This window comes from Albimonas marina, from assembly GCF_029223255.1.
Lineage (GTDB): Bacteria > Pseudomonadota > Alphaproteobacteria > Rhodobacterales > Rhodobacteraceae > Albimonas.
This window is the reverse complement of sequence record NZ_JARHUC010000014.1, coordinates 1-56345: the sequence shown is the minus strand read 5'-3', so window position 1 is coordinate 56345 and position 56345 is coordinate 1. Positions and strand designations below refer to the sequence as shown.

Genomic DNA, 56345 nt, shown 5'->3' with positions numbered 1-56345 from the left:
CGGCTCCGGAGAACAGGCGCTGCCGGCAGGGCCCGGGGCGGGCGTCGCCGGCGCCCGGATCGGAGACGGCGGCCACGGGCGCGCAGGCCGGGGCGCGCCGCGGGCGGGCGGTCCGCCGGGGGCGCGCGAGGAGGCGCGGCGCCTGCGCGAAAGGGGACGGCGGGGCGAAAGTTTCGGCGGCGGGGTTGACCTCGACCATGGTCGAGGACCTATCTGACGCGGGTCCTTCCGCTCGACCGGAGCTTTTCTTGACCTATCCTGCCTGCCCATGCTGACCGCACTGACCCGCCGCGCCGCCGGCCTGTTCGATCCCGACGCGCCCGCGATCGGCCTGCCTCCGCAGGAGTTCCTGGCCTTCTGCCGCTGGGCGCTTCGCGGTTCCTTCCCGGTCTTCTTCCTCGCCATCGCCGCCAACGTGGCGCTGGCCTGGGCGGAGGTCGGCGTCTCCTGGGCCGTGTCCTGGCTGGTGGACGTGGTGGCCGAGGCGGGCCCGGCCCTGACCGAGCCCGACGCCCGCGCCGCCTTCCTGGCCGAGCGGGGGTGGGAGATGGCGCTGCTCGCGATCTTCATCTTCGCCGCGCGGCCGCTGTGCATGGCGGTCAGCTCGGCGTTGATGCAGTTCTCGATCCAGCCGGGGATGTTCCACCAGACCGTGTTCCGGCTGCACCGGCACACGCTGGGCCAGGCGATGTCCTATTTCGAGGACGACTACGCCGGCCGCATCTCGGCCAAGCAGCTGCAGACCGGCACCGCGCTGACCGAGCTCGCCTCCGAGGTCGTGCAGGCGGTGGCCTTCGCGCTCGCCACCATGATCGCCGCGCTGGCGGCGCTGGGGGCGGCGGACTGGCGGCTGACGCTGGGGCTGCTGGGGTGGCTGGTCGTCTACCTCGCCTGGATCGCCTGGATGCTGCCGCGGCTGCGCGCCAAGGCGCGGGCGCGGGCGGACGCGCAGTCGGGGCTCTCGGGACAGCTGGTCGACACGATCTCGCACATGGAGACGGTGAAGCTCTTCGCCCATGCGGGGCGGGAGGAGGACCATGCACGCGAGTCCCTCCAGCGCCTGCGGGAGGCGAAGCTGGATTTCGGCCGCACCGCCTGGATCTACCGGGTGGTGATCGCGGTGCTGGCGGGCGCGCTGCCCGTCGCTCTGGTGGGCACCGCCCTGTGGCTGTGGGCGAGCGGCACGGGATCGCCCGGCGCCGTGGCGCTCTCGGGCCTGCTGAGCCTGCGCATCGGGCAGATGTCGGGCTGGATCAGCTTCACCGCCATGGGCATGTTCGCCAACGCCGGCGTGGTCGAGGACGGGATCCGCACCCTGACGCCCCCGCACCGGCTGGTGGACGCGCCGGGCGCGCGGCCGCTGGCCCGCGCCGAGGGCCGCCTGACCTTCGAGGGCGTGACCTTCAAGTACGGGCAGGAGCGCGAGCGCACCGGCGGCGGGCTGACCGGCTTCTCGCTCGACGTGCATCCGGGGGAGAAGGTGGCGCTGGTGGGCCGCTCCGGCGCGGGCAAGTCGACGGCGATGAAGCTGGCGCTGCGCCTCTACGACCCCGAGGCGGGGCGCATCCTTCTGGACGGGACCGACATCCGCACCCTCGACCAGAACGCCCTGCGCCGGCAGATCGCCTTCGTCACGCAGGACACCGCGATGTTCAACCGCTCCGCGATGGAGAACATCCTCTACGGCCGCCCCGACGCGGGCGTGGAGGAGGCGATGGAGGCCGCCCGCATGGCCGCCGCCCACGAGTTCATCGAGGAGCTGGAGGATTTCCGCGGCCGCGTCGGCTACGAGGCGCGGCTGGGCGAGCGGGGCGTGAAGCTCTCGGGCGGGCAGCGCCAGCGGGTCGCCATCGCGCGGGCGATCCTGAAGGACGCGCCGATCCTGATGCTGGACGAAGCGACCTCGGCGCTGGACTCCGAGACCGAGGCCGAGGTGCAGGAGGCGCTGGAGCGCCTGATGAAGGGCCGTACGGTGGTCGCCATCGCGCACCGTCTGTCGACCATCGCATCGATGGACCGGATCGTGGTGATGGACCAGGGCCGCATCGCCGAGGAGGGGCCGCATGACGCGCTGCTCGCCCGCGGCGGCATCTACGCCGAGCTGTGGGGCCGCCAGTCGGGCGGCTTCATGGGCCTCGACGCGGCGGAATAGGCCGTGGGGCCCGAGAGCCGCGGCCCGGTCTTCGAGACCGCGCGCCTGCGGCTGCGGCCGCGGGGGCCGGGCGACCTCGCCGACTGTCTCGCGCTCGACCGGGATCCGGAGGTGACCCGCTGGATCCCCGGCCCCTGGCGCGATCCCGCCGCCCACGAGGCCTTCGTGCGGGCGCGGATCGAGGCCGAGCATGGCGAGGGCCTGGGCTACTGGGTCGTCGCCCCGCGCGAGGCGCCGGAGCGGTTCCTGGGCTGGATCCTGCTGATCCCCGACGGGGCGGGGGAGATCGAGATCGGCTGGCGGCTGGCCCGCGCCGCCTGGGGCCGGGGCATGGCGACCGAGGCCGCCCTGCCCGTCGCCCGCCACGCCTTCGCGACGGTGGGTCTGGCGCGGGTGGTGGCCGACATCGCGCCGGGCAACGCGGGCTCGCGCCGGGTGGCCGAGAAGATCGGGATGCGCCCGCGCCCCGACGAAAGCCCCGATGCCGACCACCTGCGCCACGTGCTGACGTCCGCGGACCTGCCCGGGGCCGGGCCCGGGGCCTGAGGGCCGGGCGCGATGGCCGCCTGCGGCGAACGCCGCGCGATCGCCCTTCGCCCCTCGGCGCGCGTCGCGCCGCCTGCGCGTAGTCTCCCCCCCTGCCGCCCTCCCCTGCGCGCCGGTCCGCCTGCGGCCGAGGCTCGCCCCGCCGGCGCGCTCCCCTGCCCGCCCCAGGCCCCCGCCCGCCACCGGCGCGGCGGCGGCCCGCCGGCGCCGGCGCTCGGCCGGGACGGGCGCGACGCCGGGGCGCCGGCCTGCGTCGACGCTCGCGCTGGACGGGCCGGTCGGGGGGAGTCAGGAGGTGGGGGGTCGATCCCGGAGCCCGCGCCATGCCATGACCCTCGAGCCGCTGCTGTCCGCCGCCTCCCCGATCCCCTCGCACGCCGTCGCCGCGCTCGGGGCCGTGGCGCTGGGCGCGATGCAGCTGCTGCGGCCGAAGGGCGGGCGCGGGCACCGGGCGATCGGCTGGGCCTTCGTGATCCTGATGACCTGGACGGCGGTCTCGGCGATCTTCGTCTCGACCCTGAAGGTCTGGGGGCCGTTCTCGCCGATCCACCTGCTGATCCCAGTGACGCTGGTCGCGCTGTGGTCGGGCGTGCGTCAGGCGCGGGCGGGGGACGTCGCCGGCCACCGGCGGGCGATGATCCTGCTCTACGTCCTCGCCCTGCTGATCACCGGCGGGTTCACGCTGCTGCCCGGGCGGGTCATGCACGCGGTCCTGTTCGGCGGCTGAGCCCGCCGCCCGCGACGCGCGGGCGGCGGGCCGGGCCGGGTCAGAGACGGATGCGCGTCTCCGGCAGGCCGCGGGTGCCGCCGAGGCCGCGCAGGACCGGGGGCTCGCCCACCAGCTCGGCGTCCGGCGCCTCCTGCGCCAGCACCACCAGGGCCTCCTCCAGCTCCGCCCGGGCCAGCGCCTCGCCGAGGCAGCGGTGGGCGCCGGCGCCGAAGACCGGGTGCAGCTTGGGGTGGTCGTCGCGGGCGATGTCGAAGACCTCGGGCCGCGCGTAGACCTTCGGATCGCGCAGCGCGCCGAGGAGCGAGGCCGCCAGGTACGTGCCCTTCTTCACCGCGACGCCCGCGATCTCGAAATCCGCGATGGCGAGGCGCGGGATCGAGCCGACGACGGGGTCGAAGCGCAGGCACTCGGCGGCGGCGGAGACCTTCAGCCCCTCGGGATCCGCCTTCAGGGCGGCCCATTGCTCGGGCCGCGCGAGGATCTGGGCGAAGCCGGAGGCGAGCGCCATGCGGGTGGTGTCGGCGCCGCCCAGCACCACGGTCGCGACCTGGGTGCGGATCTCGTCCTCGGAGAGGTCGGCGTCCTGCACCTTGGCCAGGAACTCGGTCAGGAAATCCTCGCGCGGGCGGGCGCGGCGCTCGTCCAGCAGGCGGGCGGCGTAGCGCACCAGCTCCGCCATGTCGTGGTCGGCCTCGTCCAGCACCTCCTTGGAGCGGAACGACAGCCCGCGCGAGGCGCCGTAGACCACCTGGGTGAAGTGGGGGATGTCCTCGGCCGGCAGGCCGAGGATGCCGGCGATCATGCGCGCGGCGATCTGGCCGGAGAACTCCTGCGCGAAATCGACCTCGCGCCCCTTCAGCCCGGCCAGCAGGTCGCGCGCCTGGACGGCGATCTCGCCGCGCAGCGCGTTCATCAGCGGATGGGCGAAGGCGCGGGCCAGCGGGCCGCGGCGGGCGCGGTGGCGGTCGTCGTTGGCGAAGAGGAGCGAGAGGTCGAAGAAGTCGTAGACCGCCCCCGAGCTCCGCCCCTGCATCAGCATCGCCTCGAGCCCCACCTGCCGGGTGTAGCGGGGATCGACCGCGCGCCACAGGTCGTCGTGGCCGAAGAGGGTGACGATGCCGTAGCGGTCGACGGCCGCGGGGCCCTGGGCGCGCCAGTGGGCGATGAAGTCGTGGTCGGTCCAGCCCTCGGGCCGCGGCTCGAACCGCGGCAGGTCGCGCAGCGCCACGGCAGGGGCGGAGGCGTCGGGCGCGTCGGGGTCGGGACGGGCGGCGTCGGCTCGGGTCATCAGGGTCCTCCCACGGCGGGCGCGGTTGCTCCGCGCTCCAGGCCTCGCAGGCTTGGCGATTCTGACGTTGGCGTCAACGTGGACGGCGCGGAAGCCGGACGACGGCGGCGCCGGCCGGCCGGCCGACAGGGAATCGGTCGCGACGTCGCGGCGGGCCGGCCGGCCGTCGCGTCGCCCCAGGCCGGCGGGGCCTGGCGGATCGGGGGGCGTGCCGATGCGGGACGGCCTCGGTCCGGCCGAAATGCGGCGTCTCTGCGTCGCCCTGTCTCTGGACCTGTGGGGCGGGGACGGCTAATCGGGCGGCGGAATGGTCTCCGCCTGCAAGCGGCGGCCGCCTCAGACATATCGTCCCGCCAGCCGCGTCAGCGCCAGCCGGAAAGCCGACGCGGACGGGGCCGGGGAAGAACGCGAAGGGGGACTGCCACGTGGCCCACGCAGAATCGGACGCCGAACCGACGCGCCGGGATTTCCTCTACATCGCCACGGCGGCGGCCGGCGCCGTGGGCGTCGGCGCCGCGGTGTGGCCTGCCATCGACCAGATGAACCCGTCGGCCGACGTCCTGGCGCTCGCCTCGATCAACGTCGACATCTCGGCTCTGGAAGAAGGCAGCCAGCTGACGGTGAAGTGGCGCGGCAAGCCGGTGTTCATCCGGTACCGCACCGAGAAGGAGATCGAGGAGGCCCGGGCCGTCCCCATGGACGACCTCAAGGACCCGATCGCGCGCAACGACAACAAGCCCGCCGACGCCCCCGCGACCGATGAGGATCGCGCGCTGGACGCCGAGGGCAAATACCTGGTGATGCTGGGCGTGTGCACCCATCTGGGCTGCGTGCCGATCGGGGAGGCCGGCGATTTCGACGGCTGGTTCTGCCCGTGCCACGGCTCCCACTACGACACCGCCGGCCGCATCCGCAAAGGCCCGGCCCCGCAGAACCTTCTGGTCCCCGTCGCCGCGCTGAACGACGGCGTCGTGAAGCTGGGCTGAGGAGACGACCGAGATGGCTGGCATCCCGCACGAGCATTACGAGCCCAAGTCCGGGTTCGAGAAGTGGCTTCATTCCCGCCTTCCGATCGGCGGAATGATCTACGACACCCTGATGATCCCCACGCCCAAGAACCTGAACTGGATGTGGATCTGGGGCATCATCCTGACCTTCTGCCTCGTCATGCAGATCGTCACCGGCATCATCCTGGTGATGCACTACACCCCCCACGTGGACATGGCCTTCGCCTCGGTCGAGCACATCATGCGCGACGTGAACGGCGGCTGGCTGATCCGCTACGTGCACGCGAACGGCGCCTCGCTGTTCTTCGTGGCGGTGTATTTCCACATCTTCCGCGGCCTCTACTACGGATCGTACAAGGCCCCGCGCGAGATCACCTGGATCATCGGCGTCCTGATCTACCTCGCCATGATGGCGACGGCGTTCATGGGCTACGTCCTGCCCTGGGGCCAGATGTCCTTCTGGGGCGCGACCGTGATCACCAACCTGTTCTCGGCGCTGCCGCTGGTGGGCGAGCCCATCGTGCAGTGGCTGTGGGGCGGCTTCGCCGTCGACAACCCCACCCTGAACCGGTTCTTCTCGCTGCACTACCTGCTGCCCTTCGTGATCGCGGGCCTGGTGGCGGTGCACATCTGGGCCTTCCACTCGACCGGCAACAACAACCCCACCGGGGTTGAGGTCCGCCGCGGCTCGATCGAAGAGGCCAAGAAGGACACCGTTCCGTTCTGGCCGTACTACGTGATCAAGGACCTGTTCGCCCTGGCGGTCGTCCTGCTGATCTTCGTGGTGTTCGTCTTCTACATGCCGAACTACCTGGGCCACGCCGACAACTACATCGAGGCGAACCCGCTCTCGACGCCGGCGCACATCGTCCCCGAGTGGTACTTCCTGCCCTTCTACGCGATCCTGCGCGCCATCACCTTCGACATCTGGTTCATCGACTCGAAGCTCGGCGGCGTGCTGGCCATGTTCGGCTCGATCGCGGTGCTGGCGCTGGCGCCGTGGCTGGACACCAGCCGCGTCCGCTCGGGCCGCTACCGTCCGAAGTTCAAGATCTGGTTCTGGATCTTCGTCGTCGACTTCTTCGTCCTGATGTGGTGCGGCGGCCAGCCGGCCGAGGGCCTGATCCCGACGATCTCGCTGATCGGCACCATCTACTGGTTCGGCTACTTCCTGGTCATCCTGCCCCTGCTGGGCCTGATGGAGACCCCGAAGCCGCAGCCCGCCACCATCGAGGAAGACTTCGACCGGATGATGGACGAGAAGTACGCCAAGAAGAGCGGCGCCGCCGCCACGCCCGCCGAGTGAGCCGGGGAAGGGAGAACACCATGAAGTTCCTGACCGCCGCCCGCTCCGCCGGCCTTCTGGCCGCCGCAGCGATCGCCTTCCCCCTCGCCGCCTCGGCGGCCGGGGGCGGGGGCCACGTCGAGGACGTCGACTTCTCGTTCGAGGGGCCGCTGGGCACCTTCGACCAGGCGCAGCTGCAGCGCGGCCTGCAGGTCTACAACGAGGTCTGCTCCGCCTGCCACGGGCTGAAGTTCGTGGCCTTCCGCACGCTGGGCGATCCCGGCGGGCCGGGCTACGACGAGGCCCAGGTGACGGCGCTGGCCGCCCTCTACGAGGTGCCGGACGACTCCGACGGCGCGGTTCCGGGCGACACCCGCACCGCCAAGCCCTCGGACAAGTTCCCGGCCAACATCGCCGCCGGCGCGCCGGACCTGAGCCTGATGGCCAAGGCCCGCGCGGGCTTCCACGGCCCCGCCGGCCTGGGCATCAACCAGCTGCTGAAGGGCCCGGGCGGCCCCGAGTACATCCACGGGATCCTCACCGGCTACACCGGCGAGACCCAGGAGGTGGCGGGCGTCACCCTGTATGAGAACCACGTGATGCCGGGCGGCCTGATCTCGATGCCGCCGCCGCTGTCCGAGGGGATCGTGGAATACGCCGACGGCACGCCCGCGACGGTGGACCAGATGTCGATGGACGTCTCGGCCTTCCTGATGTGGACCGCCGAGCCGAAGATGGCCGACCGCAAGGCCGCAGGCGCGCGCAACTTCATCTTCGTCGCCCTGCTGGCGGTGCTGCTGTACCTGACCAACAAGAAGCTCTGGGCGAACGTGAAGAAGAGGAAGGCCGCCTGAGGCCGCCCGATCCGACGAGATCGCCGAGGGACATGACGGGGCCCCGACCGCAAGGTCGGGGCCCTTCTCTTTTTCGCCCGCCGTCGCGTGGGCGCCGTCTCCCGCCCTCGCCTGCCCGCCCTCGCCCGCCCGCCCTGCCCCGCGGCTTCGCCCCGGCGTCGGAGCGCCCTGCCCCGACGCCCGTGTGGCGGAGCCCCGCCTCCCCCTGGGCGGCGTAGCGTGAGCGCAGGCTCAGGATGTGCGGGAAGGGGAAAAGGGGCGCCCCCCCGGCCCGGCCGGGCGCCGTCGCCCTCGACGCCGGGCGCTACGCCCCCCGGCGGAGCGCCGGGCCGCGAGGCCCGCGACCGAGGGGGTTCGACGCCCCCGAGGGCGCCGCCCCCTCCCCGTCGCCCGCGCGGCGCCCGGACGCGGAACGGCCGCCCGGGGCGCGGGCGGCCGTCAGTGGCGCTCCGTTCTGCGAGGGCGGGGAGCGCGGGCGCCCTGCCCGGCCGGGCGGGCCTCAGCCCGCGGCGGCGTCCGAGGCGGCGCGGCCCTTGCCCATGGACAGGCCCGGCCAGTCCTTCGCGGCCAGCTCCGCCACCTTCCGGCGATACTCGTCCTGGCCGATGTAGGGCATGAACACCCGCGGCTTGCCGGGGATGTTCGCGCCCATGTACCAGCTCGCCGCGCGGGGATAGAGCGTCGCCGAGGCGCGGGCGTTCACATGGGCGACCCAGGCCTCCTGCTCCTCCGGCTGCGCCTCCAGCCGGGTCGCGCCGCGCGCCTGCATACGCGAGAGCTGCTCGCAGATCATGTCCACGTGATGCTCGATCGAGACGATCATGTTGGTCAGGACCGAGGGGCTGCCCGGCCCGGTGATCAGGAACAGGTTGGGGAAGCCCGCCGTCATCAGGCCGAGATAGGCCTTGGGCCCCTCGGCCCAGGCCTCGGACATCCGCCGCCCGCCCTTGCCCACCGGGTCGATGTTGAGGATCGCCCCGGTCATCGCGTCGAAGCCGGTGGCGTAGACGATGGCGTCGTAGGCCTCCTCCCCGGCCGAGGTGCGCACGCCCGCCTCGGTCACCGTCTCCAGCGGCGTCTCGCGCAGGTTCACCAGCCGCACGTGGGGGAGGTTGAAGGTCTCGAAATAGTCGGTGTCCACGCAGATGCGCTTGGTGAAGATCGGATAGTCCTTGGGGCACAGCGCCTCGGCCGTCTCCGGGTCCTTCACGATCTCGCGGATGCGCTCGCGCACGAATTCGGCGGCGTAGGCGTTGGCCTCCTCGTCCAGCGCCAGGTCGTTGAAAGCGGCCGAGAAGGTGATGCCCCCCGTCTCCCAGCGGCGGGTGAACTCGGCCTCCCGCTCCTCGGGCGTCGCCTCAAGCACCGGCTTCTCGGGCAGCGTGGTGACGATGGCGTTGCGGGTGTTGGCGCGGGCCCAGGCGCGACGCTCCTGCGAGCGGGCGCGCCACGCCTCGCGCTGGGCGTCGGTCAGCCGCGCGTTGCGCGCGGGGATCGAGAAGTTGGGCGTGCGCTGGTGGACCACCAACTCCTTCGCCTGGGCGGCGATGATCGGGATCGCCTGGATCGCCGAGGATCCGGTGCCGATGATCGCCACCTTCTTGCCGGTGAAGTCCACGCCCTCATGGGGCCAGAGGCCGGTGTGGTAGGTCTCGCCCCGGAAGTCCTCGCGCCCCGGGATGTCGGGCATCGAGGTCGAGGACAGGCATCCGGTGGCGAGGATCAGCTGCGGCGCCTCGGCGGGGCCGGCCGAGGTCCGCACCCGCCACAGGCCCGCGGCGTCGTCCCACTCCGCCGCCTCGACCGAGGTCGAGAAGCTGATGTCGCGCTTCAGGTCGTGCCGCTCGGCCACGAACTCGGCATAGGCCTGGATCTCGGGCTGGGCGGCGTATTTCTCGGACCAGGTCCAGTCGCGCTCGAGCTCCGGGTCCCAGGAATAGGAGTACTGGAGCGATTCCACGTCGCAGCGCGCGCCCGGGTAGCGATTCCACCACCAGGTCCCGCCCACGCCCTCGGCCCGCTCGTAGACATGGGCGTTCAGCCCCATGCCGCGCAGGCGGTGGAGCATGTAGAGGCCGGCGAAACCGGCCCCGACGACGATGGCGTCGAATCGCGCGGGCTTGGGGTCCGACATGAAAATCCTCCCGGGATGACTGGGGCTTGTCGGCGGGCGAGCCCGCCTCGGCGTCTTCGCGCCGCGCGCATCATGGCCCCTGCCGGCCGACCGTTCAATAGCGGCGCAGGCGCGGGGACGGGGCGCGTAAACGGTTCCGAAACCCTGCCCCGCGATGCTTCCTGCGCGCCCCATGCGGGGCGGGAGGGTCGCGATGTCGCTGGACGCCCAGCTCGCGGCCGCCATGGGCTCGGTCCCCGAGTGCATCGCGGCCGGATACGTGGACATGAGCACCGGGATGCTGATGTCGATCCGCACGCTCGACACTCACCCGCAGGAGGTGCTGGACCTGGTGGCCGCGGCCACCGCCGACCTGTTCCAGGGCCCCACCGTCTCGGAGATCGAGCGGCGGTTCAAACGGGAGCGGGGCCTGCCCGAGAAGAAGGAGATCCGCTATTTCAAGGAGATGCTGGTCCTGTCGGAGAACCTGATCCACGTGTTCCTGCGCGCGCCCTCGCAGCCGGACCACGCGGCGGTCTTCGTCACCCGGCGCACGGCGAACGTGGGCATGGTGCTGACCAAGGCCCGCATGTCGATGAGCGCCCTCGGCGAGGCCGTGCAGGGCCCCGCCGGAAGCTGACGCCGCCCGACGCCCACGGCGCGGCCGGGAGGGCGGCGCTCGCCCCGCCGTCGTGCGCCTCGGCGGCTGCGCGGGCCGCGGCGTCCAAGGACGGACGCGCGGTCGTCCGGCCCGCCGAGCCTCCCCGCGCGGGCGGCCCCCGGCGGCGAGGCACGGCGATTTGCGTTCCGGTCGCACGGCACGGCGTCGCGCGCTCCGTCCGCAAGCGACGGCGCCGCCGCTTCGGCTGCGCGGCATGGCGACACGCGCCCGCCGCGCGGGAGGATGACGCACGCTCCGCCCGCGAGGGACCGCGACGCACGCTGCCCCCATGCGGGACGCTTCGGTCCGGCGCTGCAGCCTGAGGACGTCCTTCGGTGCCCCCCGGCGACGGGCGACGTTCGTCCTGGCGAGCGCAGGACGATGGGATGCAGCCGCGCAGCGCGGCGCGGCCGTCGACGGCGCCCGGCCTGCGCCCGTCGCCGCCGCGTCCCCGCTCGTCCTCGCCTTCACACGCGGGCTCGGCGCGAGGGCGGTTCGGTCCGGCGCCATGCCGCGCCCCAATCCGGGACAGGCCGCGCTAGGGTGTCGGCGAATTTCAGCGCCGCCGCCACGAGGCCCGACATGACCGCAGCATCCCCCGCCCGCGACTGGATCCTGACGCTGAACGCGGGATCATCCTCGCTGAAGCTCGCCGCCTACGACCTCGACGGGGCGCTGGTCGGCGCGGGGCAGATGAGCGAGCTCGACGTGATGACCGTGCCCGCCGGCCGCATCGCCGAGGCGGTCGCGGGGCTGAAGATCGCGGACCTCGCGCCCGCCCCCGTCGCCGTCGGCCACCGCGTCGCCCACGGCGTCGAGTTCCGCGCGCCCGGCGAGCTGACCGCGGAGATGCGCGCGGCGCTGGAGCGGGCCTGCGCCTTCGCGCCCCTGCACAACCCGCCCGCGCTGCACGTGATCGACGCGGCCGCCGAGCTCTACCCCGACGCGCGCCGCATCGCCTGCTTCGACACAGCCTTCCACGCCGGCCAGCCCGCGGTCGAGACCACCTTCCCGATCCCCGAGCGCTGGCGCGCCGCGGGCCTGCGCCGCTACGGCTTCCACGGGCTGAGCTACGCCTCGATGGTGCGCCGCCTGCCCGACCAGCTGGGCGCCCCCCTGCCCCGCCGCCTGCTGGCTTGCCACCTGGGCGCCGGCTCCTCGATGGCGGCGATCCTCGAGGGGACCTCGGTCGCCACCACCATGGGCTTCTCGCCGATGGAGGGGCTGGTCATGGCCACCCGCTGCGGGGAGCTCGACCCCGGCGTGATCTTCCACCTGCTGCGCAACGGCGAGCCGGTGGAGGCGCTGGAGCGCGCGCTGAACCGCGACAGCGGACTGAAGGGTCTGGCGGGCTCCGGCTCGATGAAGGAGCTGCTGGAGCGCGAGGACGCCGCAGCGCGCTTCGCGGTGGACCACTACTGCCACTGGGCGCTGCGCCACGCGGGCTCGTTGATCGCCTGCATGGGGGGCGTGGACGCGATCTGCTTCACCGGCGGCATCGGCGAGCATGCCGCTCCGGTGCGCGCGCAGATCCTCGACGGGCTGCGCTGGGCGGGGCTGGACGAGGCCCGCTGCCACGTGATCGTGGCGGACGAGGCGGGCGAGATCGCCCACGCCACGCTCGCCATCCTGAAGGGCTGAACGCGCAGGGGCCCGGCCTCGCCGCCGGGCCCCCGCCGTCGGCCGGTCGTCAGGCCAGGATCAGGAAGTCCGAGGCCGAGAGATCGTCGGCGTCCGTCTTCGCCAGCGTCAGCACCGATCCGCCGCCGAAGTCGAAGACGAGGTCGCAGCCGTCCTCCGTCGCCAGCGCCATGATGCCCGCGAAGGTCGAGGCGGGCAGCGGATCGCCGAAGTCGGAGATCAGGACCAGCAGGTCCTCGCCCGGGCGGAAGTCGGCCACCAGGTCGGCGCCGTCGCCCATGAAGTACTCGAACTCGTCCGCGCCCCGGCCGCCGACCAACAGGTCGTCGCCGCGCCCGCCGCCCAGGACGTCGTCGCCCCGGCCGCCGTAGATCGCGTCGTCCCCGTCGCCGCCATAGGCGCGGTCGTCCCCGTCGCCGCCGTCGAGCAGGTTGGTCGTCGGCGTCGCCCCGAAGGCGGTGCCGGACGAGCCGTCGGCGTAGAGCACGTCGTTCCCGTCGCCGCCGTAGAGCAGGTCGATCCCCTCGCCGCCGCGCAGCGCGTCGTCGCCGTCGCCGCCGTAGGCCAGGTTGTTCCCCGCCCGGTCGGCGAGCACGCCCACCGCGTCGGTGTAGATCACGTCGTTCCCGGCGCCGCCGTAGATCACGTCGTCGCCCAGCCGCACGTCGTAGAGCGAGGACGGATCGGTGCGGAAATCGCCGTAGATCACATCGTCGCCGTCGCCGCCGAAGATCAGGTCGTCGCCGGCCTGGGTGGCGGGCGAGGTCGCGGCGGTCTGGCCTGCGGCGGGGATCAGCGAGCCCGCGTCGCCCACGATCAGGTCGCCGCCGCCGAAGCCCAGGATCAGGTCGTCGCCGAGGCTCGACCCCGCCTCGATCCCCGCGGCGCCGTCGCCGAAGAGCGAATCATCGCCCCAGGTTCCCAGCAGCAGGTCGGGCCCGCCGTGGAAGCCGTGAAGGCTGCCGAAAATCTGTCCGAAATAGCTCCCCAAACCCCGAGGCATGGTACGCACCCCCCTGCAGGGCCGCGCGGCGGGAGAAGGCCGCGGGGCCGTCAATGAACGCAGGGGCAAGTGTTAATAATTCTGAACGGATTCGCCACCGCTTTTTTCCACGGCTCGGAAACGCTCGCCGGGAATTCCGCGCCAAGGCGCGCGGGACGCCTGCGCCGTTCATCAGGAGAAACGTCGCGCGCCCGTCGCCGCTCCAGCCCCGGCGCCGCCCCCGGCGCCGCCTGCCGGGCCGGGCGCCGGGCGCCGGGGGCCGCAAGGCCCCGCGGCCGAGGGGGTTCGACGCCCCCGAGGACGCCCACCCGGCCCCAGGCTCAGCCCAGGATCACGCCCACAGCCACCAGGGCGAGGCCGATGAAGCCGGTGCCGACCGAGGCGAAGTTGACCGCGTTGAGCTTGCGCAGCCGGGTGCGGATCTCCTCCGGGGCGCGGTCGGGGGAGCGCAGGCGCAACCCCTCGCGGATGCACCACGCGAGGCCCGCCAGCCCCAGGACCGCCAGAACGGCGCCCACCCAGATCAACGCCTGCATCACTCGATCAATCCTCTCCGATCACGCCCGCGATTTCGGCGGCGAGCGACTCGCCGTCATGCAGTCTCAGCAGCCACGGCGCCGGAACGCCGGCGCCGCCGAGGCCATGTATGGCCCCTTCCGCGGCGCCCACCAGGATCGCGCGGCCGCAGGAATCGCCGCCCGCGCGGATGTTCATCTCCACCGCCTCGGCGAAGCTGCGCGCGTGCAGCAGGATGTGGGCGGCGACGGGCACGGACATCGACATCGGGCAGGCGCGCCCGACGTCGCCGGCGAAGGCGACCGGGTCGAGGCCGGCGGCGCGGGCGCGAGCGAGGCCCTGGGCCACCGCCTCGGGCGCGCCGGTCTCGCCGGCGGCCACGGCCTCGGCCGGGCTCGCCCCGATCAGGGCGGCGGCGAGGATGCGCGCCCCGGCCAGGGCCCAGTCGCGCGCCTCGTCGCCGGTGTTGGTGATCGCCACCGCGGCCGCGAGCTGCACCGCGTCCCCCGCTCCGCCGGGACGGCACAGCAGCGCGGGCAGGCGCGCGAAGCCGGGGATCTGGTCGTCCTCGACGCCCGAGGGCGCGCGCCGGTCGGCGGCGAGGTTGGCGAGCGTCCCGCGGGTGGCGTGGTCGATGTAGCCGCGCCACCAGCCGCCCGCGCCGAAGGCGTCGGCGAACCGGTCTTGCGCCGCCTCCGCGTCGAATACGCCGCCGCGGTCGGCGATGGCCTGCATCGCGGTGCGCAGGGCGGCGCCGTATTGCGACAGGTCGCCGGCGCGCTTGCCGTGGTGGACGAAGACGCCCGCCGCGCCCTGGAAGTCCGCGGGATCCGGCTCGCGGAAGATCAGCGGCCCCTCCAGCGAGGCGATGCGCGCGGGATCGTAGAGCCAGTGCAGCCCCAGGGCGGCCGCGTCGGCGACGAGCGCGCCCAGAAGGGCGGCCTCGGCGCGGTCGCGCCGCTCAAGTCTCGCCTGCATGATCGGCCTCCCTTCGGGATCTGGGCAGTCGTCCCGCGTTACCAGAGCGCGCCGCCCCGTGCTATGGTCAGGCGGTCGCGTGCGCGCGACGGGAGACGGAGGAGAGAGGCGGTGCTGAAGTCGCTGGGCCTGATGGTGACCGCCGCGGTGGGCCTGGGCGGCATCGCGGTCAGCGCCTGGAACTACGCCGCGACGCAGGAGCTCGCCGCCCGCCGGCCGTTCCTCGAGCGTCAGATGACGCTGTGCTTCGAGGCCTCGCGCCTCGCCGCCCAGCTCGCCACCTCCCCCGACGCGGCCGTGCGCGGCAAGGCCGGCGCGCGGTTCGAGGAGCTCTACTGGGGCGAGCTCGCCATCGTCGAGGACGCGGCGGTCGAGCAGTCGATGGTCGCCTTCCGCAAGGTCTGGACCGCGGGCGAGGACGCCTCCGCCCTGCGCACCCCGGCGCTGCGCATCGCCCATCGCTGCCGCGACCTGGTGCTGTCGAGCTGGGGCATCGACCTCGGCCCCCTGCCCTCCCTGCGCCCCTGACGCGCGCCGCCCGCCCCGGGCGCCCGCGCGCCCCACGCCCCGCCGCGAGCGCCTGTTCTTCGGAGCCGTCCGTCGCTGATGCCGTTAAGAGCGAGTCGGGGGGAGGGGTCCAGGATCGCGAAGCGACCCCCGAAGGGGGCTTGTCCTTGACCCCTCCCCCCGACTCGCTCAGGCATCTTCAGCGACGGACGGATCCGAAGGACAGGCGCGGGCCTGTTCTTTGGTGAGTTCCCGAAGCGGCCTTCCGCGGGCCTCCGGCCCGCGCGCGCGGAACGCGCGCCAGCCAAGCCCGCCCGCAGGGCGCCTGCAGACCGATCGCTCGCGTCACTCCTCCGGCAGGCATCCCCCGCCCGAAGGCGTGTCGAGCCAGAAGACGTCGCCCGCCGCCATCTCGGTCTTGTCGGCCGAGCGGAGCTCGTCGACCGTCCCGTCCGCCCGCTCGATCCGCGTGCGCCCCAGCGCCCCCGGCCCGCCGCCCATCAGCCCCGGCGGGGGCGTGACGCGGTGGCCCGAGAGGATCGAGGCGGTCATCGGCTCCAGGAACCGGATCCGCCGCCGGGTGCCGTCGCCGCCGCGGAATTTCCCGGCCCCACCGGAGCCGCGGCGGATCGAGAACTCCTCCAGCAGCACCGGGAAGCGCCATTCCAGCACCTCGGGGTCGGTGAGGCGGGAGTTGGTCATGTGCGTGTGCACGCCCGAGGTTCCCGGATGCCCGGTCCCGTCGTTCAGGAGCCCCGCGCCGGAGCCGCCGCAGACCGTCTCGTAATACTGATACTGCGCATTGCCCCAGGTGACGTTGTTCATCGTCGACTGGGCCGCCGCCTGCACGCCCAGCGCCAGCAGCAGGCAGGAGGTCACCGCCTGGGAGACCTCGACGTTCCCCGCGATCACCGCCGCCGGATACTCCGGCCGGATCATCGAGCGGGGCGGCACGATCACGTTGAGGGGCTTCATCACCCCCTCGTTCATCGGGATCGAGTCCTCGACCAGCAGGCGGAAGACGTAGAGCACCGCGGCGCGCGTCACCGGCTCGGGCGCGTTGTAGTTGGTCGCCATCTGGTGGGTGGTGCCGGTGAAGTCGACGGTCGCCTCGCGCTTCTCGGCGTCGACGGTGATCTTCACCCGGATCTCGCGATGCTCGCCGTCGTAGTCGGGGTCCATCGGGTAGACGTACTCGGCGTCCTTCAGCGTCGCGATCGCCCGGCGCACGCATTCCTCGGCGTTGTCCTGGACGTGGCGCATGTAGGCGTCGACCACCTCGCGGCCGAACTGGGCGACCATCTTGCGAAGCTCGCGCGCGCCCTTCTCGCAGGAGGCCACCTGGGCCTTGAGGTCGGCGATGTTCGTGTCGGGCGCCCGGCAGGGCCATTCGCCCGACATCAGCAGCGCGCGCGTCTCCTCCTCCCGGAACACGCCCTGGTCGACGAGCTTCCAGTTGTCGATCAGCACGCCCTCCTCCTCGACCCGCCGGCTGTCCGGGGGCATCGAGCCGGGCGTCAGGCCGCCGATGTCGGTGTGGTGGCCGCGGGCGGAGGTGTAGAAGACGATCTCGGTCTCGGTCTCGTCCCAGACGGGCGTCACCACGGTGACATCGGGCAGGTGCGTGCCGCCGTTGTAGGGGGCGTTCAGCACGAAGACGTCGCCGGGCTTCATCACCGGGTTCTGCTCGATGATCGACTTCACCGAGGCGCCCATCGAACCGAGGTGCACCGGCATGTGCGGCGCGTTGGCGATCAGGTCGCCCTCGGCGTCGAAGACCGCGCAGGAGAAGTCGAGCCGCTCCTTGATCGTCACGGAGGCGGCGGTGTTCTCGAGCACCGCGCCCATCTGCTCGGCGATCGACATGAAGAGGTTGTTGAACACCTCCAGCAGCACCGGGTCGGCGGTGGTGCCGGCGGCCTCGGTGCGGGCCTTCGCCTTGATCCGGAACAGCTTCACGTGGTCATGGGCGGTGATGCGGGCCTGCCAGCCGTCCTCGATCACGATCGAGGTGTGGGGCTCGACCAGCACCGCGGGGCCGGTGAGGACGTCGCCGGGGCGCATCTCCTCGCGCTTCACGTAGCGGGCTTTCCGCCACTCGCCTTCGGAGAAGAACTCGCCCTCCAGCGCGGTGGGGAAGGCGGTCTCGTCGCGCTCGGCGGTCTCGTGGGCGGGTTCGGAGAGGTCGGCGGCGCGGCCGACGGCCTCCTGGCTGATCGCCTCGATCACCAGGGGCTTGTCGCCGGGATCGAAGCCGAAGCGCTGGCGGTGGGCCTCGGCGAAGGCCTCGCGCATGTCGCCCTCGGTCGACAGCGGGATCTCGATGGCGGTGTCGGTGCCCTCGACCTTCAGCAGCAGGCGGGGGTGGTAGGTGATCTCCTTGGGGTTCACGCCCTGCTTCTCGACCTCGCCGCCCACGATCATCGACATGCGGTCGAGGTCGGCGGCGGCCTGCAGGCGGGTCTCGCGGGTCAGGCGCGCCTCGACCGCCTGCTGGCGGGAGGCGCGGATGTCCGCGAGCCCCATGCCGTAGGCCGACAGCAGCGAGGCCAGCGGGTGGATCAGCGCCCGCTCCATCCCCAGCAGGTCGGCGATGCGGCAGGCGTGCTGGGCCCCGGCGCCGCCGAAGACGGTGAGGCAGTACTTCGAGACGTCGTGGCCGCGCTGGACCGATATCGTCTTCACCGCATTCGCCATGTTCTCGCAGGCGATGCGCAGAAAGCCGTCGGCGAGCTCCTCGGGGGTGCGTCCGACCTCCTCGGCCATCTCCTCGAACTTCTTCCGCGTGGCGGCGGCGTCCAGGGGCTGGTCGGCGTTGGGGCCGAAGATCGAGGGGAAGAACTCCGGCTTCAGCTTGCCGACCATGACGTTGGCGTCGGTGACGGCCAGCGGGCCGCCGTTGCCGTAGCAGGCGGGGCCGGGATACGCGCCGGCGCTCTCGGGGCCCACCTGCAGGCGGCCGTCCTTGTACTGCAGCAGGCTGCCGCCGCCGGCGGCGACGGTGTGGATGTGCATCATCGGGGCGCGCAGGCGCACGCCCGCGACCTCGGTGTGCAGCACGCGTTCGAACTCGCCGGCGTAGTGGCACACGTCGGTGGAGGTGCCGCCCATGTCGAAGCCGATGATCCTGCGCTCGTCGGCGATCTCGGAGGTGCGCACCGCGCCCACCACGCCGCCTGCGGGGCCCGAGAGGATCGCGTCCTTGCCCTGGAAGAGCGTCGCGTCGGTCAGCCCGCCGGAGCTCATCATGAACATCAGTTTGCCGCCCAGCGCCTCGGCGCCTTCGTCTTCCCCGACCCGGTCGAAGGCCGAGGCGACGCGGTCCACGTAGCGGCGCAGGATCGGGCTCAGGTAGGCGTCCACCACGGTGGTGTCGCCGCGGCTGACCATCTTCATCAGCGGGCTGACCTCGTGGGAGGCCGAGACCTGGCCGAAGCCGACCTCGCGCGCGATTTCCGCCGCGCGCTTCTCGTGCTGGGGGTGGCGATAGGCGTGGACGAAGACGATGGCGACCGCGTCGATGCCATCGGCCTTCGCGGCCTCCAGCTCGGCGCGCAGGGCGTCCTCGTCCAGCGGGGTCTCGACCGTGCCGTCGGGCAGCAGCCGCTCGTCGGCCTCAACCACCTGCTCGTAGAGCAGTTCGGGCAGCACGATGTGGCGGTCGAAGAGGCGCGGGCGGTTCTGGTAGCCCAGCCGAAGCTGGTCGCGCAGGCCCTTGGTGATGACCAGCAGGGTGCGGTCGCCCTTGCGCTCCAGCAGCGCGTTGGTGGCCACCGTGGTGCCCATCTTCACGGCGTTGATGCGGGCCGCGGGGATCGCCTCGTCGGAGCCGAGGCCCAGGAACCGGCGGATCCCCTCGAGGGCCGCGTCAGGATACTGATCGGGATTTTCCGAGAGCAGCTTGGCGGTATGGATCGCGCCGTCGGGGTCGCGGGCGACCACGTCGGTGAAGGTGCCGCCGCGGTCGATCCAGAAGTCCCACCGGCTCATCCATGCCTCCTTCACCAGCCCATCCCGCAGGCGTAAAGGGGGTTTGGGACGGAGGCAACCGCGGGCGGGCGAGGGGCATGGAAATCAGGGCGCTGAGCGAGGGCGATCTGGGGGCGGTGGCGGAGATCTGGAACCCGATCATCCGCGACACCGCGATCACCTTCAATCCGGTGGAAAAGACGCTCGACGACCTGCGCGCCTGGCTATCGGCGCCCGGCCCCGCGCTGGGGGCGTTCGAGGGGGAGCGGCTGCTCGGCTTCGCCTCCGCCCACCAGTTCCGCGGGGGCCTGGGCTACCGGCGCACCTTCGAGCATTCGATCAACCTGGGCCCCGAAGGCCGCGGCCGCGGCCTCGGCCGCCCGCTGATGGAGGCGCTGTTCGACGCCCTGCGCCCGACCGAGGTGCACAGCCTGATCGGCGCGATCACCGCGACCAACGCCGTCTCGATCGCCTTCCACGCGCGCCTGGGCTTCGTCGAGGTCGGCCGCATCCCCCAGGCCGGCTGGAAGTTCGACCTCTGGCACGACCTGGTGCTGATGCAGAAGATCCTCTGACGCGGCCTCAGCGCGCGATGTCCTTCATGAAGAACTGCTCGCGCAGGTCCGAGACGATCTCGTGGATGTCGCCGAGCGAATAGATGTCGAACCAGAAGCCGATCCCCAGATCGGTCACACGTCGCTGCAAGTCGAAGTTCGGCGCCCAGCAGAACGCCTGCCAGACCTGGGCCACGCACACGAATTCCAGCCGGTGGCGCGGCAACAGACCCAGCAGCGCGTCGCGCTTCAGATCCAGTCGCCAGAGGAGCGCCTCGAGGTGATCGTCCAGCGGCTGCCTGTCGTCCAGCCCGCTGTCGATGCTCCAGTGCGAGCCGCGCCGCCGGCGCAGGCGGTCCTGCACCTCGAACGTGTCGCCCCGCTTCCAGACCTTGTCCGGCTCGATCTTCAGGACGCGCGTGATCTCCTCGGGATCCGAGGGATCGACCACGCGGAAATACGCGTAGAATCTGTCGGTGACGGGCGGCGAGGTCACGGCGACTCCTCGGACTGCGGCGCATGCCTGTGCCACGATTCCGGTCGGGCGTCATACGCTCCGTCGCGGGATCCCGGAACCAGGCGACCCGCGTGACCTGCCGACAACGCCCCCCTCAGCGCCCCTCGATCCGCCAGGCCCCCAGCGCCAGCCCCGCCGCCAGCAGCAGCATCAGCCAGCCCGGCGCCAGCGGGGTGAGGGTGATGTCGCGAACGGCGTAGGCCTCCTGCCGCGCCATGCCGATCCAGCCGCGGCCCGCCGCGGTGCGCCCGGGGCGCACGCGGCGCAGGTCGGGCATGCCGTCGTCGAGGCGCAGGACGCCCCCGCGGGTGGCGTCGACCAGCGAGGCGAGCACCGCGCCGGTGGAGACGGGGTTCTCGAACTCCTTGGGCGCCGGCGGGCCGACGGCGGCGACGCCTTCGAGGACCCCGTCGGTCAGGGTCCACAGGCCCGGCTCCTCGGCGCGGATCTGCGCCTGCCAGCGGCCGGGGCCGACCTCGACGAAGGCGGTCTCCTGCGTCTCGCCGGTGGGGGAGGTGGCGGTCAGCCGCTGGGGCGTGGTCTCGACCGAGCGGCGGGTGACGGTGACCTCGGCGCCGTGGACCTCGGCGGTCAGCGCCTCCTCCTCCAGCTCCGGCTCCTTCATCAGCCAGTGGGCGAGGCGGCGCAGCAGCTCCGCCTGGGGCCCGCCGCCCTCGAAGCCGCGCGACCACAGCCAGGCGTGGTCGGAGGCCAGCGCGGCCACCCGCCCCTCCCCCACCCGGTCGAGGATCAGGAGCGGCGCCTGCGCCGCGCCCGACATCACGGTCTGGCCGGAGGTCGCCTCCAGCTCGATCTGGCGGAACCAGCGGCCCCAGGTGGGGCCCTCGGCGTCGTCCGCGGCCTCGGCCGAGGGGGCGGGCTGGATCGCGGCCTCGTGCACCAGGCCCGCGGTGACGGGGTGGCGCTCGCCGATCTCGGTCACCTGCGGGCGATAGCCCTGCTCGAAGATCCGGGCGGTGGGCCGGCCGGGCAGGATCGAGCGCAGCGGCGTGCGATAGAGGCTCTCGACCCCTGCGAAGGCGGGGCCCGAGGCGATCAGAATCGCGCCGCCGTCGCGCACGTAGCGGGCGACGTTCTCGATATAGGCGTTGGGCAGCACGCCGCGGCGGCGGTAGCGGTCGAAGATGATCAGGTCGAACTCGTCGACCTTCTGCATGAACAGCTCCCGCGTGGGGAACGAGATCAGCGAGAGCTCGAAGACCGGCACCCCGTCCTGCTTGGTGGGGGGCCGCAGAATGGTGAAGTGCACGAGATCGACCGAGGGGTCGGCCTTCAGGAGGTTGCGCCAGGTCCGCTCGCCCGGATGCGGCTCGCCCGAGACCAGCAGCACCCGCAGGCGGTCGCGCACGCCGTTCACGGCGAAGACGGCGGCGTTGTTGCGGTCGGTCAGCTCGCCCTCGCGCATCGCGACCGAGAGGGACACGACGTTCGAGCCGCCGTGCTTGATGGGGATCGGCAGGGTGGCGGTCTGGCCCACCGGCGCGTCGATCACGGTGTGGATGCGCCCGTCGATGCGCACCTCGACGCGCGCGAAGCGGGTCGCCTCCTCGGGGGCGTCGCCCAGCGCCTCGACGCGGAAGGCGACGTCCACCTCCTCGCCCACGATGCCGAAGGCGGGCGCGGTCTGGAGGGCGAGGCGGCGGTCCCATTCCCCCTCGTGGCCGGTCAGCAGGACGTGGACGGGGGCGGGGAAGTTCGCGAAGAGGTCCGCGTCATGTGCCTGGCCGTCGGTGACCAGCACCGCGCCGGCGATGCGGTCGGGCGCGACCTCGGCCGCCGCGGTCTCCAGCGCGGTGAGCAGGCGGGTGCCCTGGTCGGCGTCCTCCACGCTCTCGCCGCGGCGGGCGACGCGCACGGTGCGGATCTCCATCGGCGCGTCGGGGTCGCGGGCGAGGGTCTCGAGGGCGGCCTGAAGCTCCTCCTCCGCCTGCGCGGTCTGGTCGTCGCGGCCGTCGATGGCGTTCGAGGCGCTCTCGTCGATCACCACCAGGGCCACGTCGGGCAGCGGGTCGCGCAGCTCCTGCGTCAGGGACGGGTTGCCGAGGGCTGCCAGCAGCGCCAGCGCCGCCAGCCCGCGCAGCGCCCAGCCGGGGGAGCGCAGGACCAGCGACAGGGCCACCGCGGCCAGCGACAGCGCGGCGAGCGCGGCCAGCCACTCCAGCGGCAGCAGGGGGGCGAAGTCGATCTCGGCGTTCATGCGCGGGTCGTCTCCTGCATCCGGGGCGGGATCGGGGGCGCCATCAGTTGCCCAGCCGCTCGAGCAGGGCGGGCACGTGCACCTGGTCGGACTTGTAGCTGCCGGTCAGCACGTACATCACCAGGTTCACGCCGAAGCGGAAGGCCATCTCCCGCTGCCGGCCGCCGTCGCGGCCGACGGGGATCATGAACTGGCCGGCGTCGTCCACCGCCCAGGCCGCGGCCCAGTCCGCCGCCCCGATCACCACCGGCGAGACGCCGTCGTTGAGGTGGCGGAACGGGGCGCCGTCGGTCTCGGACGCGTCGGCCGCGGCCTCCAGCCAGACCTCGCCGCCGCGCCAGCGGCCGGGGAAGGACTGGAGGAGGTAGAAGGTGCGGGTCAGCACGTGGTCGGCGGGCGCGGGCTCCAGCGGCGGCAGGTCGAGCGGCGCCGCGAGCCGGCGCAGGGCGCGCCCCTCCGGCGTGCCGGTGCCGAAGCCCGAGGCGAGATGCGCGTCGCGGGTGTCGAAGACGATCATGCCGCCGGTGCGGGTGAACTGGTTGAGCTTGGCGTAGGCCGCGTCCGAGGGCGTGGCCATGTCGGCGGCGACGGGCCAGTAGAGCAGCGGGTAGAAGGCGAGCTCGTCGCTTTCCAGGTCGACGCCGATCGGGTCGGCGGGCTCGACCGCGGTGCGCGAGGTCAGCACCCGCGACAGGCCCCTGAGCCCCGCCTCGGAGATCGCGTCGATCTGGGGATCGCCGGTGATCACGTAGGCGAGCACGGTGTCGAGCGTCGCGGCCAGCGCCTTGGCGTCGGCGGCGGGGCTCGCGGGATCGCGCACCGCCCGCTCCCCGGCCTGCTGGGCCTGGGCGGCGCCGGCGGCGAGGACCAGGCCCGCGGCGAGGACCAGGCCCGCGGCGAGAACCGTCGCGATCCCGGCGGCGGCGCGGCGCGGCAGGCGCAGGCGCCCGGCGACGGCCAGCGCCGCGACCGCGTCGATGGCGAGCAGGATCAGCGCGGCGGCGAGCAGCGCGCCCTTGTAGTCGCGCTCCACCGCGCGGGTCATGCTCTCGATCCGTGCGGAGGCGGGGGGCGGGTCCGCGGGGGTCAGCTCGGTCTCGGCGTCGGAGAGGTTGATCGCCACCGTCCGCTCGCCCGCGCGCCAGACGCCCGGGGGCGCGTCGGGGCCGGGGCGGGCCTCGGCCAGCCGGGCGCCCTGCACGCCGCGCAGGCGGCCCGGGTCGGCGGGGCGGCCGTAGCCGTCGAGCACGGTGACCGGCGTCCAGACCGCGCCCTCCAGCTGCTCCAGCGTCGCGTCGGGGGAGACGGAGGCGGCGAGCGCCAGCCGCTCCAGCATCTGCACGAAGAGGCCGGAGAGGGGCAGCGAGGACCACTCCGCGTTGGCGGTGACGTGGAACAGCACCACGCGCCCGTCGCCGCGGTCGGCGGCGGTGACGAGCGGCGTGCCGTCGGCGAGCGCGGCCTGGGTGCGTTCGGCGAGGTCGGGGCCCGGCTGGGCCAGCACCTGCCGGCGCACGGTCACGTCGGGGGGCACGGGCAGGCCCGCGAAGACCGAGGTCTCGGCGAAGGGGCGCACGCCCTGCGGCGCCTCCCACGACATCGCGCCGCCCACGGCGCGGCCGCCCGCGCGCAGGCGCACGGGAAGCAGCGGATCCTCCCCCGTCGGGCCGCCCGAGGCCGCGTCGCGCAGCGCCTCGGTCTCGGCCCGCGCGGTGCGGGCCCCGGCGAAGCGGACCAGCAGGCCGCCCTCGTCCATCCATTCGGTCAGCGCCTCGCGCTGGGCGTCGGTCATCACGCCGAGGTCGGCCAGGATGATGGCGTCGGGGCGCGCCTCGATGATCTCGTCGAGCGAGCCCTCGACCACCTCGGCCGTCGGCTCCAGCGCCTTGCGCAGGTAGTGCAGCGAGGAGGTCAGCGGGCGCGAGCCGGCGTCGTCCTCGCCCGAGATCAGGCCCACGCGCTTGCGGCGCACCGCGTCGTCGGCGAGCGCCACGCCGCCTGCGGAGGGCTCGCCCAGGATCGCCACCCGCTCGACCTGGTTGCGCAGCTCCAGCGGCAGGTCGAAGGCGAGGTCGACGGTCGAGGCGCCTTCGGGGAAATCGGCCTCGGCCACGGCCAGGCGTCGCTCGGCCCCCTCGGGGCCCCGGCCGATGGCGGCGGCGGTCACCGTGCGGGGGCCGGCGGCGGGATCGGCGCGCAGGGCGGTCGCGACCAGCGCGCCCCCCTCCAGCCGCGGCGGGCGAAGCGCGAGGGCGAGGCGGTCGGGGCCGACCACGGTCAGCGGGCCGGCGTCGGTCAGCAGCTCGCCCAGGTCGCCCGCGTCGCCGTGGGAGAGGCCGTCGGTCAGCCACAGCGTCTCGAATCCGCCGAGCGTCTCGTCCAGCGCCTCGACCGCGTCGGCGAAGGCGTCGCGGTCGGGGGCCCAGGGGCGGGGGACCATCGCCTCGACCGCGCCGCGCCAGTCGCCGGCGGGGCGGGCGGCGGGCGGCTCGCCGCCGGGCATCGGCTCGGCGAGGTTGATCAGCACGGCGGGACGGCCGGCGCGCTCGGCCTGCTCCAGCGCCTCGAGGGCGCGGGCGCGGCGCGCCTCCCAGTCGGGGGCGGAGGCCCAGCCGCCGTCGAGCGCAACCACCAGCGCGCCGTCGCCGCCGAAGTCGCGCGTCGGGTTTTCGACCGGGCGGGCGAAGGCGAGGATGGCGGCCGCGACCGCCAGCAGCCGCAGCAGCAGCAGCCACCAGGGCGTGCGATCCGGCATCCGCTCGGGGTCCTGGAGGCCGAGCAGCAGGCGCACGCCGGGGAAGCTGATCCGCCGGGGCGCGGGCGGGGTGGCGCGCAGCAGCCACCACAGCGCCGGCAGCGCCGCGAGGCCCAGCAGCAGCCAGGGGTTCAGGAAGGCGATCGAGCCGATGCTCAGCATTCCAGGTCACCTCTTGCGCGGGCCTGCCGCGCCTGGGGTTTCAGCGGTTCGAGCGGACCGGACGGCGCGGACCCGCGGCGCGAGGCCCGTGCTATGCCGGCCGCGGCCCTCATGCGGCGCCGATGGCGGCGTAGAGCCACAGCAGCGCCTTGCGCGGGCTCTCGTCGGTGCGGTGGATCAGGCAGCGCCAGCCGCAGCTTCGGGCGGTGTCCATCAGGTCGGCGCGGCGTTCGGCGAGCCGCTCCAGGTAGGCCTCGCGCAGGCCGCGGGCGCGGTGGGTCTCGAACTCGACCGTGCCGCCGAGGGAGCGCAGGACGAGGCGGCCGTCGAAGGGGAAGCTTTCTTCCGCCGGGTCGACGATCTGGACGTAGGCGCCCGAGACGCCCCGCTCGGCCGCGTGGAGAAGGGCGGGGAAGATGTCTTCGCGCGGGCCCATGAAGTCGGAGAGGAACACCGCCTTGCCCCCGGCCGCGAGCGCGGTGCGCGGCGGCGCGCCGAAGTCGGGACGGATGTCCTCGGGTCCGGTACGCGACAGCTCCAGCGCCATGCGCATCAGCTGCGGCTCGCCGGTGGCGGGGCGTTCGGCCTGGGTGCCCAGCAGGCTCGTGCGCTCCCCGCCCCGGGTCAGCAGCACGCCGAGCGCGAGCGCCAGCAGGCGCGCCCGCTCCCCCTTGGTGCGGGGGGCGAGGTCGGAGACGTAATCCATCGAGCGCGCCGGATCGGCCCAGATCGAGACGGTCTGCGCCGCCTCCCACTCCATCTCCCGGATGTAGTGCGCGTCGGAGCGGCCGGAGCGGCGCCAGTCGATGGCGGTCGCGGGGTCGCCGGGCATGGCCTGGCGATACTGCCAGAAGGTCTCGCCGGGGCCGGAGCGGCGGCGCCCGTGCACGCCCGGGACCACCGAGGCGGCCAGCCGCTCGGCCTCCGCCAGCAGCGGCGGCAGGGCGCCGGAGATCTGCTCGGCGTCGCGCCGCAGCCAGGCAGGGCTGCCCCGGTCGGGAAGAGGAGAGGCCGCGGGGGCGCGGCTCACGCGGCGGCCTCGTGTTCATGGAGGCCGGCGACCAGCCCGTCGATCACGGCCTCGATCGTCTGGCCCTCGGCCTTGGCGGCGAAGGTCAGCGCCATGCGGTGCTTCAGCGCCGGGCGCGCCAGCGCGGCGACGTCGGCGATGGAGGGGGCGAGGCGCTGCTCGAGCACCGCCTTGGCGCGCACCGCCATCATCAGCGCCTGGGCGGCGCGGGGGCCGGGGCCCCAGGCCACGGCGCGCTCCACCGCGGCGGTCGCCTCCGGCTCCCCGGGACGGGCGCGTCGGACGAGGGCGAGGATCGCCTCCACCACGCTCTCGCCCACGGGCATCCGGCGGATCAGCCGCTGGGCGGCGATCAGGGAGGCGGCGTCGAAGACCGGCTGCGCCTCGGCGTCGTCGAGACCGGTGGTGGCGAGCAGGATCGCCCGCTCGGCGTCCAGCGTGGGATAATCGACGTCGATCTGGAGGAGGAAACGGTCCAGCTGCGCCTCGGGCAGCGGATAGGTGCCCTCCTGCTCGATCGGGTTCTGGGTGGCCAGCACGTGGAAGGGCTTGGGCAGCGGGCGGTTGGCGCCGGCGACCGTCACCTCCTTCTCCTGCATGGCCTGCAGCAGGGCGGACTGGGTGCGGGGCGAGGCGCGGTTGATCTCGTCGGCCATCAGCAGCTGGCAGAAGATCGGGCCCTGGATGAAGCGGAAGGCGCGCCCGCCGTGGGCGTCCTGCTCCAGCACCTCGGCGCCGAGGATGTCGGCGGGCATCAGGTCGGGGGTGAACTGCACGCGGGCGGCGTCGAGGCCCATCACCCGGCCCAGCGTCTCGACCAGGCGGGTCTTGGCGAGGCCGGGCGCACCGACCAGCAGGCCGTGGCCGCCGGAGAGGAGCGCGTTCAGGGTCAGGTCCACGACCGTCTCCTGCCCGATCACCCGTCGCCCGATCTGCTCGCGCGCACGGGCCAGGGTGGCGCCCAGCGCCTCGATCTCGGCGAGGAGGTCGCCGGCGGTCTCGGGGGCGGGAGCGTCGGTCATGGAGCCTCTCCGTTCTGGGGGCGCGCCGGCGCGGGGCGCACGGTCCGCAGCGCCGCGAAGGATTCGGCATCCTCACGCGACATCCTTTGAAAAGAGTAAGCGTCGGACCTAGCTTGTCCAAGAGCGCCGGCGCCGCGGCGACCCGAACGGGAGGAGAACCATGGCCGAGACGGATCAAGACCTCGCGAGCCGCCCGTCATCGGACGCCGCGGAAGGCGCGGCGGCCCCGAATGCGGATGGGCTGGCCAAATCGATCCAGACCCTGGGCAAGAAGCGCGGCCCGGCCCCGGTGCACCTGTGGAACCCGCCGTTCTGCGGCGACCTCGACATGCGGATCGCCCGCGACGGGACCTGGTGGTACCTGGGCACCCCGATCGGGCGGCCGGCGCTGGTGAAGCTGTTCGCGAGCGTCCTGCGCAAGGACGACGACAAGTACTTCCTCGTCACCCCGGTCGAGAAGGTCGGGATCACGGTCGACGACGCGCCTTTCGTGGCGGTCGACTTCCGCGTCGCCGATCCCGGCGGCCCCGACCAGGCGCTGACCTTCGTCACCAACGTCGAGGACGAGACGCAGGCCGGCCCCGAGCACCCGATCCGCGTCGCCCGCGACCCCGAGACCGGCGAGCCCAGCCCCTACGTCCACGTTCGCGCGAACCTCGAGGCGCTGATCGACCGCAAGAGCTTCTACCGGCTGGTCGACATCTGCGAGCACCGGGAGGTGGAGGGCGAAAGCTGGTTCGGCGTCCGCTCGGGCGGCGAGTTCTTCCCCGTGATCCCCTCGGCGGAGCTGCCGGAGTAGGCCCCCCCCTGCCCCGCCCCGCCGGGTCGGCTCAGTCCTCGCCGAGGTAGGCGCGGCGCACCTCGGCGTCGGCGCGGATCTCCTCGACCGAGCCCGAGGCGATCACCCGGCCCGCCACCAGCACCGAAATGCGGTCGGCGAGGCGGAAGACCGCGTCCATGTCGTGCTCGACCAGCAGGATCGGCGCCTCGGTCTTCAACGTCTCGAGCAGGTCGCCGAGCTGGGCGGACCCCTCCATGCCCAGGCCCGCCATCGGCTCGTCCAGCAGCAGGGCCTTCGGACCGAGGGCGAGGGCGCAGGCGACCTCGAGCAGGCGACGCTCGCCGTGGGAGAGCTCGGCGGCGGGGACCCCGGCGCGGGCGAGGAGGCCCACCCGGTCGAGCGCGGCGTCGGCGGCCTCGCGCAGGGCGCGGTCCCAGGCGACGGGGCGCAGGAAGCGGAAGCTGGAGCCCTGGCGCGCCTGCGCCGCGATCATCGCGTTGCGCCGGGCCGAGAGGGGGGCGGCCAGCGACGAGACCTGGAAGCTGCGCCCCAGCCCCCTGCGCGCGCGGGCCGCGACGTCGAGCGCGGTGACGTCCCGCCCGCCCAGCTCGATCCGCCCCGCGTCGGGGGCGATCCAGCCGGCGATCTGGCCGATCAGCGTGGACTTGCCCGCCCCGTTGGGGCCGATCAGGGCGTGGATCTCGCCCGGGCGCAGGTCGAGGCTCACGTCGTCGGTGGCGGTCAGGCCGCCGAAGGCCTTGCGCAGTCCGTGGACGGCGAGGGCGGGGGCGGGCTCAGCCATCGCGGCGCCTCCCGGCGAGGGCGCCGACGATGCCGCCGCGGAAGAACAGCACCACCGCCAGCAGGGCGAGGCCCAGGAAGAAGGGCCAGCGCTCGGTCGCGCCGCCCAGGAAGGTCTCGAGCAGGACCCAGGCGGCGGCGCCGGCGACGGGGCCCGCCAGGCGCCCGACGCCGCCCAGGATGCAGAACACGATCAGCTCGCCCGACATGTGCCAGGACAACATGGTGGGCGAGACGAAGCCGTTGAGGTCGGCGTAGAGCGCCCCCGCCCAGCCGGTCATGACGGCCGAGATCGCGAAGGCGGTCAGGCGGATCGGGAAGGGGCGGATGCCGGCGGTGGCGAGGCGCGTCTCGTTCAGCCGCGCCATGGTCAGCGCCGCGCCGAAGCGCGAGGACATCAGCGCCCGGGTGATCGCCATCGTCGCGAGCAGCCCCGCGAAGGCCAGCGCGAAGAAGGTCAGCGGATCGTAGCTGTCGAGCCCGGGGAACCCGTTGCGCACGTAGATCGAGAGCCCGTCCTCCCCCCCGTAGGCGGGCCAGGAGACGGCGAAGTAGTAGACCATCTGCGCGAAGGCGAGCGTGATCATGATGAAGTAGACGCCCGAGGTGCGCAGCGACAGCGCCCCGATGGCGAGCCCCGCCAGCCCCGCCATCGCCATCCCCGCCAGCCAGATCGGCGGCATCTGGTCCGAGGCCTCGAGCACGAAGGGCCAGGAGAACACCGGCTCGTAGTTCATCGCGTGGTGGGCGGCGATGCCGGCGGCGTAGCCGCCCAGGCCGAAGAAGGCGGCGTGACCGAAGCTGACCATGCCCCCGAAGCCCAGCGCCAGGTTCAGCCCCACGCCGGCCATGGCGAGGATGGCGATGCGCGACGCGAGGTTCACGTAATAAGGCTCGCCGGCCGCGTCCGCCCAGACGGCGAAGCCCGCCAGGGCGGCCAGCAGCGCGAGGCTGACCAACGGCTCGCGCCAGGCGGCGGGGGCGTGGGGGATCGCGGTCTCAGCCATCAGCCGGAAAGAGTCCCTTGGGCCGCACGACCAGCACGCCGGCCATCAGCAGGTAGATCAGGAGCGAGGCGACGGCGGCGCCGACGCCCGACGCCTCGGAGGGCGGCAGGAAGGCCGCGAAGCCCATCGGCAGGAAGACGCGGCCCAGCGTGTCGACCACGCCCACCAGCAGCGCGCCCACGAGCGCGCCCTTGATCGAGCCGATGCCGCCGATGACGATGACCACGAAGGCGAGGATCAGCACCGGCTCGCCCATCCCCACCTGCACCGACTGCAGCGCGCCGACCAAGGCGCCGGCGAAGCCCGCGAGCCCCGCCCCCAGCGCGAAGACGGCGGTGTAGAGGACGGCGATGTTCACCCCCAGCGCGCCGATCATCTCCCGGTCGCTTTCGCCCGCACGGATCCGCATGCCCATGCGGGTGCGCGAGATCAGCAGCCACAGCAGGACCGCCGCGGCGATGCCGGCCCCGATGATGGCGAGGCGATAGACCGGGTAGGCCGCGCCCCCGGGCAGCGCCACGGCGCCCTGAAGGGCGGCCGGCACGTCCAGCCACAGGGGCTGCGGGCCGAAGATCCAGCGCGCCCCCTCGGAGAAGATCAGGATCAGCGCGAAGGTCGCCAGCACCTGGTCGAGGTGGTCGCGGTCGTAGAGGCGGCGCAGCACCAGCACTTCGACCACCGCGCCCGCCGCGGCGGCGGCCAGGGCGCCTGCGACCAGCCCCAGCCAGAAGCTGCCCGTGCTCCCCGCCACCCAGGCGCAGACGAAGGCGCCGGTCATGTAGAGCGAGCCGTGAGCGAGGTTGATCAGCCCCATCACGCCGAACACCAGCGTCAGGCCCGCGGCGGCGAGAAACAGCATCACGCCGAGCTGAACCCCGTTCAGCAGCTGCTCGATCATCAGGGCGAGGGTCACCGGGTCTCCGCGGTCGAGGTCGGGATCAGGGAGGGCGGACGCAGGCGCCGCTGCGCGGCGTCTCGTCCTGCGGACGGGAGGCGCCGGGCCCTGGCGGAGCGAGGCCGGCGGAGGGGGGGGCGAGAGACCGCCGGCGCGACGGTTCCGCGATGGGGGAGCCGCCCTTCGGGCGGGATCGCGCCGCTGCGCGGCGCGGGCCGGAGATCAGGCCGCCCTGTGGGCGGCGATGCGCCGCGAAGCGGCGCCTGCGGAAGGCTCGCCGGAGGCGCCCGCGTCGGCGCCCCCGGCGATCGGCTTCACTTCAGGTCGCACTCGGCGGCGTAGACGTCCTGGCGCTGCTTCACCGCGACGCCGATCACCTTGTTGGTGGGCTTGCCCTCGCCGGCGACCACCTCGCGGACGTAGATGTCCTGGATGGGGTGGTTGTTGTTGCCGAACTTGAAGTCGCCGCGCACCGAGTCGAACTCCGCCGCCTTCAGCGCCGCGCGGAACCCGTCGGGGTCGGTCTTGGGATCGGCCTTGGCGATGGCCGACAGGATCAGGTTGGCCGCGTCGTAGCTCTGGGCCGCGTAGATCGTCGGCGTGCGGCCGTACTTGGCCTTGAACGCCTCGACGAAGGCCTTCGACTTGGCGATGTCGAGGTCATGGCTCCACTCGGCGGTGTTCTTCACGCCGATGGCCGCGTCGCCCACGGCGCCCAGGATCACCTCGTCGAAGGAGAAGGCGGGGCCGAAGACGGGGATGTCCACGCCCGCGCCCGCGTACTGCTTCATGAAGGCGATGCCCATGCCGCCGGGCAGGAAGAAGAACACCGAATCCGCCCCCGAGGCGCGGATCTGCGCGATCTCGGCCGCGTAGTCGGTCTGGCCGAGCTGCGTGTAGATCTCGGCCACCGGCTCGCCCTCGTAGAGGCGCTTGAACCCGGTCAGGCTGTCCTTGCCGGCGGGGTAGTTGGGGGCGACGATGAAGGGCTTCTTGAAGCCCTGCTCCTTCATGTAGGCGCCCATCGCCTCATGCAGGTTGTCGTTCTGGTAGGCGGCGTTGAAGTAGTTCTCGTGGCAGCCCTTGCCCGCCAGCGCGGAGGGGCCGGCGTTGACCGAGACGTAGAACACGCCCTGGCGCACGGTCCCGGGCACCACCGCCATGGCGAGGTTCGACCAGATGATGCCGGTCAGGACGTCGACCTTGTCCTTCTGGATCAGCTCGTCGGCCAGGCTCTTGGCGACGTCCGGCTTCTGGGCGTCGTCCTTCTCGATCACCACGACCTCGGGGTTGCCGGCCTCCTCGATGGCGAGCATGAAGGCGTCGCGGGCGTCGATGCCCAGGTGCGAGCCGCCGCCCGAGAGCGTGGTGATCATGCCGATCTTGGTCTCGGCCGCGGCGCCGGTCGCGACGGTCGAGGCCGCCATCAGCGCGGCCACGGCCGCGGAAAGGAAAGTGCGCTTCATGGAGTGGTCCCCTGGTTCCCCGTCGGTTTCGATTTGGGCGCAGAATGCATCGCCGCGCCCGGCAGGGAAAGGCCCCCTCGGCGCCCGCGCGCGAAACGCCCGCCCCGCGGCCCCCCGGCGATGAGCGAGCCCCCCCGCCCCTGCCCCGCGCTGATCGAGGGCGTGAACGCCGCGCGGGCCGAGGCCGGGCTGCCCCCGCTCGCCCCCCATCCCGCGCTGACCGCGGCCGCGCTGGCCCATGCCGCGGACCTTCTGAGCAACGGCGCCTTCGACCATGCCGGCTCCGACGGCTCGCTGCCGCTCGAGCGGGTGCTGCGCCAGGGCCTCAGCCCGCGGCTCGCCGCCGAGAACATCGCCATGGGCCAGCCCGACGCGCCCGCCGCGGTCGCGGCCTGGCAGGGCTCCGATGGCCATCGCGCCAACAACCTCTCCCCCGAGACGACGCTGATCGGCACGGCCGCCGCGCGCTATCCCCGCCGCGGCCTCGTCTCCGACGACCAGCGCCTGTGGATCGCCGTCTTCGCCGCCGAGTTCTGACGCGGACCGCCCGCCCCAGGCGCGCCGTGCGCGACGCCCGCAGGCCCCGCGGAGCGCCTGTTCTTCGGAGCCGTCCGTCGCTGATGCCGTAAAGAGCGAGTCGGCGGGAGGGGTCCAGGATCGCGAAGCGACCCCGCCTCTTGGCGGGGCTTGTCCTTGACCCCTCCCGCCGACTCGCTCAGGCATCTTCAGCGACGGACGGATCCGAAGGACAGGCGCGGCCCTGTTCTTTGGTGAGTTCAGAAGCGGCCCTGCGCGGGAACCGCGCCCCGGCGCAGCCGGGCAGATCCCGAGCGAGCCCCGCCTCGCGAGGCTCGCCCGGCCCGGTCCTCACCCCGCCTGCATCTTCGCGATGGCCTCGGCCTGCGCGATCAGCTTCTGGGCGGTCTCGACATGCAGGTTCTCGACGATCTTGCCGTCGACCACCGCCACCGCCTCGCCCTTGGCCCGCGTCTCCTCGAAGGCCGCGACCTGGCGCCGGGCGAGCTCGACGTCGGCCTCCGAGGGCCCGAATTCCTCGTTGGCGATGTCCAGCTGGGCGGGGTGGATCAGGGTCTTGCCGTCGAAGCCCATCTCGCGCCCCATCCGGCAGGCCGCGCGGTTGCCCTCGGCGTCCTGGTAGGCGTTGTAGACCCCGTCGAGGATCGCGAGCCCATGGGCGCGCGCCGCCAGCAGGCACCAGCCGAGCGAGGTCATCACCTCGGCGCGGCCCTCGGTGTGCAGGGCGCCCAGCTCCTTGACCAGGTCGTTGGTGCCCATCACGAAGCAGGCGAGGCGCGGGGTGGCGGCGGCGATCTCCTTCGCGTTGAGGATGCCGATCGGCGTCTCCATCATCGCCCAGATCTTCGTCGAGGCGGGGGCGCCGGCCTCGTCCATCAGCTTCTCGACCGCGTGCAGGTCGGCGGGGGCGTTCACCTTGGGGACCACGATCGCGTCGGGGCCCATGGCGGCGACGGCGCGGATGTCGGCCTCGCCCCACTCGGTGTCGAGGCCGTTGACGCGCACGGTCACCTCGCGCAGGCCGAAGCCGCCGTCCTTGAGGGTCTGCACCACCAGCTCGCGGGCGGCGACCTTCTCGGTCGGGCCGACGGCGTCCTCGAGGTCGAGGATCAGCGAGTCGGCCGGCAGGCCGCGGGCCTTCTCCAGCGCGCGGGCCTTGGCGCCGGGCATGTAGAGGACGGAGCGGCGCGGGCGGGCGAGGTCGGACATGAAGGCTCCTGAAGCGCTGGCGAGGGGTTGGAACGACCCCGGCGGGATATCGTCCGCGGAGCGGTTGCGCAAGAAGATGGCCCGGAGAGGGGATCGCGCGCAATTTTCGCGGCGTCGCGGCCGGGGACGGGCCCAGCGTTAACCTTGCTTTCGTCCTTTGCGCGCATCGTTGCGTCAAGGCCGTCGCCGGCATCGGCGGCCTCCCGTTCCCGGCGCCGCGACAGGCCGCGGCGCTTCGGGCGGGGGGCGCTTCCGGCGGCCGATCCGTCGACGCGAGCACCGGCGCCCGGCCGGATCGGTCGGCGGCTCGGGGGTCCGGGCCCCGGCGGCGCCCGGCGCCCAGCGCAAAGGTGATGCCATGGATCGCGACGCCGACCTCCGCCCCGCTCCCTCCCGCCTCCGACCCGGCGCGGCGCAGGCCCCCGCGGGCCCCGCGCCCGCGCACGGGGGCGGGCGGCGCCCTGCCCTCTCCCCGCGCGCCCTGTCCCGGCCCGGCCGGTCGCGCCTCGACCTGTCGCTGGCCGGCCTGGCGCTGGCGTGCCTCGGCGCGCTGGGCGCGGCGCTGCCGCCGCTCCCCGCCGCCGCCCAGGCCGCGACGCCCGCCCAGGGCGGCCCCACCTGCGGCGTGCGGGCGGAGGTCGTCTCGCGCCTGAAGGCCAAGTACGGGGAGACGCGCCGCGGCTACGGCCTGCAGCGCGGACAGTCGGTGGTCGAGGTCTACGCCTCGTCCGAGACCGGCTCCTGGACCATCATCATGTCGATGCCCAGCGGCCTCGCCTGCCTGGTGGCGGCCGGCGAGAACTGGGCCGTGCCCGAGATCGAGGCGACCGAGCCGGTGGGCGATCCCGCCTGACCGACGCCCGGGTGGAGCCGGCGCGGGCCGGCCGAGTCCGGCGAACGCCCCCCTCCCGCGCCGGGCTGCGGCGTCGACGACGCTAGGCCGGTGGCGAGGGCCGGTCGACCGCCCCGCCTCTCGGACCGACGCAACCGCGGCGCGGCCCTGCTGCGGGACGCCGATCGTCGGTCGGCGCCCGGCAGGTCCGGCGCCCCGGCCCCGACGGCGCGACGCAGCCAAGCCCGCCCGCAGGGCGCCTCCGTCCCCGGGAGTCCGGCGCGCAACGCGAAAGGGCGGCCCCGGGGCCGCCCTTTCCGGTCTCCGTATCGAGCTCGCCCTCAGGCGGCTTCGAAGATCGCCGCGACGCCCTGGCCGCCGCCCACACACATCGTCTCGAGGCCGTATTTCGCCCCCCGACGCTTCATCTCGTGCAGCAGCGTGGTCATGATCCGCACGCCCGTCGCGCCGATCGGGTGGCCCAGCGAGATGCCCGAGCCGTTCACGTTCAGGCGCGGGTCGTCGGCCGACATCCCCCACTCCTTCAGCACCGAGAGGACCTGGCAGGCGAAGGCCTCGTTCACCTCGATCAGGTCCATCTGGTCGAGCGTCAGGCCGTTGCGCTCCATCACCCGCTTGGTCGCCGGCGCCGGGCCGATGCCCATGTGCGAGGGCTCGCAGCCTGCGGCGGCCCAGCCGGTCAGGAAGGCGATCGGCTCCAGGCCCAGCTCCTCGAGCTTGTCCTCGGCGACCACCAGGCAGGCGGCGGCGGCGTCGTTCTGCTGGGAGGCGTTGCCCGCCGTCACCGTGCCGCCCTTCATGATCGCGCGCAGCTTGCCCAGGCTCTCGGCCGTGGCCTCGGGGCGGATGCCCTCGTCGCGGGTCACGCTCACCGGATCGCCCTTGCGCTGGGGCACGTCGACCTGGATGACCTCGCCGTCGAACTTGCCCTCGCGCCAGGCCGCGTCGGCCTTGGCGTGGGAGGCGGCGGCGAAGGCGTCGGCGTCCTCGCGCGCGATCTGGTAGTCGCGGGCCAGGTTCTCGGCCGTCTCGATCATGCCGGAGATCTTGCCGAAGCGATCCTCGGGCTGGGAGCGTTCGCGGCCGCGGTCGAGGCGGTCGTAGAACTGCGCGGTGCCCGCGCGTTTGCCCCAGCGCATGTCGGTCGAATAGTACTCGATCCGGCTCATGCTCTCGACGCCGCCCGCCAGAACGGCGTCGCAGGCGCCGGTCTGGACCATCATCGCGGCGGTGGCGATGGCCTGCAGGCCGCCGCCGCAGCGGCGGTCGAGCTGGAGGCCGGGGACCTCCACCGGCAGGCCGGCGGCGAGCGCGATCCAGCGGCCGGTGCAGGGGGTTTCGGAGTTGGCGTAGGACTGGGCGAAGACCACGTCGTCGATGCGCGCCGGGTCCACGCCCGACTGCGCGATGACGGCGCGGGCGGCGGCGCCGCCCAGGTCCTCGACCGGCAGGTCCTTGAAGGCGCCGCCGAAGCGGCCGATGGGGGTGCGCAAGGGCGCGACGATGGCGGCGCGACGGGTCACGGGCGTCTCTCCCACGGGTTTTGTCGACTCGGATGTCCTGCCGGGCGGCAGGCAAGCGGCGACACCCTACGCCCCCGCGCCGCCGGGCGCGAGGGGAGTTTGCGACGCCTCGGCGCCGCAGGGCGGAACGCGGGCGTCGCTTGAGGAGACGCAGCCGACCCTCCGGACTCGGGGACGCCGGCCTGTCGGCGGAGAGAAGGCGGGCCGCCCCTCCGCGGCGGCGCTCAGGCCCTGCCGGTCTTGCGCATCCGCCAGGCGGCCAGGCCCACGAAGCAGGCGACCAGCAGGATCATCAGGGTGGCGAGCGCGTTGATCTCGGGCGTCACGCCCAGCCGCACCTTCGAGAAGACCACCATCGGCAGGGTCGAGGCGCCGGGGCCGGAGACGAAGCTCGCGATCACCAGGTCGTCGAGCGAGAGGGTGAAGCTCAAGAGCCACCCCGCCACCAGGGCCGGGGTCAGCATCGGCAGGGTGACGTCGAAGAACACCCGCGGCTGCCGGGCGCCGAGGTCCATCGCCGCCTCCTCGACCGAGGTGTCGACGTCGGTCAGCCGCGCCTGCACGATCACCGCCACGAAGGCCATGCAGAAGGTGGCGTGGGCGATGACGATGGTGTCCACGCCCCGCTCCGCCGGCCAGCCCAGCAGCCCCTCCATCGAGATGAAGAGCAGCAGCAGCGACAGGCCGGTGACCACGTCGGGCATCACGATGGGCGCGGTGGCCATGCCCGACAGCAGCAGGCGGGGACGGAAGCGGCCGAAGCGGGACATGGCGTAGCCGATCAGGCAGCCGAAGATCGTGCCCAGCGTGGCCGAGAGCGCGGCGACCTTCAGGCTGACCCAGGCCGCCTGCAGGATCTGGTCGTTGCGCAGAAGCTCCCCGTACCACTGCGTCGACCAGCCCCCCCAGACGGAGGCGAGCTTCGAGGCGTTGAACGAGTAGACCACCATGATCGCCAGCGGCACGTAGAGCACCGCGAAGCCGAAGGCGGCGGCCAGCGGCAGCGCGAAGCGCGAGGCGCCGCGGCCGGACATGCGGGAGTCGCTCATCGGGTCGGTCCTCCGCGTCGCATCAGTCCTTCACCCCCAGGGCGTTGCGCGCGAACATGATCGGCACCACCAGGAAGGCCAGCATGGCGATGGCGACCGACGAGGCCAGCGGCCAGTCGCGGTTGTTGAAGAACTCGGTCCACAGCGTCTTGCCGATCATCAGCTGGTCGGGGCCGCCCAGCAGCGCGGGGATCACGTACTCGCCGACCGAGGGGATGAAGACCAGCAGGCTGCCCGCGATCACGCCGGGCATAGACAGCGGCAGGGTCACGTCGAGGAACGCCCGCCAGGGCCGGGCGCCGAGGTCGTGGGACGCCTCGAGCAGCGCGCCGTCGAGCTTCTCGAGCGTGGAGTAGAGCGGCAGGATCATCAGCGGCAGGTAGCCGGTGACCATGCCCACGTAGATCGCGAAGTCGGTCTGCAGCATCGTGACCGGGCCCAGCCCGATCAGGCCCAGCGCCGAGTTGATGAAGCCCGTGGGGCTCATCAGCCCGATCAGCGCGTACATGCGCAGCAGGAAGCTGGTCCAGAACGGCAGGATCACCAGCATCAGCAGCAGGCTGGAATAGCGCGAGCGGGCGATCAGCAGCGCCATCGGGTAGGCGATCAGCAGGCAGATCAGGGTCGAGGTGGCGGCCATCCAGATCGAGTTCAGGTAGGCCGAGACGTAGAGGTCGTCCTCGAGCAGGTAGAGGTAGTTGCCGATGTTGAGCGTCAGCGTCAGCAGCCCGTCCTGCCAGTCCCACAGCGAGGTGTAGGGGGGCCGGGCGATGGCGGGCTCGGACAGGCTGACGCGCAGGACCACCAGGAAGGGGACCAGGAAGAACAGCGTCAGCCAAAGGGTCGGGGCGGCGACGACCAGCGCGCGGCCGCGGCGCAGGATCCAGGTCATCGGCAACGCCTCCGGTCGGCGAGAGGGGAGGGCGCGGAGCGCATGCCGGCCCGCGGCGCAGGCGCCCTGCCCGCACATCGTCCGCGGCGGGCGCGACACAGCCAGGCCCGCCCGCAGGGCGCCTCCGGGCCCGGGAACGCCGCCGGGGCGACGGCACGGGCCGGCCGGGCGGCGGGCGGGGGCGCAGGCGCGGCGGGCGGGGTCATCGCGCGGGCCTCACGACAGCAGCGCCACGCCGGCGGCGGGCGGCCAGGAGATCCAGACCGTCTCCTCCCAGGTGGGCGCGGCGGCGTCGTGGCGGTCGCGGTTGGCGAGCGTCGCGCGCACCCGCTGGCCCGAGGGCAGGACCACGCGGTAGTGGCTGAGCCCGCCCATGTAGGCGATGTCCTCGACCACGCCCTGCGCCGCGCCGCCCACGGGCCCCTCGGGCGCTTCGCGGTGCAGGCGCAGCTTCTCGGGGCGCACGGCGACCCAGACGGTCTGGCCGAGCTGGCAGCTCATGCCGTGGTCGATGTAGATCTCGCCGCCCAGCGCGTCCGAGCCGACGCGCAGGTGGTCGGACTCGTCCTCGGTCACCCGCCCCTCGAAGATGTTCACCGAGCCCACGAAATCCGCGATGAAGCGGTTCTTGGGGAATTCGTAGAGGTCGCGCGGCGCGTCCACCTGCACCAGCCGGCCCTGGTCCATGACGCCGATGCGGGTGCCCAGCGTCATCGCCTCCTCCTGGTCGTGGGTGACCACGATGAAGGTGGTGCCCAGGCTCTCCTGGATGTCCATCAGCTCGAACTGGGTCTCCTCGCGCAGCTTCTTGTCGAGCGCGGAGAGGGGTTCGTCCAGCAGCAGCGCCTTGGGCTTCTTGGCGAGCGCGCGGGCCAGCGCCACGCGCTGGCGCTGGCCGCCCGAGAGCTGGTGGGGCTTGCGGTGACCGAGCTTGTCGAGCTTCACCAGTTCCAGCATCCGCTTCACCTGGGCCTCGATCTCGGCCTTGGGCATGCGGTCCTGCTTCAGGCCGTAGGCGATGTTCTTGGCCACGCTCATGTGCGGGAACAGGGCGTAGGACTGGAACATCATGTTGACCGGCCGCTCCCACGGGGGAACGGCGGTCATGTCCTGGCCGTCGATCTCGATGCGGCCGCTGTCGGGGGTCTCGAACCCCGCCAGCATCCGCAGGAGCGTCGACTTGCCCGAACCGGAGCCGCCGAGGAGGCAGAAGATCTCCCCCTCGGCGACGTCGAGGCTGACGTTGTCGACGGCGCGGAAGCCGTCGAAGGTCTTCACCAGGTCCACGATCCGGATGAAGGCGCGCTCCGACTTCGGAGCGCGCAGGTTCGACGGCGCGGCCACCCCCCCGATCCGCCTTACTTGCCGGTCTTGATCGAGGTCCAGGCCCGGTTCACCAGCCGGTCCGTCTTGGCGTCGTAGACCATCGCGGTCCACAGGTGCTGCTTGGCCTCGTCGGAGGGGAAGATGCCCGGGTCTTCCTTGATCTCGGCCTCGACCATGTCCATCGAGGCGGTGTTGGCGTTGGCGTACCAGACGTAGTTGGTGATGTCGGCGGTGATCTGGGCGTCCATCACGAAGTCGATGAACTTGTGGGCGTTCTCGGGATGGGGCGCGTCGGCGGGGATCGCCAGCGTGTCCATCCACATCAGCGCGCCTTCCTTGGGGATCACGTAGGCGATCTCGACGCCGTTGTCGGCCTCGGCCGCGCGGTCGCGGGCCTGGAAGATGTCGCCCGACCAGCCGACCGAGAGGCACACGTCGCCGTTCGCCAGGTCGTTGATGTACTGCGAGGAATGGAAGTAGCGCACGTGCGGCGCGATGGTCTTGAGCAGCGCCTCCGCCGCCTCGATGTCGTCCTTCTTGGTCGAGCGCGGATCGAGCCCGAGGTAGTTCATCGCCGCGGGGATCACCTCGGTCGGGGCGTCCAGCAGGGTGATGCCGCAATCGGCGAGCTTGGCGGCGTTGGCCTCGTCGAAGACCAGCGACCAGCTGTCGGTGGGGGCGTCGTCGCCCAGCCGCTCGGCGATCTTGGCGGTGTTGTAGCCGATGCCGGTGGTGCCCCACAGGTAGACGACCGCGTGGGCGTTGCCCTCGTCGAAGTTGGCCAGGCGCTCCATCAGCGCGGCGTCCATGTTCGCGAGGTTGGGCAGCAGGCTCTTGTCCAGCGGCTGGTAGACGCCGGCGGCGATCTGGCGGGCCAGGAAGTCGCCCGTCGGCACCACCACGTCGTAGCCCGAGGAGCCGGCCATCATCTTGGCCTCGAGCACCTCGTTGGAGTCGTAGACGTCGTAGGTGACCTTGATCCCGGTGGCCGCCTCGAACTTCTCGATCGTGTCCTCGGCGATGTAGTCGGACCAGTTGTAGATGTTCAGCACGGGCTCCTCGGCCGCGAAGGCGGCGCCGGCGACGTTGGCGGCGGCCGCGGCGGCGAGGAGGGAAAGGGCGGTCTTGGAGGTCATCGGATAGGCTCCCTGTCGGCGGCGCCTGCGCAGCGTGCAGGCCCTGTCGTGAGTCGACCTTATGTGCGGCTTCGCAGGCGCGAAAGGGGGATTCTGAACGCGCCCGTCACGGCGCCCCGGCCGCCCTTGCCGGGCCCGCGCCGCGGCCCGCCGCAGGGCCGGGCGGATCGGGAAAGCGGGCGGGCGCAGGCGGGCCGGTCAGTAGCCCTCGAACCCCTCCACCGCCCACAGGACGTAGGTCACCGAGCGGTCGGAATGGGTGGCGAAGGCGCCCTCCCCCACCGGCAGGGCCCAGGCGAAACGGGCGGCGATCTCCTCGCCCTGCTCGGCGCTCTCGACGGCCAGCAGCATCAGCCGGTCGTCGCCGGGCTCGAGCCGGGAGCGGAACTCGAAGTGGTTCGAGGGGGTTCCGTCGGGGTCCCAGACCGCCACGTCCTTGAAGTCCATGCCGCCCTCGAACAGGCATTCCGACAGGCGCCGGCGGTCGTTCGAGAGCAGGACCTGCGCGCCCTCCCCCTCCATCGCGCTCAGCGCCGCCTCGCAGAACGGGCCGCCGTTGCGCATCTTCTTGAACGGGTCGGCGAAGCGCGGCAGGTCGCGGCCCCAGAGGTCGTAGACCCCGCCCAGCGCGAAGACGACGACCACCGCCGCGATCCCCACGCCCGCCTGGACCTTGCCCGCAAGCTCCCCCCAGGGCCGGGCCAGCAGCCAGCGCGCGGCGAGGATCGAGCCGCCCACATAGGCCGGCGCCGCCCAGTTGGCGTTGGCCTGGCTGAGGAAGGCCTGCACGCACATCGCCGCCAGCAGGGGCGCGGCCGACCAGGCCAGCAGCCGCTCGCGCCAGTCGCCGCGGCGGGCGGGGTCGAGGGGCAGCGTGACCAGCGCCGCCAGCACGGCGAGGAAGGCCACCGGGCCGATCACCCCGAACTGCGCGCCCAGGAACTCCGCCAGCTTCTCGGGATGCACCAGGCCCCCGCGCCCGACCTCCGCGTTCTCGCCCAGGTGGGTGATGGTGACGAAGCCGTGCGCCGCGTTCCAGGCGAGGTTGGGCGAGAGGACCAGCAGCGCCACGCCGGCCGCCAGTCCCGCGCCGCGCCTGCGCGAGGGCGCGAGGGGCGCCTCGCGGGAAAAGAGGACATAGCCGATCAGCCCCAGCGGCAGGGCGATGGCGGTGTACTTCGCCAGCATCCCCAGGCCCACGCCCAGGCCCACCAGCGCCCACCAGCCCCAGGGCTCGGGCATCTTCGGCCCGGGCTCGACTTCCATCGCGCGCACCAGCGCATAGAGCGCCAGCGCCCAGCCCGCCATCATCACCGGATCGGTGGTCATCAGCCCGGCGGAGATCGAGACGCCGGGCGCCGCGGAATAGAGCAGCGCCGCCCAGAACCCGGTGCGCGCGTCGAACAGGCGCCGGGCGGTCAGGAACACGCCCGCGCCGACCGCGAGATGCGCGAGCGGCGCGAAGAAGCGCAGGGCGAAGGCGGTGTCGCCCAGCACGCTCGTCGAGGCCAGGATCAGCCAGCCCACCAGCGGCGGCTTGGAGTAGTGGCCGAAGGCCATCTCCCGCCCGTAGGCCCAGTACTGCGCCTCGTCGAAATGCACCGGGATCAGCCCCAGCGCGTTCAGCGCCAGCCGCAGCAGCGCGAGCCCCAGCAGCAGCGCCCAGGCGCGCTTCGACCACAGCAGCCGCTCGGCCGCCGCCGCCGCGCCCGCGCCGCCGCCGCGACGCCCGCCGCCCTTGCCGCCGCCTTTCGGAGCGCCCCCGCCCCCGGCCGCGGCCGGTTTGCGCGGCGCGGCCTGCCGCGCCCGCGAGGGGGTCCTGCTGCTCTGCGCGCTCATGCTCGCTCCGGGATCGTGCGCCTCGCCTCCGGCGCGCCCCGGTTCTGCCAGCGCCCGCCCTCGCGCGCAACAGCCCCCCGGGCCGCGCCCCTGGCTCGCCCCAGGCGCCTGCCCGCCCCCGGCCTCGCCGCGAGCGCCTGTTCTTCGGAGCCGTCCGTCGCTGATGCCGTGAAGAGCGACTCGCCCGCCGGGGTCAGGGATCGCGAAGCGACCCCGCGCAAGCGGGGCTTGTCCTTGACCCCGGCGGGCGAGTCGCTCAGGCATCAACAGCGACGGACGGCAGCGAAGGACAGGCGCGGGCCTGTTCTTTGGTGGGTTCCCGAAGCGCCCTCCCCGCCCGCCTCCCGCGCCGTCCCGCCCGGCGCGCGGCAACTGCGCCTCCAGGCCCAAGCCCGCCCGCAGGGCGCCTGTAGACCGCTCCCCGCAAGAGCTCCCCCGAAAAGCGAAGCGGCGCGCCCCGGGCCGGGGCGCGCCGCCTTTGCGTGCGAGGGGGTCAGCCCCCGATCACACCTTCTCCTGCGTGTACTGGCGCAGCTCGCGGCGCGCGACCTGGCGGCGGTGCACCGCGTCGGGGCCGTCGGCCTGGCGCAGGGTGCGCACGTGGGTCCACATGTGGGCCAGCGGGAAGTCCTGGCTCAGGCCGCCCGCGCCATGCATCTGCATCGCTTCGTCGATCACCTCCAGCGCCATGCGCGGCGCCGCGGTCTTGATCATCGAGATCCACGGCCCCGCCTGGCGCGGGTCGCCCTGGTCCATCATCCAGGCCGCCTTCAGGCACAGCAGGCGAGCCTGCTCGATCTTGATCCGGCACTCGGCGATGATGTCGTAGTTGGCCCCCAGCTTGTAGAGCGGCTGGCCGAAGGCCTCGCGCTCGAGCGAGCGCTTGATCATCAGCTCCAGCGCCCGCTCGGCCTGGCCGATGGCGCGCATGCAGTGGTGGATGCGGCCCGGCCCGAGGCGGCCCTGGGAGATCTCGAAGCCCCGGCCCTCGCCCAGCAGCAGGTTCTCCGCCGGCACGCGCACGTTCTCGAAGCGCAGGTGCAGGTGGCCGTGGGGCGCGTCGGGATTGCCGAAGACCTGCATGGCCCGCAGCTTGGTGATGCCCGGCGTCTTGGGATCCACCAGGATCTGGGAATGCTGCTGGTGCTTGGGACGGTCGTCGGAGGGCGTGTGCACCATGACGATGTAGAGCTCGCAGCGCGGGTCGCCGGCGCCCGAGATCCACCACTTCTCGCCGTTCAGCACGTAGTGGTCGCCGTCGCGCACGCAGCTCAGGCGGATGTTGGTGGCGTCCGAGGAGGCCGTCTGCGGCTCGGTCATCACGTAGGCCGAGCGGATCTTGCCCTCGAGCAGCTTGCCCAGCCACTTGTCCTTGTGGGCCTGCGAGCCGTAGCGCTCCAGCACCTCCATGTTGCCGGTGTCGGGGGCGGAGCAGTTGAAGGTCTCGGCCCCCAGCGGCGCCTTGCCCATCTCCTCGGCCAGATAGGCGTATTCGACGGTCGACAGGCCGTAGCCCCGGTCCGAATCCGTCAGCCAGAAGTTCCAGAGCCCGCGCTCCTTCGCCTTGGCCTTCAGCCCGTCGATGATCTCGAGCATCTCGGGCGTGTAGGTCCAGGGGTCCGGCGCCTTGGCGTGGGCCTCCTCGAAGGCGGCCGAGGCGGGGATGATCTCGTCGCGGACCATCGTCGCCACCGCCTCGTGCAGGGGCTTGAGGCGCTCGGTCATGCCCAGGGACATGGTCTCGAGCTCGGGTTTGATGACCTCGGGTCGTGCGTTCATGGGGTCCTCCCTTCAGCGTCGCCGGCCCGGCTCTAGCGGGCTTCCAGTCCGCCCAGGGCGAAGGCGACGATTTCGTCGATGATGCGGGCCAGGTGCGCCTCGGTCTCGCCGTCGCGGGGGCGATACCAGTAGACGGCACCGTTCAGGGCCGGCAGCAGGGTGCGCACGGTGGTGGCCGCGTCGCAGCGTCGGAACGCGCCCGTCTCCATCCCGTCGTCGAGGACGCGCAGGAACAGGCGCTCGTGGTCGTGGCGCAGGCGGATCAGGTCGGCCATGGCGGCGCGCTGCTCGGGCGCCGCGCTCTCGCGCAGGAACATCTCCACGCCCTGCAGGGCGCAGCGGTGCCAGGGCTGGTCCTTGAGGATCGAGCGGACGTGCACGCGCATCATCCGCTCCATCCGCTCGCGCGGGGTCCCGCCCTCGGCCTCGGCCTCGGCGACCTGGGCGCCGATGCGCTCCAGGCTGCGGCGCACGACGTCGGTGAAGAGGTCCAGCTTCGAGCGGTAGTAGTGGTAGACCCGCCCCTTGGTGGCGCCCATGCCGCGGGCCACGTCGTCGATCGAAGTGGCGGCGAAGCCCCGCTCCATGAAGGCGACGGCGGCGGCGGCGAGCACCTCCTCCAGCGCCTGGGCGCGGGCGGCCTCGGCGGCGGCGAGCGGGTCGGCGGCGGATTCCGCGGGCGCGGCGACGGCCGCGTCCCGGGCCTGCGCGGCGGCGGCCGCGACCACCTCCACGGCGGCGTCGGCGGACGGCTCTGCGGGGGCCTCGCCGGGCCTTTGCTGCGGGGTTGCGCTCATCATCGGGAGCCTACATACTGCCGAGTATGTCGTCAACGCCGGCGATCGAGATCCGCTCCGGCGCCCTGATCGGGGACGGCCGGAGCCGGGCGCGAGACCCGGCCAACAGAATGCATGGGGAGGACGCGTTGAGCTATCTCGACGACCTGTTCGGCGTGCGCGGCAAGACCGCGCTGGTCACCGGCGGCGCCACCGGCATCGGGCGCATGATCGCCGAGGGCCTGGCCCAGGGCGGCGCGCGGGTGCTGATCGCCTCGCGCAAGGGCGCCGAGTGCGAGGCCACGGCGGCCGAGATCAACGCCCTGATCAAGGAAAGCGGCGGGACCGGCTCGGTCGAGGGCTTCTCGGGCGACGTGGGCTCCGAGGGCGGCTGCGAGCTTCTGGCCCAGGAAGTGGCGAAGCGCACCGACAAGCTGCACATCCTCTTCAACAACGCGGGCGTCGCCTGGGCCTCGAAGGGCATCGACGACTTCCCCTACGCGGCCTGGGACAAGGTGTTCCGGGTCAACGTCGCGGGCGCCTACGAGCTGACCCGCCAGCTGCTGCCGCTGCTGGAGAAGGCCGCGACCGACGCCGATCCCGCGCGGGTGATCTCGCTGGGCTCGGTGATGGGCCACTGGCCGATCGGGGACGGGAGCTATTCCTACTCCGCCTCCAAGGCCGCGGTGCACCAGCTGACCAAGATCCTGGCGAAGGAATGCGCGGCGCGCCGCGTGACCTTCAACGCCTTCGCCCCCGGCCCCTTCCCCTCGCGCATGACCGCCTTCGCGACCGGCACCGAGGAGAAGCAGGAGGCCGTGGGCCAGGACATCCCGCTCGGGCGGGTGGGCCACCCCGAGGACATCGCCGGGGCGGCGCTTTATCTGTGCTCCCGCGCGGGCGCCTACGTGACGGGCTGCATCCTGCCGCTGGACGGGGGCATCGGCGTGATGACGGGCGGAGACCTGTGGGAGAAGGGGAGAGACTGAGATGCTGACCGAAAACGGGGTCGAGGACTACGACCCGCTCACCCGCGACGTGCCGACCTGGTCGGTGGCGGACTTCAAGTCGAAGCTCGGCGAGGAGATCGGCGTGACCGCGTGGTTCCACATCACGCAGGAGGCGGTGGACGCCTTCGCGGTGGCCACCGACGACCGCAACTTCATCCACGTCAACCCGCCCCGCGCCAAGGAGGCCGGCCTGCCCGGCACCATCGCGCACGGGTTCTTCACCCTCTCGCTGCTGGCCTGCTTCGCCTACCAGGTGTCGCCGAAGGTCAAGGGCGCGGTGATGGGCTTCAACTACGGCCTGGACAAGGTGCGCTTCATCAACCAGGTCTCCGTCGGGTCCCGCGTGCGCGGCCGCTACAAGCTGGCCGACGCGCAGGAGAAGGACGGCGCCCTGGTCACCGCCTACGACGTGGTGGTCGAGATCGAGGGCCAGGAAGTGGCCTCGGGCGGCAAGCCCGCGCTGGTCGCCACCTCCCGCGGGTACGCGAAGCTCGGAGACGATGCATGAGCCGCGAAGCCAACGCCGCCGCCCAGCTCGACGAGGCCGCGCTGGGCGCCTATCTCGAAAAGCATGTCGAGGGCTTCAAGGGCCTGAAGGAGGCCAAGAAGTTCTCCGGCGGCCAGTCGAACCCGACCTACCTGCTGACCGCGGAGTCCGGCCGCTACGTGATGCGCGCCAAGCCGCCGGGGGAGCTGCTGAAGTCGGCCCACCAGGTGGACCGCGAGTACAAGGTGATGAAGGCGCTCGGCCCGACCCCGGTGCCGGTGCCGAAGATGTTCCACCTCGCGCCCGACGGGGACGAAAGCCCGATCGGGCGGATGTTCTACGTGATGGAGTATCTCGAGGGCCGCGTCCTGTGGGACCCGCGCCTGCCCGACCTCGACCCCGAGCAGCGTTTTCTCACCTATGACGCGCTGAACGAGGCGATGGCCGCGCTGCACGACGTGGACGTGAACGCCGTGGGCCTTGCCGACTTCGGCCGCCCCGGCAGCTACTACGAGCGTCAGTTCGGCCGCTGGTCGAAGAACTACCGCGCCTCCGAGACCGAGCATCACCCGGACATGGAAGCCCTGATCAAGTGGCTGACCGAGAACATGCCCGCGGACGACGGCGTGGTCTGCCTGGTGCACGGGGACTACCGGCTCGACAACGCCATGTTCCATCCGACCGAGCCGAAGCTGCTGGCGGTGCTGGACTGGGAGCTGTCGACGCTGGGCCACCCGTTCGCGGATCTCGGCTACCAGTGCGCCTACTGGCGGCTGCCCTACTCCGAGCGCGTGCGCGGCATCGGCAACCTCGAGCGCAGCCGCGCCACCGGCCTGCCGGTCGAGGAGGAATATGTCGAGGCCTACTGCCGGCGCCGCGGCCTGACGGGGATCCCGAACTGGGAGTTCTACGTGGCCTTCTCGCTGTTCCGCTACGCGGCGATCATCCAGGGCGTCTACAAGCGGGGCCTGGACGGCAACGCCTCGGACCCCGAGACGGCGCTGAAGTCCGGCAAGAACGTCCCCATCGTGGCGCGCGTCGCCATCGAGGGGCTCGAGAAGGCGGGCGTCTGAATGGCGGGCCGGTTCGAAGGGCTGACGGTCCTGATCACCGGGGCCACGGGCGGCTTCGGATCGGTCTCGGCGCGCATGTTCGCGGCGGAGGGGGCCCGGCTGGTCCTCTCCGACCATCCCTCGACGCCGCTCGATGCGGTGGCGGCGGGGATCGAGGGCGAGGTCGCCACGCTGGCCGGCGACGTGACCGAGGACGACCTCCACGAGCGGCTGGTGGCGCTGGCGAAGGACCGCTTCGGCGGCCTCGACGTGGCGGTGAACAACGCCGGCCTCTCCCACCCCCGCGCCCGGCTCGAGGAGGTCGAGGCCGCGCGCGCCCGGCTGGTCTTCGAGGTGGACCTGTGGGCGGTGTGGAAGGCGATGGCCGCGCAGATCCCCGCGATGGACACGCGCCAGGGCGGGCGCGGCGGCGCGATCGTCAACATCGCCTCGCTGGCCGGCATCGCCGGCGCCCCGATGATCTCGGTCTACGCCGCGGCCAAGCACGGCGTGGTGGGCCTGACCAGGTCGGCCGCCGCCGAGAACGCGCGGCGCGGCATCCGCATCAACGCCATCTGCCCGGCCTTCGCCAAGACCCCGATCGTGATGGAGGGGGCGGTGAAGGCGATGATGGACAAGGGCTCGACCCAGGCCGAGGCCGAGGCCTTCGTCTCCCGCGGCGTCCCCATGCGCCGCCTGGGCACGCCCGAGGAGGTCTGCCAGGCGATCCTCTGGGCCGCCGACCCCGCCAACGGCTTCATGACCGGCCAGACCATCGCCATCGACGGCGGCGTCACCGCCGTCTGAGGCGCGCGCGACGCCCGCCCCGGGCGCCCGCCCGCCCCGGGCCCCGCCGGGAGCGCCTGTTCTTCGGAGCCGTCTCTCGCTGATGCCGTGAAGAGCGACTCGCCCGCCGGGGTCAGGGATCGCGAAGCGACCCCGCGCAAGCGGGGCTTGTCCTTGACCCCGGCGGGCGAGTCGCTCAGGCATCTTCAGCGAGAGACGGCTCCGAAGGACAGGCGCGGGCGCTTTGTTCTTTGGTGAGTCAGGAGCGCCCCCGACGCCCGCCCCCTGCCCGCCAGTCCTCTCACGAGCGCTCCCCCCGCCCCAGCCCCAAGCCCGCCCGCAGGGCGCCTCCGTCCCCGGGAGCCCGCCCCGCCCCTGCTCGGGAGCCGCGCGTCGACCCTCGCGCCCCTCGCTCGCCTCCCGCCCGCGCGGCGCGGCGGAGGGCCGCGCCCGTGGCGGACCGCTGGACAGGCGTCGCCCGGCCGGCGTAGCGCGGAGGGGCAAGGAGCCCGCCGCCATGTCCCAGTCTTCCGCCCCCCTTCCCGCCTCCTCCGACGTGGTCGTCGTGGGCGGCGGCGTCGTCGGCGCCTCCATCGCCTGCTGGCTGAAGGCGTTCCTGGGGTTCGAGGGCTCGGTCACGGTGATCGAGCGGGACCCGAGCTACGCCCGCGCCTCGACCGCGCTGTCGGCCTCGGGCCTGCGCCAGCAGTTCTCGACCCCCGTCTCGATCGCCCTCTCGCGCTACGGGGCCGAGGTGCTGCGCGCGGCGCCCGATCTCTTCGCCGTCGACGGCCCGGGCCCCGACCTGAACTTCCGCGAGGACGGCTACCTGATGCTGGCCGCCACGCCCTCGCAGGAGGCGGCGGTGCGGGCGAACCACGCGGTGCAGGCGGCCGCGGGGGCGGACGTGGCGCTGCTGACGCCCGAGGAGATCGCCGCGCGCTGGCCGCATCTGCGCACCGACGACCTGCGGCTGGGCGCCTTCGGGACGCGGGGCGAGGGCTGGTTCGACAACATGGGCCTGCTGACCGCCGTCTCGCGCCTGGCGAGGGCGCAGGGTGCACGTTTCGTGACCGACGAGGCGGCGGGCTTCGAGATGCAGGGCGACCGGGTGACGGGCGTACGGCTCGCCTCGGGCGCGCGCATCGGCTGCGGGGCGGCGGTGCTGGCGGCGGGGCCGCGCTCGGGCGCCGCGGCGCGCTGGGCGGGGATCGAGCTGCCGGTGGGCCCGCGCAAGCGCACGATCTTCGTCTTCGACTGCGCGACGCCCCCCGACCCCGCCACCCGCCCGCCGCTGATGATCGACCCCACGGGCGTGTTCTGCCGCCCGGAGGGGCGGTATTTCCTCGCCGGCGCCCCGCCGGTGGAGGACCCCGAGGTCGCGCTCGACGATTTCGACCCGCGCCACGAGGAGTTCGAGGAGATCGTCTGGCCGGCGCTGGCCGAGCGTTCGGAAGCCTTCGAGGCGATCCGCCTGCAGCGCTTCTGGGCGGGCCATTACGAGTGGAACGCCTTCGACCGCAACGGCGTGGTCGGGCCGCACCCGGACGTCGCCAACCTGGTCTTCGCCACCGGCTTCTCGGGTCACGGGCTGCAGCACGCGGCCGGGGTGGCGCGGGGGGTGGGCGAGTGGCTGATCCACGGCGAATACCGCAGCCTCGACCTCTCGCCCCTCGGCTGGGCGCGGCTGCTGGAGAACCGGCCGCTGATCGAGACCGAGATCATCTGAGCGGCGGACGGGGCGGGCGGCTTTCCGACCTCGCCCCCCTGACTGCGCCCCCGCGCGCCGCGGGCGTGTCCCGGGCTCGACCCGGGACCTCCTGCGCGGCGCCCGCCGCCGAGGCCCCGGGTCAGGCCCGGGGCGCCCTTCCCCTCCGGTTCGTCCGTCCTAAGCATCGACCGGGGGCCACGCGGGCTCGGTCCATGAAGAAAGGCCCCGGAGCGTCTCCGGGGCCCTCGCAGTTCTCGACACGCGGGCGGCCGGACCCCCTGGCCGACCGTCCCCGGCGTCCAGCCTCAGGCGCGGTCGGCCTGCAGGATCGTGGCGTAGTTCGCCACCGCCGCGCCGCCCATGTTGAACAGCAGCCCGTGCTCGGCGCCCTCGGCCTGCATGCCGCCGGCCTGGTTGGTCAGCTGGCGGAAGCCCAGCGCGTGCATCGAGACGCCCGTGGCCCCCACCGGGTGCCCCTTGGCCTTCAGGCCGCCCGAGAGGTTCACCGGGGTCTTGCCGCCCTTCAGCACCGTGCCCTCGGCGATCGCCTGGCCGCCCTTGCCGACGGGGGCGAGGCCCATGGCCTCGTAGACCAGCAGCTCGGCGATGGTGAAGCAGTCGTGGACCTCGGCGAAGTCGATGTCGGCGACCGTCAGGCCCGCGGCCGCGTAGGCCTGGGCGATGGCGCGGGCCGGCCCCTCGAAGGCCACGAAATCGCGGCGCGACATCGGCAGGTAGTCGGAGACATGCTCGGCGGCGACGATCTTCACCCGCTTCTTCGCGTCGCCCGCGACGTCGGCGGCCTGAAGGACGATGGCGGCGGCGCCGTCGGTGACCAGCGAGCAGTCGGTCAGCCGCAGCGGCGGCGCGATCAGCGGGTTCTTGTCGCCGACCTCGTTGCAGGCCTCGAAGCTCATCGGGCGCTGCATCTGGGCGAGCGGGTTGTCCATCGCGTTGGAATGGTTCTTGGAGGCGATGCGCGCCATGTCGGCCAGCGGATCCCCGTGACGCTCGGCATAGGCGCGCGCGGCGAGGCCGAAGACCTGCGGGAAGCTCAGCGCCGCCTCGGCGGCGTCGTTCTGGTAGCCGGCGCCGGCCAGCGCCTCGGTCACGTCCGGCGTGGAGCGGTGGGTCATCTTCTCGGCCCCCACCACCAGCACCGTCTTCGCCTTGCCGGCGAGGATCGCGTTGATCCCGGCGTGGATCGCGGCCGCGCCCGAGGCGCAGGCGTTCTCGCAGCGCGCGGCGGGGGTGAAGCGGAAGTCGGGATGCGCCTGGTGGATCAGGGAGGAGGCGAAGCCGTCCTTCACCAGGCCCGAGTTGAAGTGGCCCAGGAACACCGCGTCGATCTCGGAGGGGGCGGTCTGCGCCTCCTCCATCGCCTCGCGGGCGCTCTCGACGATGATGTCCTCGAGGCTGTCGGCGAGGCGGCCGAACTTGGTGTGGCCGGCGCCGGTGATGTAGATGTCCTGGCTCATGGTCTCTCCCTTCCCGCGGGTCGTAGGGCCTGCGTGCATATGCACCCTCCTGGCGGGTTGCTTCCATCCGTAGGACTACGTAGGTCCCTGCGTATCGAAGCGCGCGGCGGGGAGGCGAGGACATGGCAAGACGCAAGGCCCCGCCCGAGCCGCAGCCGGACCTGTTCGTCGAAGCCGGGCTGACGCCGGCCCCCGCCGCGGCGCCGGCGCGCAAGCCCGCCTCCGCCACGGCGGCGCTGCTGGATCCGGCGGCGACGGACGACGCCTCGCTCTCGGCGCTCGCCTTCGTCGAGGCGCCGGTGGCGCTGCTGGTGCTGGCGAACCGCCGGATATTGCAGGCGAACCCGGCGGCGGCGGCGCTGTTCGGCTGGCCGCGCCACCTGATGCAGGGGCAGTCGGTGCGGATGCTCTATCCCTCGGCCTTCGAGTTCCGGACGGTCGGCGAGCGCTGGCTGCGCCTGATGCGCGACCGGCCGGTGCACGAGGACGAGCGGGTGATGCAGGCCCGCGGCGGCCGGATGTTCTGGGCCCGCGCCCGCGGCCGCACGCTGACGCCGGATCGCCCGTTCGAGCTGATGGTGTGGACCTTCGAGAAGCTCGAGGGCCCCGAGACCCCGACCGAGACCGCGCTGACCCCGCGCGAGCGCGAGATCGCGCTGCACGTGGTCGAGGGGCGCACCGCCAAGCAGATCGCGCGGCTGCTCGACATCTCCCACCGCACGGTCGAGGTGCACCGGGCCGCGGTGATGCGCAAGCTGGGCGCGCGCAACGTGGCCGAGCTCGTCTCCCGGATCGTGGAGACGCGCTGAGCAGGCCCCTTCAGCGCAGCTTCGAGGAGATCACGCCGGTGTTGATGCCGCCCATGCGCAGCTCTCCGAACAGGCGCTGGTATTCCATCTTCGGGCAGAGGTTCTGCACCACCTCGACGCCGCGCTCGCGGGCGCGGGCGGCGGCGGCCTCGTTCACCACGCCGATCTGCAGCCAGATCACCTTCAGGCCGCGGTCCAGCAGATGCTCCAGCGCCTCGTCCACCACCTCGCCCGCCTGGTCGGAGCGGCGGAACACGTCGACCATGTCGATCGGCCCCAGCTCCGGCGGGATGTCGGCGAGCGAGGCGCGAACCTCCTGCCCCCACAGCCGCTGGCCGGCGGCGACCGGGTTCACCGGGATCACCTTGTAGCCTTTCAGCGACAGATAGCGCCCCACGTAGTTCGAGGGCCGCACCGGGTTGGTCGACACCCCCACCATCGCCACCGTCCGCACCTGGCGCAGGATGCGGCGCAGCCCCTCGGGGCCGGGGTTGGAGCGGGGATCGAAGGCGGCTTGAGTCTCGGTCATGGGCTCAATCTAGGCGCCGGGACCCGCGCAGGGAAGCGTCGTCGCGGAGGCGTCCTGTCCGCGGAGCGGCGGGGCAAGAAAAAAGCGCCCGCACGAGGCGGGCGCTGAAGTCGGAACGAGGGACAGTGAGTGGATGACGGGGGCGGACCCACCGTCATCGCCTCATGACAAGTATATGGAGTCGCACCCTCGCCAAGGAAACCCCCTCGCGAAAGTTTGCGGAATGTTTCAGGCCGCAGTCGCCTCGCGGCCACGCCCCGTTTCGGGGCGCCGGCGCGGGCCTGGGCCCCTCCCCGGCTCAGGCCGCGCCCCGGTTCAGGCCCCGCCCCGCGGCCGCGTCGCGGCGTAGAGCGACACCGCCGCGGCGTTGGAGACGTTGAGCGAGGCGAAGTCCGCCGCCGAGGGGATGCGCACCAGCGCGTCGCAGGTCTCGCGCGTCTTGGGGCGCAGGCCCGGCCCCTCCGCCCCCAGCGCCAGCGCCACCGGCCCGGGTCGGGCGTCGAGCGCCTCGTCCAGCGTCGCCTCCCCCTCCCCGTCGAGGCCCAGCAGCGAATAGCCGAGCTCGCGCAGCGTCTCCATCGCGGCCGAGAGGTTCTTCACCCGCAGGTAGGGCTGGCGCTCCAGCGCGCCGGAGGCGGTCTTGGCGAGCGCCCCGGTCTCGGGCGCGGCATGGCGGGCGGGGGCGACCACGGCGCGGGCCCCGAACACCTCGGCCGAGCGCAGCACCGCGCCGACGTTGTGGGGATCGGTCACCCGGTCGAGCAGCACCACCACGTCGCGCCCTGTGCGCGGCGCGCAGACCTCCTCGAGCGAGCCCCAGTCGAGGGGCAGCACCTCCAGCGCCGCGCCCTGGTGGACGGACTGCGGGTCGAGCGGCGCGTGGAAGCGGCGCGGGTCAGCGGATTCGGGCTCGAGCCCCGCCGCCTCGATCACGTCCTCGCCCAGGCGCACGGCGGCGTTGGGGGTGAGAATCAGCCGCGTCTTGCGCCGCGCAGGGTTGGCGAGCGCGTCGCGCACCGCGTGCAGCCCGAAGAGCCAAAGCGCCCCGTCCCCGCCCGGCCCCTGCCGCCAGGGCGCGGGCCGCGGCCCGCCCGCGGGCCCGGCGCGCGTCGCGCCCTTGTAGCCGCCCGTCCCCGCCGGCTTCGCGCCCGGCTTGCCATAGGCCTTGCCGCCCGGCTTGCCGTAGGTCTTGCCGCGGCCTTCGCCGCCGACGGCCCCTCCGCCCGAGCGTCCGCCGCGCCCCGCGCGCGAGGACGCGCCGGCCCCGCGCGCACCCTCATCTTCATTTTCGGACATGACGTGGCTCCTTCGGGCTGGAAAAGGCGCGGGGACCGCTTGACCTCCCGCCCGGGGCCCCTTACACCCCCTCGCGCGCCCTGTGGAGGGGTGGCAGAGCGGTCAAATGCAACGGACTGTAAATCCGTCGGGGAAACCCTACGCTGGTTCGAATCCAGCCCCCTCCACCACGCAGCCCTTCTCAAAACCGCCGACGCTGCGCTGCCCCGGAAGTCTTTTACTTTTCCGCAGGTTAGCCGCGCGTCGCGCCGCCAGGACCTCACGAGAGCACCGGAATCGGAGCGAAAACGCCCCTCGGCGGGGCGTTTGCTCTGCGGCCAGGTTTCGGGTGAGGTCTTGAGGCAGGCCCCAGACGAAGCGCGGGTCAGTTCGGCCGTGGCTCGAAGCCCAGAACGCGGCGCTGCTCGGTCCAATCGAGCGGCAGGTCGGGCAGCCGGCGCAGCGCCCCGGCGGTCAGATCGTCCGGCTGCCCGCCGTCCAGGATCGCCTGCGCGATGTCCGGCGCCAGGAAGGCCAGCGGCAGGATGCGGCTGACCGATCCCTTCCGACCGCCCTCGCGACGCTCTATCTCGCCGACCGATGCGGCGGCGCCCGCGAGCAGTTCGCCCGCCCATCGCCGCGCATCGGCGACCATCGCGATCAGCTCCGCATCCGGCTTCCGCTCGCGTCGGCCGAGCCCGATCACGATGGGCTTCGCCCGGCCGGCCTGGCGAGTGCGGAGGGGCGCCTCGATGCGAATCGTTTCGCTTGGCGCATCACGATCGGCCCTATCGACGAGGGCCGTCAGCCTGATCGTGATCGTCAGCGCGTCGCGACCCAATTCGATCCGTTCGACCAGGTCGACAAGCGGCGCGATGCGATCGTCTGCTTCGGCGACGAGGGCAGCGGCGCGCTTCAGCGCGTCCACGATGCCTGTCGGCGGCACGCCAGCCTGATGCAGATCCGCGGCAAACCGATCCGCATCACCGAGATGGAGCTTCAGCGTGTGCGCGACGAAGCCCTCCAGTTCCCCGGCCGGCATCCGCATCGCCGGCGCGTTGCCATCCGGCCGGGAGGCGTAGTACCAGTACCGCTTGCGCACGACGCCCTGCCCTGCCTTCACCGACCGCGACGCATGCGTCGGCTTCATCGGGCGGCCCCGCGCATCGAACAGCAGACCGTCGAGCGGCCGCGCCGATGAGCGAGACGAGCCGGATCGCTTTCCACCGCCGTTGTCGTCCAGCGCCCGCTGCACCGCGTCCCATGTCTCGCGATCCAGAATCGGGTCGTGCATCCCCGGATGCCGCTCGCCCTTGTGCCGCGTCTCGCCGACATAGACCGGGTTGCGCAGGAGCTCGTAGAGCGCCCCCCGCGAGATCGGCTTGGCGCCCGAGCCGTTCGCCCGCCGCTTGCTGAAAATGCCGCCGGCATCCAGGTCCGCCTTCAGCGCTCGGACGCAGCCGAGATCGAGATATCGGCGGAAGATCCTCCGCACCGTCTCCGCCTCGATCTCGTTGGCCACCAGCGCCCGATCCTGAACGTCATAGCCCAGCGGCGGCAGCCCGCCCATCCACATGCCCTTGCGCTTCGAGGCCGCGATCTTGTCCCGGATCCGTTCCGCCGTGACCTCCCGCTCGAACTGCGCGAAGGACAGCAGCACGTTCAGCGTCAGCCGCCCCATCGAGCTGGTGGTGTTGAAGGCCTGCGTCTGAACCGCTCCGGGTCTGCCGGAGGCTCCCACTCCTGAGTAGGATGGAGCCCCATGAGCAAGACGACGAACAAGTTCTCCCCTGAGGTCCGCGATCGCGCGGTTCGCTTGGTGCTGGACAGC

At 72.9% G+C, this 56345-nt stretch carries 47 protein-coding genes and 1 tRNA gene; 20 read left to right on the top strand and 28 right to left on the bottom strand.

What is annotated here, in order from left to right:
• The first annotated feature begins 268 nt into the window (after positions 1-268).
• The 3 genes from P2H44_RS25115 (at position 269) to P2H44_RS25105 (ending at position 3425) form a co-directional block, all read left to right on the top strand.
• Positions 269-2152, top strand: coding sequence for an ABC transporter ATP-binding protein (locus P2H44_RS25115; protein ID WP_275768212.1), 1884 nt, complete (start codon positions 269-271; stop codon positions 2150-2152).
• A 3-nt stretch (positions 2153-2155) separates the two neighbouring features.
• On the top strand, positions 2156-2698 hold the full coding sequence (locus P2H44_RS25110) for a GNAT family N-acetyltransferase (RefSeq protein WP_275768210.1): 543 nt from the start codon (positions 2156-2158) through the stop codon (positions 2696-2698).
• A 328-nt stretch (positions 2699-3026) separates the two neighbouring features.
• On the top strand, positions 3027-3425 hold the full coding sequence (locus tag P2H44_RS25105) for a DUF2306 domain-containing protein (RefSeq protein ID WP_275768208.1): 399 nt from the start codon (positions 3027-3029) through the stop codon (positions 3423-3425).
• Positions 3426-3465: 40 nt separating this feature from the next.
• On the opposite strand, the gene P2H44_RS25100 is transcribed toward P2H44_RS25105, so the two are convergent.
• Positions 3466-4716 (bottom strand): cytochrome P450, encoded by a 1251-nt coding sequence (locus tag P2H44_RS25100; RefSeq protein WP_275768206.1) that lies wholly within the window; start codon positions 4714-4716, stop codon positions 3466-3468.
• Between the two features lie 425 nt (positions 4717-5141).
• On the opposite strand from P2H44_RS25100, the gene petA reads away from it, so the two are divergent.
• Genes petA through P2H44_RS25085 form a run of 3 tightly spaced genes read left to right on the top strand, consistent with a single transcriptional unit; the run spans position 5142 to position 7862 of the window.
• A complete protein-coding gene (petA, locus tag P2H44_RS25095; protein WP_275768204.1) occupies positions 5142-5702 on the top strand; it encodes a ubiquinol-cytochrome c reductase iron-sulfur subunit in 561 nt (186 codons plus the stop codon).
• Between the two features lie 13 nt (positions 5703-5715).
• Positions 5716-7029 (top strand): cytochrome b, encoded by a 1314-nt coding sequence (locus P2H44_RS25090; protein WP_275768202.1) that lies wholly within the window; start codon positions 5716-5718, stop codon positions 7027-7029.
• 20 nt (positions 7030-7049) lie between these two features.
• Positions 7050-7862, top strand: coding sequence for a cytochrome c1 (locus P2H44_RS25085; protein WP_275768200.1), 813 nt, complete (start codon positions 7050-7052; stop codon positions 7860-7862).
• A 499-nt stretch (positions 7863-8361) separates the two neighbouring features.
• Here the strand turns inward: P2H44_RS25085 and P2H44_RS25080 are convergent, their stop codons facing one another.
• A complete protein-coding gene (locus P2H44_RS25080; RefSeq protein ID WP_275768198.1) occupies positions 8362-9996 on the bottom strand; it encodes a flavin-containing monooxygenase in 1635 nt (544 codons plus the stop codon).
• A 193-nt stretch (positions 9997-10189) separates the two neighbouring features.
• On the opposite strand from P2H44_RS25080, the gene P2H44_RS25075 reads away from it, so the two are divergent.
• Positions 10190-10615 carry a hypothetical protein gene (locus tag P2H44_RS25075; protein WP_275768196.1) on the top strand — a complete coding sequence of 142 codons (426 nt, stop codon included), beginning with the start codon at positions 10190-10192 and terminating at the stop codon, positions 10613-10615.
• A gap of 603 nt (positions 10616-11218) precedes the next feature.
• Complete coding sequence (locus tag P2H44_RS25070; RefSeq protein WP_275768194.1) at positions 11219-12277, top strand: acetate/propionate family kinase; 1059 nt, start codon at positions 11219-11221, stop codon at positions 12275-12277.
• Positions 12278-12326: 49 nt separating this feature from the next.
• Here the strand turns inward: P2H44_RS25070 and P2H44_RS25065 are convergent, their stop codons facing one another.
• From P2H44_RS25065 to P2H44_RS25055, 3 genes are all read right to left on the bottom strand, one after another.
• Entirely contained in the window at positions 12327-13280 is a 954-nt protein-coding gene (locus P2H44_RS25065; protein WP_275768192.1) for a calcium-binding protein, read from the bottom strand.
• A gap of 320 nt (positions 13281-13600) precedes the next feature.
• Positions 13601-13816, bottom strand: coding sequence for a hypothetical protein (locus P2H44_RS25060; RefSeq protein ID WP_275768190.1), 216 nt, complete (start codon positions 13814-13816; stop codon positions 13601-13603).
• A gap of 7 nt (positions 13817-13823) precedes the next feature.
• Complete coding sequence (locus P2H44_RS25055) at positions 13824-14774, bottom strand: ADP-ribosylglycohydrolase family protein (protein ID WP_275768189.1); 951 nt, start codon at positions 14772-14774, stop codon at positions 13824-13826.
• A 111-nt stretch (positions 14775-14885) separates the two neighbouring features.
• Here P2H44_RS25055 and P2H44_RS25050 point away from each other — a divergent pair, with 111 nt between their 5' ends.
• Positions 14886-15302, top strand: a complete 417-nt coding sequence (locus P2H44_RS25050) for a hypothetical protein (RefSeq protein WP_275768188.1) — start codon at positions 14886-14888, stop codon at positions 15300-15302.
• Positions 15303-15626: 324 nt separating this feature from the next.
• Here the strand turns inward: P2H44_RS25050 and P2H44_RS25045 are convergent, their stop codons facing one another.
• Positions 15627-19271, bottom strand: a complete 3645-nt coding sequence (locus tag P2H44_RS25045) for a hydantoinase B/oxoprolinase family protein (protein ID WP_275768187.1) — start codon at positions 19269-19271, stop codon at positions 15627-15629.
• Between the two features lie 77 nt (positions 19272-19348).
• On the opposite strand from P2H44_RS25045, the gene P2H44_RS25040 reads away from it, so the two are divergent.
• Positions 19349-19825 carry a GNAT family N-acetyltransferase gene (locus tag P2H44_RS25040; RefSeq protein ID WP_275768186.1) on the top strand — a complete coding sequence of 159 codons (477 nt, stop codon included), beginning with the start codon at positions 19349-19351 and terminating at the stop codon, positions 19823-19825.
• A gap of 7 nt (positions 19826-19832) precedes the next feature.
• Here the strand turns inward: P2H44_RS25040 and P2H44_RS25035 are convergent, their stop codons facing one another.
• The 5 genes from P2H44_RS25035 to P2H44_RS25015 form a co-directional block, all read right to left on the bottom strand.
• On the bottom strand, positions 19833-20300 hold the full coding sequence (locus P2H44_RS25035) for a DUF4279 domain-containing protein (protein WP_275768185.1): 468 nt from the start codon (positions 20298-20300) through the stop codon (positions 19833-19835).
• Between the two features lie 115 nt (positions 20301-20415).
• Complete coding sequence (locus P2H44_RS25030) at positions 20416-22539, bottom strand: hypothetical protein (RefSeq protein WP_275768183.1); 2124 nt, start codon at positions 22537-22539, stop codon at positions 20416-20418.
• Between the two features lie 43 nt (positions 22540-22582).
• Positions 22583-25456, bottom strand: a complete 2874-nt coding sequence (locus P2H44_RS25025; protein ID WP_275768181.1) for a DUF4159 domain-containing protein — start codon at positions 25454-25456, stop codon at positions 22583-22585.
• A 109-nt stretch (positions 25457-25565) separates the two neighbouring features.
• Positions 25566-26486, bottom strand: a complete 921-nt coding sequence (locus P2H44_RS25020; RefSeq protein WP_275768179.1) for a DUF58 domain-containing protein — start codon at positions 26484-26486, stop codon at positions 25566-25568.
• A complete protein-coding gene (locus tag P2H44_RS25015; RefSeq protein ID WP_275768177.1) occupies positions 26483-27508 on the bottom strand; it encodes an AAA family ATPase in 1026 nt (341 codons plus the stop codon). Before P2H44_RS25015 ends, P2H44_RS25020 begins: the two co-directional genes overlap by 4 nt.
• A 160-nt stretch (positions 27509-27668) precedes the next feature.
• Here P2H44_RS25015 and P2H44_RS25010 point away from each other — a divergent pair, with 160 nt between their 5' ends.
• Positions 27669-28307, top strand: a complete 639-nt coding sequence (locus P2H44_RS25010; protein WP_275768175.1) for a DUF1285 domain-containing protein — start codon at positions 27669-27671, stop codon at positions 28305-28307.
• 31 nt (positions 28308-28338) lie between these two features.
• Here P2H44_RS25010 and P2H44_RS25005 read toward each other — a convergent pair whose 3' ends face one another.
• From P2H44_RS25005 to P2H44_RS24990, 4 genes are all read right to left on the bottom strand, one after another.
• The gene (locus tag P2H44_RS25005) at positions 28339-29091 is read right to left on the bottom strand and encodes an ABC transporter ATP-binding protein (RefSeq protein WP_275768173.1); all 753 of its coding nucleotides are present in this window, start codon (positions 29089-29091) and stop codon (positions 28339-28341) included.
• Positions 29084-30097: a branched-chain amino acid ABC transporter permease gene (locus tag P2H44_RS25000; RefSeq protein ID WP_275768171.1), complete on the bottom strand. Its 1014-nt coding sequence runs from the start codon at positions 30095-30097 to the stop codon at positions 29084-29086. Before P2H44_RS25000 ends, P2H44_RS25005 begins: the two co-directional genes overlap by 8 nt.
• Entirely contained in the window at positions 30090-30995 is a 906-nt protein-coding gene (locus tag P2H44_RS24995) for a branched-chain amino acid ABC transporter permease (protein WP_462976329.1), read from the bottom strand. Before P2H44_RS24995 ends, P2H44_RS25000 begins: the two co-directional genes overlap by 8 nt.
• Positions 30996-31306: 311 nt before the next feature.
• The gene (locus P2H44_RS24990) at positions 31307-32458 is read right to left on the bottom strand and encodes an ABC transporter substrate-binding protein (RefSeq protein ID WP_275768167.1); all 1152 of its coding nucleotides are present in this window, start codon (positions 32456-32458) and stop codon (positions 31307-31309) included.
• A gap of 120 nt (positions 32459-32578) precedes the next feature.
• Here P2H44_RS24990 and P2H44_RS24985 point away from each other — a divergent pair, with 120 nt between their 5' ends.
• Positions 32579-32995, top strand: coding sequence for a CAP domain-containing protein (locus tag P2H44_RS24985; RefSeq protein ID WP_275768165.1), 417 nt, complete (start codon positions 32579-32581; stop codon positions 32993-32995).
• Between the two features lie 330 nt (positions 32996-33325).
• On the opposite strand, the gene P2H44_RS24980 is transcribed toward P2H44_RS24985, so the two are convergent.
• Positions 33326-34204, bottom strand: a complete 879-nt coding sequence (locus P2H44_RS24980) for an HpcH/HpaI aldolase/citrate lyase family protein (RefSeq protein ID WP_275768163.1) — start codon at positions 34202-34204, stop codon at positions 33326-33328.
• Between the two features lie 358 nt (positions 34205-34562).
• On the opposite strand from P2H44_RS24980, the gene P2H44_RS24975 reads away from it, so the two are divergent.
• The gene (locus P2H44_RS24975; protein ID WP_275768162.1) at positions 34563-35057 is read left to right on the top strand and encodes a hypothetical protein; all 495 of its coding nucleotides are present in this window, start codon (positions 34563-34565) and stop codon (positions 35055-35057) included.
• Between the two features lie 320 nt (positions 35058-35377).
• Here P2H44_RS24975 and P2H44_RS24970 read toward each other — a convergent pair whose 3' ends face one another.
• The 8 genes from P2H44_RS24970 to P2H44_RS24935 all read right to left on the bottom strand — a co-directional run bounded on the left by P2H44_RS24970 (position 35378) and on the right by P2H44_RS24935 (position 45401).
• On the bottom strand, positions 35378-36580 hold the full coding sequence (locus P2H44_RS24970) for an acetyl-CoA C-acetyltransferase (RefSeq protein WP_275768160.1): 1203 nt from the start codon (positions 36578-36580) through the stop codon (positions 35378-35380).
• Positions 36581-36804: 224 nt separating this feature from the next.
• Positions 36805-37629 (bottom strand): ABC transporter permease subunit, encoded by an 825-nt coding sequence (locus P2H44_RS24965; RefSeq protein ID WP_462976328.1) that lies wholly within the window; start codon positions 37627-37629, stop codon positions 36805-36807.
• Between the two features lie 22 nt (positions 37630-37651).
• Entirely contained in the window at positions 37652-38521 is an 870-nt protein-coding gene (locus P2H44_RS24960) for an ABC transporter permease subunit (RefSeq protein ID WP_275768159.1), read from the bottom strand.
• Between the two features lie 216 nt (positions 38522-38737).
• Positions 38738-39865, bottom strand: a complete 1128-nt coding sequence (locus P2H44_RS24955) for an ABC transporter ATP-binding protein (RefSeq protein WP_275768157.1) — start codon at positions 39863-39865, stop codon at positions 38738-38740.
• Between the two features lie 14 nt (positions 39866-39879).
• Positions 39880-40983, bottom strand: a complete 1104-nt coding sequence (locus tag P2H44_RS24950) for a polyamine ABC transporter substrate-binding protein (RefSeq protein ID WP_275768155.1) — start codon at positions 40981-40983, stop codon at positions 39880-39882.
• Positions 40984-41181: 198 nt separating this feature from the next.
• Positions 41182-42822 (bottom strand): ArnT family glycosyltransferase, encoded by a 1641-nt coding sequence (locus P2H44_RS24945; RefSeq protein ID WP_275768153.1) that lies wholly within the window; start codon positions 42820-42822, stop codon positions 41182-41184.
• 504 nt (positions 42823-43326) lie between these two features.
• The gene (locus tag P2H44_RS24940; protein ID WP_462976327.1) at positions 43327-44601 is read right to left on the bottom strand and encodes an acyl-CoA dehydrogenase family protein; all 1275 of its coding nucleotides are present in this window, start codon (positions 44599-44601) and stop codon (positions 43327-43329) included.
• A 32-nt stretch (positions 44602-44633) separates the two neighbouring features.
• Positions 44634-45401 carry a TetR/AcrR family transcriptional regulator gene (locus tag P2H44_RS24935; RefSeq protein ID WP_275768152.1) on the bottom strand — a complete coding sequence of 256 codons (768 nt, stop codon included), beginning with the start codon at positions 45399-45401 and terminating at the stop codon, positions 44634-44636.
• 125 nt (positions 45402-45526) lie between these two features.
• Between P2H44_RS24935 and P2H44_RS24930 the strand changes: the two genes are divergently transcribed.
• From P2H44_RS24930 to P2H44_RS24910, 5 genes are all read left to right on the top strand, one after another.
• Positions 45527-46366, top strand: a complete 840-nt coding sequence (locus tag P2H44_RS24930; RefSeq protein WP_275768151.1) for an SDR family oxidoreductase — start codon at positions 45527-45529, stop codon at positions 46364-46366.
• A gap of 1 nt (position 46367) precedes the next feature.
• Positions 46368-46895 carry a MaoC family dehydratase gene (locus P2H44_RS24925; protein ID WP_275768149.1) on the top strand — a complete coding sequence of 176 codons (528 nt, stop codon included), beginning with the start codon at positions 46368-46370 and terminating at the stop codon, positions 46893-46895.
• The gene (locus P2H44_RS24920; RefSeq protein ID WP_275768147.1) at positions 46892-47947 is read left to right on the top strand and encodes a phosphotransferase; all 1056 of its coding nucleotides are present in this window, start codon (positions 46892-46894) and stop codon (positions 47945-47947) included. Before P2H44_RS24925 ends, P2H44_RS24920 begins: the two co-directional genes overlap by 4 nt.
• The gene (locus tag P2H44_RS24915) at positions 47948-48733 is read left to right on the top strand and encodes an SDR family NAD(P)-dependent oxidoreductase (RefSeq protein WP_275768145.1); all 786 of its coding nucleotides are present in this window, start codon (positions 47948-47950) and stop codon (positions 48731-48733) included. It abuts the gene before it with no gap.
• A gap of 496 nt (positions 48734-49229) precedes the next feature.
• Entirely contained in the window at positions 49230-50441 is a 1212-nt protein-coding gene (locus tag P2H44_RS24910; protein WP_275768144.1) for an NAD(P)/FAD-dependent oxidoreductase, read from the top strand.
• A gap of 287 nt (positions 50442-50728) precedes the next feature.
• Here the strand turns inward: P2H44_RS24910 and P2H44_RS24905 are convergent, their stop codons facing one another.
• Positions 50729-51901: a thiolase domain-containing protein gene (locus P2H44_RS24905; protein ID WP_275768143.1), complete on the bottom strand. Its 1173-nt coding sequence runs from the start codon at positions 51899-51901 to the stop codon at positions 50729-50731.
• A gap of 122 nt (positions 51902-52023) precedes the next feature.
• Here P2H44_RS24905 and P2H44_RS24900 point away from each other — a divergent pair, with 122 nt between their 5' ends.
• Positions 52024-52710: a LuxR family transcriptional regulator gene (locus tag P2H44_RS24900; protein WP_275768141.1), complete on the top strand. Its 687-nt coding sequence runs from the start codon at positions 52024-52026 to the stop codon at positions 52708-52710.
• Positions 52711-52720: 10 nt separating this feature from the next.
• Here the strand turns inward: P2H44_RS24900 and P2H44_RS24895 are convergent, their stop codons facing one another.
• Together P2H44_RS24895 and rlmB are read right to left on the bottom strand one after the other, a co-directional pair.
• The gene (locus P2H44_RS24895; RefSeq protein WP_275768140.1) at positions 52721-53239 is read right to left on the bottom strand and encodes a CoA-binding protein; all 519 of its coding nucleotides are present in this window, start codon (positions 53237-53239) and stop codon (positions 52721-52723) included.
• Positions 53240-53554: 315 nt separating this feature from the next.
• Positions 53555-54535 carry a 23S rRNA (guanosine(2251)-2'-O)-methyltransferase RlmB gene (gene rlmB, locus P2H44_RS24890; RefSeq protein ID WP_275768138.1) on the bottom strand — a complete coding sequence of 327 codons (981 nt, stop codon included), beginning with the start codon at positions 54533-54535 and terminating at the stop codon, positions 53555-53557.
• A gap of 84 nt (positions 54536-54619) precedes the next feature.
• On the opposite strand from rlmB, the gene P2H44_RS24885 reads away from it, so the two are divergent.
• Positions 54620-54705, top strand: a tRNA-Tyr gene (locus P2H44_RS24885).
• A 194-nt stretch (positions 54706-54899) separates the two neighbouring features.
• Here P2H44_RS24885 and P2H44_RS24880 read toward each other — a convergent pair.
• Positions 54900-56255 carry a recombinase family protein gene (locus P2H44_RS24880; RefSeq protein ID WP_275768224.1) on the bottom strand — a complete coding sequence of 452 codons (1356 nt, stop codon included), beginning with the start codon at positions 56253-56255 and terminating at the stop codon, positions 54900-54902.
• Positions 56256-56345: the final 90 nt, after the last annotated feature.

What these genes read in the sequence shown, in the direction of transcription:
- P2H44_RS25115 (WP_275768212.1), top strand. Translation starts at nt 269, where the DNA reads ATGCTGACCGCACTGACCCGCCGCGCCGCCGGCCTGTTCGATCCCGAC.
- P2H44_RS25105 (WP_275768208.1), top strand. Translation starts at nt 3,027, where the DNA reads ATGACCCTCGAGCCGCTGCTGTCCGCCGCCTCCCCGATCCCCTCGCAC.
- P2H44_RS25100 (WP_275768206.1), bottom strand. Translation starts at nt 4,716, where the DNA reads ATGACCCGAGCCGACGCCGCCCGTCCCGACCCCGACGCGCCCGACGCC.
- P2H44_RS25090 (WP_275768202.1), top strand. Translation starts at nt 5,716, where the DNA reads ATGGCTGGCATCCCGCACGAGCATTACGAGCCCAAGTCCGGGTTCGAG.
- P2H44_RS25085 (WP_275768200.1), top strand. Translation starts at nt 7,050, where the DNA reads ATGAAGTTCCTGACCGCCGCCCGCTCCGCCGGCCTTCTGGCCGCCGCA.
- P2H44_RS25080 (WP_275768198.1), bottom strand. Translation starts at nt 9,996, where the DNA reads ATGTCGGACCCCAAGCCCGCGCGATTCGACGCCATCGTCGTCGGGGCC.
- P2H44_RS25075 (WP_275768196.1), top strand. Translation starts at nt 10,190, where the DNA reads ATGTCGCTGGACGCCCAGCTCGCGGCCGCCATGGGCTCGGTCCCCGAG.
- P2H44_RS25070 (WP_275768194.1), top strand. Translation starts at nt 11,219, where the DNA reads ATGACCGCAGCATCCCCCGCCCGCGACTGGATCCTGACGCTGAACGCG.
- P2H44_RS25065 (WP_275768192.1), bottom strand. Translation starts at nt 13,280, where the DNA reads ATGCCTCGGGGTTTGGGGAGCTATTTCGGACAGATTTTCGGCAGCCTT.
- P2H44_RS25060 (WP_275768190.1), bottom strand. Translation starts at nt 13,816, where the DNA reads ATGCAGGCGTTGATCTGGGTGGGCGCCGTTCTGGCGGTCCTGGGGCTG.
- P2H44_RS25055 (WP_275768189.1), bottom strand. Translation starts at nt 14,774, where the DNA reads ATGCAGGCGAGACTTGAGCGGCGCGACCGCGCCGAGGCCGCCCTTCTG.
- P2H44_RS25045 (WP_275768187.1), bottom strand. Translation starts at nt 19,271, where the DNA reads ATGAGCCGGTGGGACTTCTGGATCGACCGCGGCGGCACCTTCACCGAC.
- P2H44_RS25040 (WP_275768186.1), top strand. Translation starts at nt 19,349, where the DNA reads ATGGAAATCAGGGCGCTGAGCGAGGGCGATCTGGGGGCGGTGGCGGAG.
- P2H44_RS25030 (WP_275768183.1), bottom strand. Translation starts at nt 22,539, where the DNA reads ATGAACGCCGAGATCGACTTCGCCCCCCTGCTGCCGCTGGAGTGGCTG.
- P2H44_RS25025 (WP_275768181.1), bottom strand. Translation starts at nt 25,456, where the DNA reads ATGCTGAGCATCGGCTCGATCGCCTTCCTGAACCCCTGGCTGCTGCTG.
- P2H44_RS25015 (WP_275768177.1), bottom strand. Translation starts at nt 27,508, where the DNA reads ATGACCGACGCTCCCGCCCCCGAGACCGCCGGCGACCTCCTCGCCGAG.
- P2H44_RS25010 (WP_275768175.1), top strand. Translation starts at nt 27,669, where the DNA reads ATGGCCGAGACGGATCAAGACCTCGCGAGCCGCCCGTCATCGGACGCC.
- P2H44_RS25005 (WP_275768173.1), bottom strand. Translation starts at nt 29,091, where the DNA reads ATGGCTGAGCCCGCCCCCGCCCTCGCCGTCCACGGACTGCGCAAGGCC.
- P2H44_RS25000 (WP_275768171.1), bottom strand. Translation starts at nt 30,097, where the DNA reads ATGGCTGAGACCGCGATCCCCCACGCCCCCGCCGCCTGGCGCGAGCCG.
- P2H44_RS24995 (WP_462976329.1), bottom strand. Translation starts at nt 30,995, where the DNA reads ATGATCGAGCAGCTGCTGAACGGGGTTCAGCTCGGCGTGATGCTGTTT.
- P2H44_RS24990 (WP_275768167.1), bottom strand. Translation starts at nt 32,458, where the DNA reads ATGAAGCGCACTTTCCTTTCCGCGGCCGTGGCCGCGCTGATGGCGGCC.
- P2H44_RS24985 (WP_275768165.1), top strand. Translation starts at nt 32,579, where the DNA reads ATGAGCGAGCCCCCCCGCCCCTGCCCCGCGCTGATCGAGGGCGTGAAC.
- P2H44_RS24980 (WP_275768163.1), bottom strand. Translation starts at nt 34,204, where the DNA reads ATGTCCGACCTCGCCCGCCCGCGCCGCTCCGTCCTCTACATGCCCGGC.
- P2H44_RS24975 (WP_275768162.1), top strand. Translation starts at nt 34,563, where the DNA reads ATGGATCGCGACGCCGACCTCCGCCCCGCTCCCTCCCGCCTCCGACCC.
- P2H44_RS24965 (WP_462976328.1), bottom strand. Translation starts at nt 37,629, where the DNA reads ATGAGCGACTCCCGCATGTCCGGCCGCGGCGCCTCGCGCTTCGCGCTG.
- P2H44_RS24960 (WP_275768159.1), bottom strand. Translation starts at nt 38,521, where the DNA reads ATGACCTGGATCCTGCGCCGCGGCCGCGCGCTGGTCGTCGCCGCCCCG.
- P2H44_RS24950 (WP_275768155.1), bottom strand. Translation starts at nt 40,983, where the DNA reads ATGACCTCCAAGACCGCCCTTTCCCTCCTCGCCGCCGCGGCCGCCGCC.
- P2H44_RS24945 (WP_275768153.1), bottom strand. Translation starts at nt 42,822, where the DNA reads ATGAGCGCGCAGAGCAGCAGGACCCCCTCGCGGGCGCGGCAGGCCGCG.
- P2H44_RS24940 (WP_462976327.1), bottom strand. Translation starts at nt 44,601, where the DNA reads ATGAACGCACGACCCGAGGTCATCAAACCCGAGCTCGAGACCATGTCC.
- P2H44_RS24935 (WP_275768152.1), bottom strand. Translation starts at nt 45,401, where the DNA reads ATGATGAGCGCAACCCCGCAGCAAAGGCCCGGCGAGGCCCCCGCAGAG.
- P2H44_RS24925 (WP_275768149.1), top strand. Translation starts at nt 46,368, where the DNA reads ATGCTGACCGAAAACGGGGTCGAGGACTACGACCCGCTCACCCGCGAC.
- P2H44_RS24920 (WP_275768147.1), top strand. Translation starts at nt 46,892, where the DNA reads ATGAGCCGCGAAGCCAACGCCGCCGCCCAGCTCGACGAGGCCGCGCTG.
- P2H44_RS24915 (WP_275768145.1), top strand. Translation starts at nt 47,948, where the DNA reads ATGGCGGGCCGGTTCGAAGGGCTGACGGTCCTGATCACCGGGGCCACG.
- P2H44_RS24910 (WP_275768144.1), top strand. Translation starts at nt 49,230, where the DNA reads ATGTCCCAGTCTTCCGCCCCCCTTCCCGCCTCCTCCGACGTGGTCGTC.
- P2H44_RS24905 (WP_275768143.1), bottom strand. Translation starts at nt 51,901, where the DNA reads ATGAGCCAGGACATCTACATCACCGGCGCCGGCCACACCAAGTTCGGC.
- P2H44_RS24900 (WP_275768141.1), top strand. Translation starts at nt 52,024, where the DNA reads ATGGCAAGACGCAAGGCCCCGCCCGAGCCGCAGCCGGACCTGTTCGTC.
- P2H44_RS24895 (WP_275768140.1), bottom strand. Translation starts at nt 53,239, where the DNA reads ATGACCGAGACTCAAGCCGCCTTCGATCCCCGCTCCAACCCCGGCCCC.
- rlmB (WP_275768138.1), bottom strand. Translation starts at nt 54,535, where the DNA reads ATGTCCGAAAATGAAGATGAGGGTGCGCGCGGGGCCGGCGCGTCCTCG.